The sequence below is a fragment of the Gordonia neofelifaecis NRRL B-59395 genome, from assembly GCF_000192435.1.
Taxonomy (GTDB): Bacteria; Actinomycetota; Actinomycetes; order Mycobacteriales; family Mycobacteriaceae; genus Gordonia; species Gordonia neofelifaecis.
This window is the reverse complement of record NZ_AEUD01000005.1, coordinates 115,343-172,053: the sequence shown is the minus strand read 5'-3', so window position 1 is coordinate 172,053 and position 56,711 is coordinate 115,343. Positions and strand designations below refer to the sequence as shown.

The window sequence follows — 56,711 nt, the reverse complement described above, 5'->3', positions numbered from 1 at the left end:
GTGACACCGAGACCCGGCGCGATGCCGACGTGATTGTGCGCGTCGACCAGGCCCGGGACGATCCAGCCGCGGGCGACCGCCACGACGGAACCGGCGATCGGCTCCATGGAGACGACACCGTCGGCCATCCAGAACCGCAGCGGCTCGCCGGTGAACGGATCGGTGCCGTTGAATTCGAGGACTTCGCTCATCGCGCGCCCGGCCGCCTACTTCTTCGGGAACTTCAGATTGTTCAGGTCGATGCCCTCGAGTCCCGGCGGCAGTTCGTCGAGTCCCGGCGGCATGCTGCTGAGATCCATGCCAGGCGGCAGGCCCATGCCGGGCATACCCGGGAAGCCGCCGCGCATCGCCTTGGGCGGAGTGGGCCCGCGTCCGCGTCCCTTGCCGCCCTTCTTGCCCTTGCCTTTGCCCTTGCGCGCATTCTTGCGACCGCCGCCGCCCATGCCCATCCGGCCCGACATCTGCGACATCATCTTGCGGGCCGCGAAGAACCGGTCGACCAGCTGATTCACGTCGGTGACGGTGACGCCCGAGCCCTTCGCGATACGGATGCGGCGCGAGGCGTTGATGATCTTCGGGTTGTCGCGCTCGGCCGGCGTCATGCCGCGGATGATCGCCTGGATCTTGTCGAGCTGCTTGTCGTCGACCTGCGAGAGGGCGTCCTTCATGTCCCCCGCCCCCGGGAGCATGCCGAGCAGGTTTCCGATCGGTCCCATCTTCCGGATCATCAGCATCTGCTGGAGGAAGTCGTCGAGGGTGAGCTCACCCTGGCTGATCTTCTCCGCGGTGCGCTGCGCCTCGGCCTCGTCGAAGTGCTGCTCCGCCTGCTCGATGAGCGAGAGCACGTCGCCCATGCCCAGGATGCGGCTGGCCATGCGGTCCGGGTGGAAGACGTCGAAGTCCTCGAGCTTCTCGCCGGTCGAGGCGAACATGATCGGACGGCCGGTGATCTCCCGGACCGACAGCGCGGCACCGCCGCGGGCGTCGCCGTCGAGCTTGGTGAGCACCACGCCGGTGAAGTCGACGCCGTCGGCGAACGCCTGGGCGGTGGTGACCGCGTCCTGACCGATCATCGCGTCGAGGACGAAGAGCACCTCGTCGGGGCTGGTGGCGTCGCGGATGTCCGACGCCTGGCGCATCAGCTCCGCGTCGATGCCGAGACGGCCCGCGGTGTCGATGATGACGACGTCGTGCTGCTTGTCCTTGGCCTCCTGGACACCGGCCTGTGCGACGGCGACCGGGTCGGCGGAGCCGTCGACGCCGAGCGCGCCCTCTCCGCCCACCGACGTCCCCGGGTGGGGCGCGAACACCGGAACCCCGGCCCGCTCTCCCACGATCTGCAGCTGTTGGACGGCGCCGGGACGCTGGAGGTCGCAGGCCACGAGAAGGGGCGTGTGCCCCTGCTTCACGAGCCAGGCCGACAGTTTGCCCGCCAGGGTCGTCTTACCGGCGCCCTGGAGGCCCGCGAGCATGATGACGGTCGGCGGGTTCTTCGCGAGCTGAACCCGTCGTGTCTCGCCGCCGAGGATGCCGATGAGCTCCTCGTTGACGATCTTGACGATCTGCTGCGCCGGATTCAGCGCCCCCGAGACCTCGGCCCCCTTCGCCCGCTCCTTGATGCGCGCGATGAAGGTGCGGACGACGGGCAGCGAGACGTCGGCCTCGAGCAGTGCCAGCCGGATCTCTCGCGCGGTGGCGTCGACGTCGGCGTCGGTCAGCCGTCCCTTGCCGCGCAGGTCCTTCAGAGCACCGGTCAACCGGTCAGAGAGGGATTCGAACATTCCCCCATCCTTCCACGTCCGGGCGCGGTGATGTCGCGCGGACCGTGATCGCGCACGTCCGCCCTACCTCACCGGCGCGCACACTGCCAGGACGGCGGCCGCGATCGACTCCCGTGCGGCCGCGTCGTCACGGCGGAGATCGACGCAGAAGGTGTCCACCGCGGTCGCACCGAGGGTGGACACCGTCGCCCACGCGATGTCCGCGTCCGACCGCTCCAGCTCCGCCGTCACCCTCGCGAGCAGGCCTTCGTCGTCCGCGGCGCGCAGTTCCAGCAGCGGATGACCGTCCGGTCCGGACAGCCACCGGACTCGCGGTGGGGCGGCGATCCGGGACACCGGAACGGCGGGTCGGCCCGACAGCCCCGCCTCGGGCTGTCGTGCGGCGGCGCGGGCCGCAAGTTCGGCCACCGGATCGCGGCCGCCGCCGAGCACCGCGACGAGGCGCTGGCGGAGCAGCACCGCATCGGGAGGACCGCCGAACGTCGGCATCACGACGAACGAGTCGACCGCGTGCCCGGCGTGCACACCGACGGTCGCCGAGTGCGACTGCAGACCCGACAGTGCGAGCACCCCCGCCATCTTGGACAGCAGTCCCGGCCGGTCCGGCGCGATCATCGTCACGACCGTCATGTTCGGTCCGTCACCGGGGTTGAGCCGCACGTGCAGACCGCCGTGCTCCGCCAGTTCGCGGAATTCCGGCGCGATCGGATCGGGCGCGGTCACCGGCGCGCCGCCGATGTGCGCGACCACCCGCTCGACGAGCCCCGAGATCAGCGTCGCCTTCCACTCACTCCACACTCCGGGCCCGGTGGCACGGGAGTCGGCGTCGGCGAGGGCCCCGAGCAGTTCGGCGAGCACCGCGCTCCCACCGAGCGTCTCGGCGACGTGTGCGACCACCGCGGGATCGGCGGGATCGCGCCGGGTCACCACGCGGTGCAACAGGAGGTGATGACGCACCATCTCGGAGAGGATGCGCCGATCGGGTTCCCAGAGGCCGAGGCGGCGTCCGACGGTGTCGGCGAGATCGGCGCCGACCGCACAGTGATCGCCGCCCAGGCCTTTGCCGATGTCGTGCAGGAGCGCGCCGAGCAACAGCAGATCCGGGCGGGACACGCTGGTGGTCAGCTCCGCGGCACCCGCGACCGTCTCGATCAGATGCCGGTCGACGGTCCAGGTGTGGATGCCGTCGCGCGGCGGCAGATCGCGGACGTGCTCCCACTCCGGGAACATCCGGCCCCACAGCCCCGCGCGGTCCAGCGCCTCCACCGGCCCCGCCATGTCGTGACCGGCGGCCAGCAGCACCAGCAGATCCGACAGTGCCTCGGCCGACCACGGCTCCGGCATCGCCGCACCGTACGCGGCCAGTCGTTCCAGCGCGGGCCCGTTGATCGGCAGCCGATTCCGCGCGGCGGCGGCCGCGACCCGCAGCACGAGTCCCGGATCCTGACTGGGAATCGCCGACCGGGCCAGCACCACCTCGCCGCCCTGTTCGACCACGCCCTCGTCGAGCGGTCGGCGCATCGTCGCGCGCCGCAGCCGCGAGAATCCGCGACGGCTGACGGCGTTCTGCGCGGTCCGCAGACCGGCGTCGACCGCGTACGACGTGGTCCGGCCGGCGTCGCTGATCCGGCGCGCGAGCTCGAACCGATCGGCGACGCCGAGGCCGACCGCGATCTCATCGGCGTCCTGCGCGCGGATCTGATCACGCGCCCGGCCCGCGATCCGGTGGGCCTCGCCACGGGCGCCGAGAAGGAACTCGTAGGCCGCAGGCAGCGGCGAGCCCGCCGATCCCGGATCCAGACGCGCCAGCCCGTCGGTCAGTTGAGCGACCGCCAGCGCGTTGAGGAGCTGGATGTCGCGCAGGCCGCCGCGTCCGCTCTTGAGGTCCGGCTCGGCGCGGTGAGCGATGTCGCCGGTCCGGCGCCACCGATCCTGCGCCGCTTCGATGACCTGCGGGAGGCGAAGACGTGCCTCCGACCGCCACAGGTTCCGCACCGACACGGTCATCAGGTCGGCGAGATCCCGATCCCCCGCGATGAAACGGGAGTCGAGCAGACCGAGCGCGGCGGTCGCGTCCTCTCGGGTCACGCGAAGTGCCTCGGGGACCGACCGCACACTGTGGTCGAGACTTATTCCGGCATCCCACAGCGGGTACCAGAGCCCGTCCGCGACCTCCGACAGCCGCTCGGGGTAACGATCGTCGTGGACGAGGATCAGATCCAGGTCCGAGTAGCCGACCATCTCCCGCCTGCCGAGGCTTCCGACCGCGACGACGGCGAAGCCGCTCCGGTCGGTGATACCCAACGCCTCCGCCCGGGCCACCAGCCAGTCCTCGAAGAGACCGGCGATCGCGTCGCGCTGGTCCGCACCGGTCAGCGAGTCGTCGTGCAGCAGAATCGATCGAGCGGCACCGAGCGTGGCGCCGGAGGTCGGATCCGGCGCCCGCCCGGGCTCAGATGGCTTCCGGTCCGCGTTCACCGGTCCGCACCCGGATGATCGATTCCACCGGTGTCACCCAGACCTTCCCGTCACCGATCTTCCCGGTGCGAGCGGACTCGACGATCACATCGGTCACCTGGTCCACCGCTTCGTCGTCGACGACGACCTCGACGCGAACCTTGGGAACGAAGTCGACGGCGTACTCCGCGCCGCGGTACACCTCGGTGTGCCCCTTCTGTCTGCCGTAGCCCTGCACTTCGCTGACGGTCATCCCGACGATCCCGATGTGCTCCAGGCCCGCCTTCACGTCCTCGAGGGTGAACGGCTTGACGATTGCGGTGATCAGCTTCATGGATAACCCCTTCTCTCCCGATCGAGACTAGTTGTCTGCGAACTCATGCCGGCTCATACGCGCTCTCGGCGTGCTCCGCGCCGTCGATGCCGGTGAACTCGGCCTCGCGGTCGACGCGCCAGCCGATCGGCTTGAGGACCATGGCGATGACGTACGTCAGGACTCCGGTGAAGACCAGGGCGAACAGTGCGATGACCGTCTGCACCGCCAGTTGCTTGAAGTCGTGGCCGTAGAACAGTCCGGTCTCCTTGGCGAGCAGGCCGATGGCCACTGTGCCCCACAGGCCGGAGACCAGGTGGACGCCGACGACGTCGAGGGAGTCGTCGAAGCCGAGACGGTACTTGAGGCCGATCGCGACAGCCGAGAGGCCGCCGGCGACGAGCCCAAGGAAGAGCGCGCCGACCGGAGTGATGGCACCGCACGCGGGGGTCACTGCGACCAGTCCGGCGACCACGCCGGAGGCGGCGCCGACGCTCGTCGGATGCCGGTCGCGGATCCATTCGACGCCGAGCCAGCCGATCATCGCGGCCGCCGTCGCCGCCGCGGTGTTGATCCAGACCAATCCCGCGGTCGCATCCGCAGCGAGCTCGGAGCCGGCGTTGAAGCCGAACCACCCGAACCACAGCAGCGCGGCGCCGAGCATCACGAACGGAATGTTGTGCGGGCGGTAGGCGGTGCGCCCGAAGCCGCGGCGCTTGCCGACCACCAGCGCCAGAACCAGTCCGGCGATGCCGGCATTGATGTGGACGACGGTGCCGCCGGCGAAGTCGATGGGCGCCACCTTGGCGACGCCGTCGGCGACGCCGAACATCCAGGACGCCAGGGAGTGCTCGGAGTTCGACATCAGACCGCCGCCCCACACCATGTGGGCGAGCGGGAAGTACACGATGGTGGCGAACAGCACGGTGAACGCGACCCAGGTGGCGAACTTGACGCGCTCGGCGACGGCGCCGCTGATCAGGGCGACCGTGATGACGGCGAACGTCAGCTGGAAGGCCATGAACACGATGGCGGGGATGTGCGTGCTGCCCCACACCACGTACTCGGTGGTGTCGCCGACACTCTTGGTCTGCATGAGTTGATCGGACCCGAACAGCGAGAACGGATTGGCGAACAGTCCGCCGATGTCACCGGTTCCGGTGAGCGTGTTCCCGAACGACATCGAGAACCCCCACAGCACGTAGATCACCGTCACGGTGCCCAGTGCCGCGAACGACATCATCATCATGTTCAGCACTGATTTCGCCCGAGACAGCCCGCCGTAGAAGAACGCCAGTGCGGGCGTCATCAGCAGGACGAGTGACGCGCTCGCGATCACCCATGCGGTATTTCCCGCATCCACGGTTCCGAACACGTTGTCCGGCAATGCAATCTGCACGGTTGCACCTCCTCGCGAGACGTCGCCGTTCGACGTCTCGCGATAAGAATGCAGCGCCCGTGTTGCGCGCCACCGCGCACACAGGTTTCGGACTCGTCAAGGAATCGACGCGAATGTTTCGCCTGCGTAACACCAGGTGGACGGCCTAGATCTCCGCGCGCAGCACGTGCTTGACGATCTTTCCGCTCGGATTGCGCGGCAGCGCGTCGACGACCACCACTTCGCGGGGCAGCTTGTAGCGAGCGAGTTTGTCGCCGAGGAAATCGCGCACCTCGTCGACGGTGATGTCCTGGCCGTCGACGGTCACGCACACCGCGACCACCGTCTCGCCCCACTCGGCGTGCGGTCGGCCGATCACCGCGACGTCGGCCAGCCGCGGATGACCGCGGAGGACCTCCTCCACCTCCTGCGAGTGGATGTTCTCACCGCCGACGATGATCACGTCCTTGAGGCGGTCGACGATGTACAGGTAGCCGTCGTCGTCCATCCGCGCGACGTCGCCGGTGCGGAACCACTCTCCGACGAAGGAGTCCGCGGTCGCGGCGTCGTTGTCGAGGTACCCGATCATCCGGGTGTCGCCGCGGAGCCAGATCTCTCCGGTGCCGCCGCGGCCGACGTCGACGCCGTTCGCGTCCACCAGCCGGAGGTCGATCCCGACCATGCCGCCGCGGCCGATCGAGCCGGCTTTCGCCACCTGCTCGTGCGGGTACAGCGCGGTGCCCGCCGGGCCCATCTCGCTCATGCCGTACACCTGGAAGAACTGCGTGCTTCGATAGGCCTCCACGAGTCGTCGAGCGGTGTGCTCGCCGAGCGATGCGCCGCCGTACAACCACTTCGACGCCGTCGAGAGGTCGTGGTCGGCGAAGTTCAGCTTGCCCGCGTCGGCGAGCTGGATCGGCAGCAGGTACGCGATCGGCGATCCGAAGAACGCGGTGATCCGATGCTTCTCGACGGCGGGCAGGAAGGCCGTCGGATCGAACTCCCGCATCAGCACGGTCGTCGCACCCAGCGAGATCATCGTCAACAGCCAGTCGTTCAACGGCGCCGCGTGCCAGATCGGCATCGCGAGCAGGAACCGTTCCTCCGCGGTGAAGCCGAGGGTCGCGGCGAGCGACGGCGCGAGAGACGACAGGGTGCGATGCGTGTGCAGACAGCCCTTCGGTGAACTGGTCGTCCCGGAGGTGTAGAGGATCTGCGCGACCGTGTCGAGATCGGAATCGACCGGACCCGCGATCGGCGACGCCTCGCCGACGAGAGCGTCGAAGTCCGGCAGATCGTGATGACCGGTTTCGGTGGTCATCCACCGGAAGTCCGGTCCGCCGCCGGTCGCTGTCGTGGCCAATGCGCCGGACACCACGCCGACGGCCGCCCCGCTGTGGTCGAGCGCGTAGGCCACCTCGGGTGCCGCGAACTTGTGATTGACCGGCACCAGCGACGCACCGGCGAACCATGCCCCGAACGCCGCGACGACGAATCCCGGCGTGTTGTAGGTCATCACCGCCACCCTGTCGCCGGGCGTCACTCCGGCCTCGATGAAGACCGACGCCGCGCGGCGGGCCCGGTCCAGGAGCTCGGCGTAAGTGATCTCCTCGTCCCCGAAGACCAGGGCGGCCTTGTCGGGATACTGGCGCGCGCTGCGCTCGAGGGTGGCGGTCAGGTGCATGGAATTCGTCTTCCGATGAGGCCGGGGCGGCGGGGAACGGTGAGGAAGGTGGGGGCGCAGTGGCGGTCAGGCCCGAGCGGCGATCGCCGCGAGGTCGAGGTTCGAATCGAGGACGCCGTACATGTGGCCCGGGTCCGCGATCCGGCCGGCGATGAAGGCGTCGGTGACCGACTCCGGCGCCTGCCGGATGAGGATCGACCCCTGGAGTGCGATGGCCATCGACTCGGTCAGGCGACGCGCGAGGGCCGGTGCGGCGTTCGGGTCGGCGGCCGCCTGGGCGATGAGCTTGCGCGTCTTCTCGACGTGCAGGTCGTATTCGCGGTACACGCCGAGTCCCCGCTCGAACTCGTTGTCGACGGCCTCGACCGACATCGGGTCGCGCATCATCGCGCGGAGCACGTCGAGCGCGATGACATTGCCCGAGCCCTCCCAGACCGCCATGACCGGCTGCTCGCGGTAGCGGCGAGAGAGCGGAAAGCCGTTCTCGCAGTATCCGTTTCCGCCGAGGCACTCGAGCGCCTCGTAGGCGTGGTTGGGACCGCGCTTGCAGACCCAGTACTTGCCGACGGCGGTCGCCAGCCTGCGGAAGGCGGCCGACTCCTCGGCGTCGTCGTCGTAGGCGGACGCGAGTCGCATGGCCGTCCAGATCGCGGCCTCGGCCTCCACCTGGAGGTCGGCGACCACCGCAGTCATCGCGGGCTGGTCGATCAGTGTCGCACCGAACGCCGCGCGGTTGCGCACATGCCATGCGGCCTCCGCGACCGACTGGCGCATGCCCGCGGCGCTGCCGAGGATGCAGTCGAGGCGGGTCTGGTTGACCATCTCGATGATGGTGCGGACACCCGCGCCCTCGTCGCCCAGCCGCCAGCCGACGGTGCGGTCGAACTCGACCTCGCTGGACGCGTTCGACTTGTTGCCGAGCTTGTCCTTGAGTCGCTGGACGTTGAAGACGTTCCGGGTGCCGTCGGGCAGGACGCGCGGCACGACGAAACAGGTGACACCCGGATCGGTCTTCGCGAGGACGAGAAACGCATCCGACTGCGGTGCCGAGCAGAACCACTTGTGCCCGGTGATCAGGTACGTTCCGTCGGACTGCTCGACGGCGCGGGTGGTGTTGGCGCGGACGTCGGAGCCGCCCTGCTTCTCGGTCATCGCCATGCCGAAGATCGCCGAGGTCTTCTGCCCCGAACCGAGGTCGTGCTGGTAGTCGTTGGAGAACACGCGCGGGAGCCACTGCTCGGCGAGCTTCTCGTCCACGCGCAGCGACGGCACCACCGCGTGCGTCATGCTCACCGGGCACGCGTGTCCGGGCTCGATCTGGCCGAACTGCATGAACATGGCGGCACGTGCGACATGCGCGCCGTCCCGCGGATCGGACCAGCAGCTGGTGTGCGCGCCGTGGGCGATGGCGTCGCCGATGATGCGGTGATAGGCCGGGTGGAACTCGATGTCGTCGATGCGGTTGCCCCACCGATCGTGGGTGTGCAGCTTCGGGGTGATGGCGTTGGCGAGTTCCGCGTCGCGCTGGAAATCGGCGCGGCCGACCAGTGCCCCCGCCTCGGTCAGCGCATCCGTCGCCCAGCCACCGCCGTACACACCGACGGCTTCGACCAGCGCCGTGTGGCTGGTGTACTCGTTCACGTCGACGCGCTGCGGGGCCTGGTTGAACACCTCGTGCGTTGCGGTCATGGCGACTCCTCTGTCTTGTTCTGGTCTGAAGTTCTGGCGAAAGATCTCTGGGGAAGGTCGTCGGTCTCGACGGGTTCGGTGATTCGTCAGCCGGCGGTCGTCGCACCGAGGGCCAGGAAGCAGAACCGGCGGATGGTCGCGACCAGCTCCTCCGGATCCGAATGCGGCAGCGGGGCCGTCGCGGGGTCGAGGGCGCCCACGAGCGCCTCGGAGATCGCCCCCATCACGGCCGAGGCGACCACCGGCGCGTCCTGGTCGACGAAGACGCCGGCGGCCACGCCGGCGGCGATGATCCGCTCGCCGAGATCGCGGTACGCCTGCCGCAGGTTGAGCCGCTCGGCCTCGACGGTCGGAATCACCGGCTCGAACAGCAACGACCACGCCAGCCGCCGGCCGCGGAGCGCACGATCGGCGAAGACGTCGATCAGGGTTCCCAACTGCTTGCCGGGGTCGTCGCCGATCTCGTCGACGGCTCGACGCACCTGGTCGAACTCGTATTCGGCGGCCTCGCGGAAGACTTCGGCGAGCAGTGCCTCGCGGTTGTCGAAGTAGGAGTACACCGACCCGACGCTGACGCCACTCCCCTCGGCGATGGCCGCGACGGTCGCGCCCGCGAAACCGGACTCGGCGACGAGGCCGCGCGCGGTCGCCAGCATCGACGCCCGCTTCGCCTCCGCACTGCGGCGGGTGGCCTCGGTCGGTCGGTACGCCATCCGGCCTCCTCACGCCGTCGAGAAACTTTGAACCGTGGTTCAACTCTTGAATGAATTGAACCACGGTTCAAACTATGGTGCAAGGGGCCGGCCCCCGACGGACACCCGGCAGACGACAAGGGCGGATGCGCCGGAACTCGTCCGGTGCATCCGCCCTTCGGGGTGTGCGGCGCTGGGCCGCGACACTAGAGGAGCGCGTCCACGAACGCCTCCGGCTCGAACGGCGCGAGGTCGTCGGCGCCCTCGCCGAGGCCGACCAGCTTCACCGGTACGCCGAGCTCCTCCTGGATGCGGAAGACGATGCCGCCCTTGGCTGTGCCGTCGAGCTTGGTGAGCACCACACCGGTCAGCGAGACCACCTCGGCGAACACCTTCGCCTGCATCAATCCGTTCTGCCCGACGGTCGCGTCGAGGACGAGCAGCACCTCGTCGACCACGGCCTTCTTCTCGACGACGCGCTTGACCTTGCCGAGCTCGTCCATGAGCCCCGACTTGGTGTGCAGACGGCCCGCCGTGTCGATCAGGACCACGTCGACGCCGTCGCCGATGCCGGTGTTGACGGCATCGAACGCGACGGACGCGGGATCGGCGCCCTCCTTGCCGCGGACGATGCCTGCACCGACGCGCTCGCCCCACGTCTGCAGCTGGTCGGCGGCGGCGGCGCGGAATGTGTCGGCGGCGCCGAGCAGAACGCGGCGGCCGTCGGCCACGAGCACGCGTGCCAGCTTGCCGGTGGTCGTCGTCTTGCCGACACCGTTGACGCCGACGACCAGGACCACTGCGGGACGGTCGGCGTGCGGCAGTGCCTTCACCGAGCGGTCGAGATCCGGGCGCAACTGCTCGACCAGCACGCGCTTGAGCGCGGCCCGCGCGTCGTCGGCCGACCGCACCTTGCCGGTCGCCAGCTCCTCGCGGAGGCGTTCGGTGACCGTCGAGGTGGCGGCGGTGCCGAGATCGGCCATCACGAGGGTGTCCTCGATCTCCTCCCAGCTGTCCTCGTCGAGGTCACCCGCGCCGAGCAGACCGAGCACGCTGGCACCGATCGCGCCCTGCGACCGCGACAGCCGACCGCGCAGCCGCGACAGCCGACCCTCGGTGGGCGCGATCTCATCGAGGGCGGGAGCTGCGGGTTCGGGTACGGCTTCGACCACCGGCTCCGGTTCGACCACCGGCTCGGGCTCGACCACTGGCTCGGGCTCGGCAGCAGCGGGTTCCGGCTCTTCGACGACCGGTTCTTCGACCGCAGCCTCTTCGACGGCGGCCTCTTGGACGACACTCTCTTCGACGGCGGCGTCTTCAACCACGGGGGCCGTCGACTCAGGTTCACCCCCGGTCTCGGGTTCAGCCGCCGGCTCAGGTTCAACCGGGGTCTCCAGCTCAACCGGGGTCTCCGGTTCGACCACCGGTTCCGGCCGATCGATCGTCGCCGACCCCGCGCCGCCCTGGCTGAACGAGAATCCTGATCCGGCCTGGTACCCGCCGGATCGGTCGACTTGTCGCTGCGAGCCGTCGGTGACCTGATCGGTGTCGGCCTTCGGCTCCTCGCGCAGCGAGATCCGCCTGCGCCGACTGAGCACGAAGCCGGTGCCCCCGACCAGCGCTAGAAGAACGACGATCGCGATGACGATGCCGACGATGAGTTGGGTGTCCACTGGAGAAGCTTTCCCTTCAGCTCGTGGGAGCGGAATCGATGGTTGAAGTCTGGTCTGCGGGGGCCGGGTCGTCGTCGCTCGGGCCCACGGCCGGTGCGATGTCGACCCCGCGCAAGCGCTGAGAGATGACCTGGGTGATGCCGTCACCGCGCATGCTCACACCGTAGAGCGCGTCCGCGATCTCCATGGTGGGCTTCTGGTGCGTGATGACGATGAGCTGGGACCGCTCGCGCAGCTGCTCGAAGAGCGAGATGAGCCGCCGGAGGTTGGCGTCGTCGAGCGCCGCCTCGACCTCGTCCATCACGTAGAACGGTGACGGGCGCGCCCGGAAGATCGCGACGAGCATGGCGACGGCGGTCAGCGACTTCTCGCCGCCCGACAGCAGCGACAGCCGCTTGACCTTCTTGCCCGGCGGGCGAGCCTCGACGTCGACGCCGGTGACGAGCATGTCGTCGGGGTCGGTGAGGACCAGTCGGCCCTCCCCGCCCGGGAACAGGGTCGCGAACACCTGGACGAACTCGCGCTCCACATCCGCGTACGCATCGGTGAACACCTGCAGGATGCGCGCGTCGACGTCCTCGATCACCTCGAGCAGATCCTTGCGCGCCGCCTTGACGTCCTCCAACTGGGCCGAGAGGAAGTTGTAGCGCTCCTCCAGCGCCGCGAACTCCTCGAGGGCCAGCGGGTTCACCCGTCCGAGCGTCTTGAGGTCCTTCTCCGCCTTCCTGGCGCGGATCTCCTGGGTGCTGCGGTCGTAGGGCATCGGCGCGGGCGCGACCACCTGTTCGCCCCGCTCCTTCGCGTCCTCGTATTCGCGCATCTCCAGGTCCGACGGCGGCATCGGCACGTCTGGCCCGTACTCGGCGACGAGGTCGTCGGGAGCGATCGCGAACTGCTCGAGCACCTGCTCTTCGAGCTGCTCGATCCGCAGCGCCGCCTGGGCCTTCGCGAGTTCGTCGCGGTGCACGGCGTCGCGCAGTTTGTTCATCACACCGGTGAGCTGCTCCACCTGCGCCCGGAGCGCGTCCACCTCGGCGGTCCGCTGCGACCGTACTGCTTCGAGCTCGTCGCGAGCCTCGGCGGCGTCGGCGCTCGCGCGGGCCACTGCTTCGGCCAGTTGCTCACCGGCGTCGGCGACGGCGGTCGCGACGCCCGCTGCGTACCGGCGCTGCGCATCCTGTCGTCGCTGCCGCTCGCGGTTGGCCCGTTCATTCACCGCGGCCCGCCGCAGACTCTCGGCCTTTCCGCGGACGGACGCCAGTCGTTCCTCGGCGGTGCGCAGCGTCAGCCGGGTCTCGACCTCCGCCGCTCGCGCACTGGCCACCTCTGCGGCCGCGGCATCGCGCATCTCTCGGTCGGTGTCGCCGGTCGGCTCCTCGGCCGCACCGTCGACGGCGCGGGACAGTCGTTCCTCCACCTCGGTCAGCTTCTCGAGGTTCTCCGCCCGGCCCTGTTCGACGAAGTTCCGCTGCCGCATCAGCCGGTCGGCCTCGTCGCGCGCCGCGCGGATGTCGGACCCGAGCCGACCCAGCGTCTCGTACGCGGCGCCCACGTTCGCATCGGACTCGTTCAGCGCGGCGAGTGCCCCCTCGGTCGCCTCCCGTGCTCGGGTCTCTTCGGCGATCGCGGTCGCCAGTTCCTTCTCCAGTCGGATCGCCGTCTCCTCGGCGACCGCGAGGTCGTGGGTCGCGGTGTCGATCGCCGACTGCACTTCGATGGTCGACGGCCTACGCGACGATCCGCCCTCCACGCTGGCGGTCGTGACTCGGTCGCCGTCTCGGGTGATGCCGATCAAGCCGAGATCGCCGGCCACGCGGAGTCCGGTCTCGGCGTCGTCGACCACCACCATCCGGTCGAGAAGCACGTCGAGCGCGCCCGCCACCTCGTCCGGCGCGGTGACCTGATCGCGTGCCCAGACGACGCCGCTGGGCAGGTCGGGCCGCGCGTCTCGCGGCCGGTCGGGCAGACCGCCGACGATCAGCGCCGCACGACCGCCGTCGCCGCTGCGGAGTTCGCCGAGCGCCCGCACTGCGGCGAGCCCGTCGACGGTGGCGATCGCATCGGCGGCTGGTCCCAGCGCGCCCGCCAGAGCGGCCTCGAAGCCCGGCGCCACCGTCAGCATCTCCGACAGCGGCGACAACAGCCCCTGCGTTCCCTGCTCGATCAGCCAGGCGCCACCGTCGCCCCGCTCGAGTCCGACGGCCAGCGCGTCGATGCGCGCGGTCAGCGATGCGATCGAGCGCGCGGTCTCCCGCTCACCCTGCCGCAGTCTTTCGACGATCTCGGACGCCTTGGCCAGCGCCGCGGCGCACTTCTCGTGATGGTCGTCGAGGCCGCGTTCGGCGTCCTCCAGCAGTCGAACCTGCGCCACCTCCTGATCGAGCGCCGCCTGCGCGACGTCGGCGCGCTCGGCCGCCGCCTCGATCGACGCCGACAGCCGGGACGTCTCCGCGTCCACCGACTCCACCTTGGTCCGCAGGTTCGCGGCCTCGCCTTCCAGTCGCGCGAGGCCCTCACGTCGATCGGCGACGGCCTGCACCGCGGCCAGATGCGCGCGCTCGGCCGCGTTGGCCGCCTGCTCGGCGGCCAGCAGCGCGGCGGTCGCGTACTCCAGTCGCTCCGCGGCGACTTCGACGGCCTCCGCATGCTCGGCCTCGGTCATCGCGGCGTTCTCCGCCTGCCGCTCGAGTTCCTCGGGGTCCGGACCGGACGAGGCGACACTCGGCGACGACAGATTCGCAGCACGCTCCCCCGCGAGTCGCAGCGTGCCGCCGACCCGCTCGGACAGGGCCCCGAGCTGGTAGAACACCCGACCGGCCTCACTCGCCGCGGGCACCACCTGCGCCAGATGTTCCTGGGCCGCGTTCAGCGCCTCGGTCGCCGCGTCGAGTCCGGCGGCGACCTCGTCCTGCTGGCGCCGCACATCGGCTTCGACGGCGCTGTGCTGGGCCATCTCCTCGCGCCGGGTGACGAGGTCGTCGGCGGCCAGACGGAGCCGGGCGTCGCGCAGGTCGGCCTGCACGGTAGCCGCGCGACGGGCCACCTCCGCCTGCCTGCCGAGCGGCTTGAGCTGGCGCCGCAGTTCGGTCGTCAGATCGGTGAGTCGGTCCAGGTTGGCCGCCATCGCGTCGAGCTTGCGGACCGCCTTCTCCTTGCGCCGCCGATGTTTCAGAACGCCGGCCGCCTCCTCGATGAACGCGCGCCGCTCCTCGGGCCGGGCTTCCAGGATCGCGGCGAGGCGACCCTGGCCGAGGATCACGTGCATCTCGCGCCCGATACCCGAGTCGGACAGCAGTTCCTGCACGTCCATCAACCGGCAGGAGTTGCCGTTGATCTCGTACTCGCCCGCACCGTCGCGGAACATTCGACGGGTCACCGAGACCTCGGAGTACTCGATCGGCAGCGCGCCGTCGGAGTTGTCGATGGTCAGCGTCACCTCGGCGCGGCCCAGCGGGGCGCGGCCCGAGGTGCCCGCGAAGATGACGTCTGCCATCTTTCCGCCGCGCAGCGCCTTGGCGCCCTGCTCACCCATCACCCAGGTCAGCGCGTCGACGACGTTCGACTTGCCCGACCCGTTCGGCCCCACCACACACGTGATGCCGGGCTCGAATCGCAGCGTCGTCGACGACGCGAACGATTTGAACCCTTTCAGGGTGAGGCTCTTCAAGTGCACGACCTGAGAGCCTACCGGCTCAGCGCTCGTCGAAGCCGGTCATACCACCGCGCGCCGCCTCATGGGATTCGACGACCAGATCCACGCGACCAGGGGTGTCACCGGAGCGGAGAGCGGCGAGGAGGGCGTCCAACGAGTCCCGCGGTCCCTCCGCCACCACCAGGACACGGCCGTCCTGCTGATTCGACGCGTACCCGACGAGCCCGAGCTCCAGGGCCCGCGATCTGGTCCACCACCGGAACCCGACGCCCTGCACCCGGCCGTGCACCCAGGCGGTGAGCCGCTCCACCTACTCGGTCTCCATCGAAAGCGACACCTGCGTGCCCGCCTTCAGCGTGCGGCCGACGGTGCAGACCTTGTCGACGGCGCGCTCGACGACCACCAGCAGCCGCTCGGCCGCTTCCGGATCGAGCTCGGACAGATCGACTTCCAGCACCTCGTCGAGCTGCGGATACACCTCGTTCTCTCGGTCGGCGGCTCCCGACACCCGGACCGTCGCGTCGTAGTCGTCGCCGAGGCGGCGCGAGAGCGGACGATCCGACGACATTCCCGTGCAGGCGGCGAGAGCGATCTTGAGCAGTTCGCCCGGGGTGAAGACGCCTTCGACGTCCTCCGACCCGATCAGTACCTGCGCCCCGCGCGAACTCTGTCCGGTGTAGCGACGGGTTCCGGTGCGCTGGACCCACAGTTCAGTCATGTCGTCGTGCCTTTCATCTGCCGTTCGTGGAGGTGTTCATGTCTGGGTGTTCATGTCTGGGTGTTCATGTCTGGGTGTTCACGCCTCCCCCGGTCGAACGCCGCCGGCCTCGCAGACCTTCCCGGCCGTCGGCGTTCCAAGACTGTTCAACCTACCGGGTGGCCGGCTCGCCCTGCGGATCGGCTTGAGGACGTCGACGAGAGCGCGTCGCCGCGAACGGTGCGCTGAATCCGCCTCGTTCTGTTCGAGAGGTTTGTCAGACCCTGTCGATATCATCGAATGTAAGTTCGAGGCACTCGAAGGGGAGGCGTGAACATGCAGGTGAGGGAGCATTCCGGCTCGTCGGTAGTGGTCGACGACGGGTCGATCGTGATCCGGATCGGATGTCCGGCAGGTTCGACCGACGGGTCCGGTCCGGATGCGGCTGCGGTGTCGCGGGCTGATCGTGCCGCGTTGCTGAACTTCGCAGCGCGGGCCGACTGCTATCAGGGGTTGGTGATGTGGCACCGCTACCAGGCGGTGTACTCGCTGTATCGGGCGAAGCAGGCGGAATCAGAGGCCGACGCGTCGGTCGATGCGTACACGCGGTTGTTTGATCCGCAGTGCCAGACGGCGGCCTCGTATGCCACAGCGGCCGGGGTCCGGCAGTACGCGGGAGAGCTGTTCGTCGATCGGGCCATCGCCTGCTTCGAGCGGATTCCGGCGATCGGCCGGCTCATGCGCGACGGCATCCTCAACGTCTGCTGGTTCGTGCGGGCCGTGGAGCAGACCGCGTTGGTCGACGACGGCGACCTGCTCGCCTTCATCGATGCGGAGATCGCACATCGCCTGGCCGGAATGGGTGGACTGTCGGCGAACCGGGTGGAGTCGACCGTCGCCGCGATCGTGGCCGAGCACGACCCGGACGCCGCGACCCTGACTCGTGAGCAGGTCGCGTCGAGCAAGAAGGTGTCGGTGACACCGGTCGCGGACGGTGTGTCGGAGATGGTGATCGTCGGCTCCACTGAGGATGCGGCGATCTCCCTCGGGGCGATCAACGCGCTCGCCGACGGCGTGTGCCCGTTCGACCCGCGAACCAAGCAAGCCCGGCGGTCCGACGCCGCTACCGCACTGCTGCAGCAGAGCCAGTTCACCTGCCTGTGCGAGCGGGACGACTGCGTCTCGGAGTTGGCGCCCGCGCAGATCGACGCACGACGCGCCCAGGTGATGATTCACGTCGTGGTGCGCAAGCAAACGCTCGACGGCGTGTCGCAGCTACCGGCGTACGAGGAGGGCGTCGGTCCGATCTCCGCCCGCCACGCCCGGGAGTTGGTGCGTCGTCCCGATGCGGTGATTCGCGAGTTGGACCTCGACACGGTGATCGCCGACTGCACGCGACACGCCGGTCGGTACCGCCCGTCCGCGGCGGTCGACACAGCCGTCCGCGCCCTGTTCGGCACCTGCACCGTCGCCGGCTGCGACCGCCCGGCGTGGAAGTCCGACCTCGATCACGTCGTCGAGTTCGACCACCGCGATCCGGGCAACGGCGGGCCGACTTGCGTGTGCAATCTGAATCCGAAGTGCCGTTTCCATCATGGGGTCAAAACCCACGCCGAAGGGTGGGTCGACGATCAGATCGTCGACGCGAACGGTGTGATCTGGACCGAAGTCACCACTCCGGAGGGTGTGACCGTCCGCCGACAGGCGATGAACCTGTGGCTCCTGCCCGAGCTCGGGCACATTCAGTGCCGGCACGGCGTGTCGTTCGGCGTGTCGGATTCGTCCGCGACGCGCCCGGAGAACCGACACGCCGGGAATGAACCGGAACGGCGACTGACCCGCACTCAGGCCAAGCACCGCTACCGCATGCAGAGGCGTGCCGCCAACCGCCGACGGCGGGAAATCGCGACGGTCACCGACGGCGAGCCGCCGTTCTGAGTCCACCGGCATCGGCGGAGCCGGTCGATCGCCACAGACTCGGGGCCTCACCGAAGGCGCGTTTGAACGCACGACTGAACGCTTCCTCCGAGTCGTACCCCACCCGTCTGGCCACGGAGCCGATGGGCAGACTCGTCGACGCGAGCAGATCCTGCGCGATGTGCATGCGCCAGTCGTGCAGGTACCGGATGGGCGATCGCCCGAGGACGGTTCGGAATCGCTCGTCGATCACTGATCGTGAGACGGCCGCCGCTGAGGCGAGTTCGGCGACGGTCCATTTCCGATCCGGCGCCGTATGCAGTTGTTCGAGTGCCGGGCCGAGAACCGGGTCGCGGAGGGCGGCCAGCCAGCCGTGACCGGCCGCGGGAGCCGTGTCCAGATGCAGACGCAGCACCTCGGTCAGCAACAGTTGCGTGAGGTCAGTGACGATCGGCGTGCCGGACGCGGTGCGCGCAGACTCCATCGCGTACGCGATGCTCGCATCGATCCAGGCGGCCGTAGCTTCGGTGGGCCGGACGACGAAAGCGTTCGGCAGCGCGCGCAGACGCGGCTCGAAGAGCACGTCGTCGGTGTCGAGGTAGCCGCACACGACGTCGGTCCGCGCTCCCCCTTTGCCGTACCGGATGACAGGGAGTTCGCTCCACGGCGGCGGATCGAGAAGCGTTCCGATCGGCACGCAGTCCGCGTCGGCGACCCCGCCCATGCGATGCTGATCGCCGTAGGGCAGCACGATCACATCCCCGCAATCGGCCCAGTGCCGTTCGCCATCGCCCGCCGAGACCCAGCATCGGCCTGCGGCGACGATGTGGAACAGAACCAGCCTCTCCCGCCCCGGCTTCAGCAGCCCCGCGAGATCCGCGGCGGGCGGCGATTCGTAAGCCCAGTTCTCGGTGTACTCAGCCCGCAGGAAGATGGCCCCGGTCAGACGCAGTCCGGCGAGCGCCGACTGCAGCGACGACGTAGTCACGACCGCGATCCCGGTGTCGGTCCCGGTGTCACGGTCAACCTTCGCGGTGTCGCGGTCATGGTGTCTCCCTCGCGCAGGTCAGACACTGATCTTTGCACCGTTCGAACTGTTCGGAGCGAAGTTCAATAGGAGACACCGATGCCCAAGTTCGTGATCGAACGAGATCTGCCCGGTGCGGGCGCACTCAGCCGCGACGAGCTGCAGGCGATCTCGCAGAAGTCCAATGAAGTTCTCGACGGCATGGCCGGTCGGGCGCAGTGGCTGGAGAGCTACGTCACCGATGACAAGCTGTACTGCGTCTACATCGCGGATGATGCCGCAACCGTGAAGGAGCACGCCACCGTCGGCGGCTTCCCGTGCAATGACGTGCGCGCCGTACGCACGGTCATCGACCCGACGACCGCCGAGTAATCGCCCCGATGCCGCCGCTCGCTCGCAATTGAATCCCCGATTCGGTCCGATTCGGCCTTCTCGACGAAGTACCCGGCCTATGCGGGATTCAATTACGCGGCCCCGCAGCCCGGTCCTCCTTGGCGTCTAGGAGTTGCACGATCGCCCGGTGAGCATGCCGTCCCGCGAAGATGAGCACTCCCACGCCGACTGTGATCAGCAGACCCGGCCCCACCATGCCCCAGAACCGACAGTCAGCCATACGAAGCCGGCGACCAGCACCAAGAGTCCCACCGTCGCCGCGCTGCCCGCGTACCCGAGATCCGGTGCCGCTGAGTAGTCGAGTCCTGACGGAGGATCATCCTCCCCGCCGAGGTCGAGTGGCGCGGTGTCGTGGACAGATGTCTGTGCGTAGCGAGAAGTCGGTACGAAGTCGTCGGAGGCTATGGTGACCGCGTGTCATGCCGTTCGAGTGACCGGAACGCTGATCTGTCGCCGGCACGATGCCTGTTTCACTGAAGTGCAGTGCCGCACGGGGATGCGCAGGACGGGTTGATCAACGAGGCTGACGTCTCACCCGCGGCAGCGTCTGATCGAGGATCGCGCGCTTGATCTCGGCGTCGCGGCGTCGCAACGAGTCAAAAGACGGCGTCGCGGTAGAAGGCGACTTCGAACGGATCGGGCGCGATGTGCGCCACCGACCCGGGCAGCCGACGCGGGCCGGTGTCGACGAGGTCGTCCAGATGCCAGCCGCCGAACGTCCGCTGATCGACGAAGCGGAGCTCGTGATCGTCGTCCATCGACCCGACGACCGCCGAGTAACCTCAGGTGTCTCGTGTCGGATGCGGCACGTGGTCGAGCGGTGCACCGGCGGGGATCAGTGGTTCGCGCACCACCGATTCCCGGAAGTCACTGAGAATGCGGTTGAAGTGCGACACCGTCCAGCTGTGCAGGTGCTGCACGTCGATCGGCTCGCGCTCCTGCGGATCGGTGATCAGGTTGATCAGGTGCGGTGAGCTGAGCTCGGCCGGCGGATCGTTCGCGTACCGCTGGGCGACGAGGGCGAGCTTGAAGTTCTTCCATTTGACCCCGTAGAGCCTCTCGCCCATCCAATAGGGGAAGCCTTCGCGGGCCGACTCCTCCTGACGACCGGCGAGCCAGTCCGACTGGTCGATGCCGTCGACGACCCGGTCGTCCGGTAGCTGCGCTCCGGCCGCGGAGATCAGGCTGGCGAACCAGTCGGTGACGTGCATGATCTCGTCGCTGACGACGCCCTCGGCGACATGTCCCGGCCACTGCACGATGCATGGGGTGCGCAGATTCCCCTCCCCGCCGGCGAAGTAGGAACCCTCGAAGAACCCCGGAGTTCCTCTCCATGTGAGCACCTCCTCCGGACCGTTGTCCCCGGCGAAGACGATGAGCGTGTCCTCGGTGATGCCCAGGTCTGCGATGAGGTCGACGAGGCGACCGAAGTCGGCGTCGAGTTCGAGCAGCGCGTCGGACCATTCGCCGTGGCCGGATACGCCCTTGAACTCCTCGCGCGCGACCACCGGCATGTGCATGAGCGAGTGGTTGAAGTAGACGAAGAACGGCCTGTCGTCCTCGACTGATGCCCGCATGAACTGCTCCGCGCGGTCGAGGTAGTCGCTGTCGACGTCTCGTCGCACGTCAAGAGTCAATTGCACGCCCTCGGTGACGTCGGCGTCACCCTGCCTGCTCTCCAGCATTCGTGAGACCGGATCGCGCGCCGGGTCGTACCAGGGGTCGTCCGGCCACAGGGCCTCGTCGTAGGTGCGGGCGGGGCCGTACCACTCGCGGAATCCCTTGTCAGTCGGCCATCGACCCGCCCCCTCGCCGACATGCCACTTGCCGTACACGGCGCAGTCGTAGCCGGCCTCCGAGAGCACATCGCCGAGAGTGCGCTCCCAGCCGACCAGTCCCCATCCGTCGGGCGCTCCGAGCGGAACGCTGTGCGTCCCGGAGCGGATGGAGTACCGGCCGGTCATCAGAGCCGATCGGGTGGGGGTGCACTGCGCTTCCGGCGCGTAATTGGTCATGCGGAATCCGCGCGCGGCGAAGTCGTCGATGCGCCTCGTCCAGGCGCCGCGCAGCGGGCCTCCGCTGTAGCAGCTGAGCTCGCCGAACCCGAGGTTGTCGACGTGGAAGAAGAGGATGTTCGGACGCGTGCTCACAGTTGCACTCCCTTCGACTTCGTTATCGATGTCAAAGATAGCGGCCGGATTCGTCTCCCAACAGAGTTGTCAAGTACTGGCGAAGCGACAGACGGCGAAGCCCTCAGACGTTCGTCACGCGCCTCACCCGCGGCACCCGCTGACACGTCGGACAGAAGAACGAGCTCCGGTTCATGAACGCCTCGCGCACCATCGGCGTCTCGCAGCGGCGGCACAGAAGTCCTTCGCGCCCATAGGCGTTCAACGATCGTTCGAAATATCCCGACTGCCCGTTCACGTTCACGTACAGGTCGTCGAACGACGTGCCGCCGACCTTGATCGCCTCCCCCATCACCTGGGTGGCGTGATCGACGAGATCGCCCAGCCGGGCGCGCGGGATGCCTCGCGTGCGTCGCCGGCCGTGCAGTTCGGCGCGCCACAGCGACTCGTCGGCGTAGATGTTGCCTACCCCGGAGATCACCGTCTGGTCGAGGATCGCGCGCTTGATCTCGGTGTCGCGGCGTCGCAACGAGTCGATGACGGCGCCGCGGTCGAAGGCGTCCTCGAACGGGTCGGGCGCGATGTGCGCCACCGACTCGGGCAGCCTGCGCGGACCGGTGTCGACGAGGTCGTCCAGATGCCAGCCGCCGAAGGTCCGCTGGTCGACGAAGCGGAGTTCGTGGCCGTCGTCGAGTGGCACCCGGATCCGCAGATGGACGGGATCCTCGGCGCCCTGCTCGGCGATGAGCATCTGGCCGCTCATACCGAGGTGGACCACGACCGCGACCTCGTCCGCACTGTCGGACGCCAGCAGCCACATGTACTTTCCGCGCCGCTCGGCACCCTCGAATCGCTTGCCGCGCAGTCGATTCGACAAATCTATCGGGCCGCCGACGTGACGGCGCGCAGCGCGCGGATGCAGCACTTCGACGTCGCGGACAGACCGGCCGCTCAGATGCGCGGACAGACCGAGGCGAATCGTCTCGACTTCGGGAAGCTCAGGCACGACCACCGCCTCGCGAGCGAAGCCCGAACGGCAGACTCGACGTCAACGCGACTGTTCCTCGAGGGCCTTCCAGGCCAGCTCCGCCGCTCTCTGCTCGGCTTCCTTCTTGGTCTTCCCGGTACCCGCGCCGAGCTCGTCGCCACCGACGACGGCGACCGCGGTGAACTCCTTGTTGTGATCGGGCCCTGTCGAGCTGATCTGGTACTGCGGCTGACCGAGGCTGCGCTCGGCCGACAGCTCCTGCAGCGAGGTCTTCCAGTCCAGCCCGGCACCGAGCCGTCCCGAGCGGACGATGATCGGCTCGAACAGATTCATGATGACCGTCTTGGCGACCTCGATCCCGTGGTCGAGGAAGATCGCGCCGAAGAGCGATTCGAGTCCGTCCGCCAGGATCGACGCCTTGTCACGACCGCCGGTCAGCTCTTCTCCGCGCCCGAGTCGCAGGTGGGCGCCGAGTCCGCCCTCGCCGAGCCCTCGCGCGACGTCCGCGAGCGCGTGCATGTTGACCACGCTCGCCCGGATCTTGGCGAGTTCGCCCTCGGGACGGTCGGGGAATCCGACGTACAGGCGCTCGGTCACGACCACGCCGAGCACCGCGTCGCCGAGGAACTCGAGGCGTTCGTTGGTCGGCAGTCCGCCGTTCTCGTACGCGTACGAGCGGTGCGTCAACGCCAGCGTGAGCAATTCGTCGTCGATGGTGACGCCGAGGACGTCGGTCAGCAGGGCGGAGTCGGGACGTTTCGTCACTTGTCGCCGCCCGCCGAGTCTCCCGCCTCCGGGTCGAGCTTGTCGGCGAGCTTGGCCCAACGCGGGTCGATGATGTCGTGTCCGTGGCCGGGCTCGTCGGCGAGCTTGACGCCGCAGACCGAGCACAGGCCCGGGCAGTCGGGCGTGCACAGTGGCGACAGCGGCAGGTCGGTGGCGATCGCGTCGATCACGAGCTGCTCGAGATCGATCCGCTCATCGATGATGCGCTCGACCTCCTCGTCCTCTTCCGCGGTCCGATCGGTCTCGCTGTCGGGGTAGGCGAAGAGCTCGGTCAGATACACCGAGACGTCCTGCGACAACGGGTCGAGGCAGCGGCTGCACTGACCGTCCGCGACGGCCGAGACCGTCCCGGTCACCAGCACGCCCTCGTTCACCGACTCCAGACGAAGATCGAACTCGACGTCCGCACCGGCGGGAATGCCGATCATCTCGGCGCCGATGCGTTCGGGCGTCTGCAGCGTCCATGCCTTCTCGATCATCGAACCGGCACGACGGGGCACCGACCGGACGTCGATCACGAATCCAGAATCAGTCACTCGTGTGATGTTACTCAGTCCCTACGACCAGGACGAAGTCCAGGCGGTCAGCCCGCCATCTGCGCCGGACCGGACTGCTGACCACCGTCGTCGACGCCGTGCGGGTACTCGACGTAGTCGTGGGTCCCGGCACCGGTCCGCAGCTGCTGACGGCCGCGGTTCACCGAGCGCAGGGTTCCGGTGAGGATCTCCTCGAAGTCGGCGAGCTTGTCGTCGACGTAGATGTCGCAGTCTCCGCGCAGGCGATCGGACTCCGCGTGGGCGGCGTCGACGATGCGCTCGGCCTCCTGCTTGGCGGCACCGACCACCTCGGACTCCGAGACCAGCCGCTGCTGTTCGGCGATGCCGTCGGCGACCGACTTGTGGTAGCTGGCGTTGCCCGCCTCGACCACGCGCCCGGCCTCGGCGCGCGCACGGCCGGTCACCGCCTCGTACTCGCGGGCGGCACTGTGCTCGAGCCGCTTGGCCTCGTCGTTCGCGTCCCCGACGATGGCCTGCGCGTTGCCGTTGGCCTCGTCGAGCATGCGGTCGGCGCGGGACTTGGCCTCGGCCAGGATCCGGTCGGCTTCCGCACGGGCGTGGGCGAGCATCGATTCGGAGTCGTTCTCCGCACCGGTGATCATCCGGTCCGACTGCTCGCGGGCGTTGGTGACGAGCGTGTCTCGCTCGTCGAGGACGTCCTGGGCGTCGTCCAGTTCGCCGGGCAGCGCGTCGCGGAGGTCGTCGAGCAGCTCCAGCACATCGCCTCGCGGGACGACGCATCCTGCCGTCATCGGCACGGTGCGCGCCTCTTCGACGATCGCGACCAGCTCGTCGAGCGCTTCAAATACGCGGTACACGATTCACTCCGATCCGGCACAGCCTTCGGTTCGGCGGCCTCTTGGTATCACTGAGGCCATTGTGCCGAATGTTGCGGCTGTGCCGCAGGAGGCGGTCTGGGCGTGTCGCCAGCACAAATGCCGGCGAACCGTGAGTCAGGCCGTCCGAGTCCCGGCGATCCGATCGGTCAACGCCGAATGGATATGCGCCGACAGATAGGGAGTGACGTCGCCGCCGAGCTTGGCGACTTCCTTGACCAGAGAGCTCGAGACGTGCGCGAAGCGCGGGTCGGTCAGCATGAAGAAGGTCTCACAGCCGGTGAGCTCACGGTTCATCTGCGCCATCGGCAGCTCGTACGCGAAGTCCGTCTCCGACCGCAGGCCCTTCACCATGGTGTCGGCGCCCTCCTCCACGAGGAGGTCGACCACCAGACCCGTCCAGCTGCGCACCTCGACATTCGGGAGGTCGGCGCAGTCCTCTTCGATCAGCGCGATCCGCTCGTCGACGCTGAACATCCCCTGCTTGTTGGGGTTCACGACCACGGCCACGACCACGCGATCGAAACGCGCGGCGGTCCGCTCCACCACGTAGCGGTGGCCGAGGGTGAACGGGTCGTACGAGCCGGGACACACAGCAGCAGTCATGTGTGCCGAATCTACGCGACCGGGATCGGATCGACGGTCAGCGGCTGCCGAGGACGACGACGGTGTCGCCGTACTTCTTGGCCGCCACCTCGTCGATCCCCTCCGGCCAGGCGACGTCGTCGCTGCGACGTCCGCGTTCGACGAGGATCCAGCCGCCCTCGGCCAGCACCGCCGCACATCCCGCGATCGCACGGTTCACCTCGTCGGTCGAGATGTCGTACGGCGGATCGAGGAAGATCAGATCGAACGTGCCCGTCGGCGCGGCGAGGAAGGACTCGACGCTGCGATTGACGATGCGGACCTGCGCCGCGGCGCCGCACACCGCGACGTTGTCGCGGAGAACCCCCGCCGCCCGACGGTCGGCCTCCACGAGCACGGCCGATGCCGCGCCGCGCGAGACCGCTTCGATGCCGAGCGCACCGGTGCCTGCGTAGAGGTCCAGCACCCTGGCCTCGGAGAGATCCATCCGTGAGCCGAGCATGGAGAACACTGCCTCGCGGACTCGGTCGGACGTGGGACGAGTGGTGTCGGCCGGAACCGCGAGCCGGCGGCCGCGGAATTCACCGGCGATGATTCTGGTCATATTCTCCCCATGATAGTGGATCGCCGGCGCCCCCGACCGGCTTGCGCTCCGCAGTAGCGTGGACGACATGCGCACCCGCACCACGGCATGGACCCCGGCGCCCCCGACCGTCGCCGACGCCGATCCCGCCGAACGCGCAGAGCGGCTCGCCGAACTCATCGCCGGCCGGAGGGTCGTGGCCCTCACGGGGGCCGGGCTGTCGACGCCCTCCGGCATTCCGGACTACCGCAGCCCCGACTCCCCCACACGGCAGCCGATGACGATCGACGCCTTCCTCTCCTCACCCGAGAGCCGACGACGGTACTGGGCGCGGAACCATCTCGGCTGGCGCCACATGGACGCCGCCGCCCCCAATGCCGCGCACCGCGCACTGCGGTCGCTGCAGGACGCCGGCGTCGTCACCGGTGTCATCACCCAGAACGTCGACATGCTGCACATGAAGGCGGGCTCGTCACCGGTCGTCGATCTGCACGGGTCGTACGGCCGCGTCCGCTGCCTGGACTGTGGCGCGCTGGTGTCCCGCCATCGCCTCGCTGAAGCCCTGGAGATCGCGAACCCCGGCTACTCGGCGAGGGTCGCCTCGCGCGGGGCCATCGAAGTGGCTCCGGACGCGGACGCGGCGCTCGAGGACATCGGAGACTTCGTGATGCTCGACTGCACCGTCTGCGGCGGCACCCTCAAACCCGACATCGTCTACTTCGGCGAGACAGTCGAGAAGTCGGTCGTGGAGACCGCGTTCGCACTGGTCGACGACGCGGACGTGCTGCTGGTCGCGGGCTCCTCATTGACCGTGATGTCCGGTCTCAGGTTCGTGCGGCGAGCCGCTGCCGCCGGGAAGCCGATCGCGATCGTGAACCGCGGCGGCACCCGCGGCGACGACCTCGCGACGCTGAAGATCGACCACCGCTGCGAGGTCATTCTGCCCACCGTCGCGCGGGTCATCGGTCCCGATCGTTCTGCGTTACTGTGACGTACGCCACATTGATTGCTTGAACTGCGCAAAGGCACGGTTCCCGACGGTCAATATTCGATCTGCCATGACTTTCATCTGACCGGTCGATAGCCTCGATCAAGTCATGAACCCGAATGATCCTTCACCGGAAACAGACACCGGAGACACGGTCGCCTTCCGGCGCCCGCGGGCCCGTGACGGAAAGAGAATATGGGAGATCGCCCGTGATTCACGGGTGTTGGACGTGAACTCTCCCTATGCATATGTTCTCTGGTCACAGGACTTCTCCGAGACGTCGATCGTGGCGGAAGTAGACGGCGACGTCGTCGGCTTCGTCACCGGATATCGTCGGCCGGCCAAACCCGACACCCTGATGGTGTGGCAGGTGGCCGTCGACGACGCGCAGCGTGGAAAGCAGATCGCAAAGCGAATGCTCTGCGAATTGTTCGCCCACTGTGCACCGACAGGTGTCGTCGCCATCAACACCACGATCAGCCCAGACAACCAGGCGTCTCAGCGACTGTTCGCAGGAGCTGCCCGACAACTCGGCCTGCGTTTCGCACGTGAGCCGTTCTTCAACGCAGATCTCTTTGTGGACTCACACGAGCCCGAGGACTTATATCTGCTCACGCCGGCCGACATTCACGAGTGACGCCGACAAAATCAGCGAGGAAATTCTCGAACAATGACTATCGAAACTGCACTGGACGACCGAACTTTCACCAAGCACGAATCCGAAGTCCGCTCCTACTGCCGTGATTGGCCAACCGTCTTCGACACTGCTCAGGGCAGTTGGCTCACCGATGTCGACGGAAATCGCTACCTCGACTTCTTCGCCGGCGCAGGCGCTCTCAATTACGGGCACAACAACCCCGTCTTGAAGGAAGCACTGCTCGACTACATCGTCCGTGACGGAATCACTCACGGACTGGATATGTCGACGCGCGCCAAGGGCGAATTCCTCGAGACATTCGCCAGCACGATCCTCGAGCCGCGCGGGCTCGACTACAAGGTCCAGTTCCCCGGCCCCACCGGTACCAACGCCGTCGAGGCCGCCCTCAAGCTGGCCCGCAAGGTGACCGGTCGCGAGGCGATCATCAACTTCACCAATGCCTTCCACGGCATGACGCTCGGCTCGCTCGCCGTCACCGGCAACTCCATGAAGCGCAACGGCGCGGGCATCCCGCTCGTGCACGCCACCCCGATGCCGTTCGACAACTACTTCGACGGCGTCGTCGAGGACTTCAACTGGTTCGAGCGCGTCCTGGACGACTCCGGCTCGGGCTTCAACCGGCCCGCCGCCGTGATCGTGGAGACCGTCCAGGGTGAGGGCGGCGTCAACGTCGCCCGCGCCGAGTGGCTGCGCGGACTCGCCGACCTCTGCAAGCGCCGCGACATCCTGCTCATCGTCGACGACGTCCAGATGGGCTGCGGTCGCACCGGCGAGTTCTTCTCGTTCGAGGAGGCGGGCATCGTGCCGGACATCGTCACGTTGTCGAAGTCGATCGGCGGCTACGGCCTGCCGCTCGCCCTGACGCTGATGCGCCCGGAGCTCGACGTCTGGGAACCCGGCGAGCACAACGGCACGTTCCGCGGCAACAATCCCGCCTTCGTGACCGCCACCGCCGCCCTCAAGAAGTACTGGTCCGACGACAAGCTCACCGTCCAGGTCAAGGCGAAGGGCATCGAGATCGCGCAGTCCTTCGACGAGCTGTGCCGTCGCCACGACGGACTGTCGCACCGCGGCCGCGGCATGGTCCAGGGCCTCGTCTTCGAGAACCCCGAACTGGCCGGCCGCACCTGTGAGATCGCATTCGGCAAGGGCCTCCTCGCCGAGACCTCCGGACCGAGTTCCGAAGTCGTCAAGCTCCTTCCGCCGTTGACCATGACCAGCGAAGACCTCGCTCACGGACTGCAGCTGCTCAGCGAGTCCGTCGACGAAGCCATCGCCGCCGACACCGCCCTCAAGGAGACCGAAGCATGATCGTCCGCACCACCGAAGAAATCACCGGCACCGACCGCGAAGTGGCCGACCCCAAGGGCAATTGGGTCTCCAAGCGGATCGTGCTCGGCGGTGACGGGGTCGGATTCTCGTTCCACGAGACCACCATCGCAGCGGGCTCGGTGAACGAGTTCCACTACGCGAACCATGTCGAGGCCGTCTGGCTGGTCGAGGGCAAGGGCACCCTGCTCGACCGGGAGACCGGCGAGACCTATCCGCTCAGCGCGGGCAGCATGTACCTGCTCGACGGGCACGAGCGCCACACCGTGACCGTGGAGGAGCAGATGCGCATGCTGTGCGTCTTCAATCCCCCGGTCGTCGGCACCGAGGTGCATGACGAGAACGGCGTCTACCCGCTCGTCACCGTTCCCGCCGGCGACGCGAAGCACCGCGCCGACTGATCCGCAGCACGAAGCGCGCCCTCCCGGACAGTCGGGAGGGCGCGCTTCGTCGTGTCTGGGCAGCCGAACAGACGCGAGGCGTCAGCCCGGGACCAGATCGTCCGCGTGAATGATCGGACGGCGCAGCTCGGACGGGAGATCGGCCGTCGAGCGGCCGATCATCTTCGCCACGTCATCGGCGTCGTACGACGTCACGCCGTGGGCACGGACGACGCCGGCGGCGTCGACCAGTTCCACCACGTCGCCGTCGGAGAAGTCGCCGGTGGACGCCGTCACGCCGGCAGGCAGCAACGACCGCCGCCGTTCGACGACCGCGGCGACGGCGCCGTCGTCGAGAGTGAGCGTGCCGCTGGCCTCCGCCGCGTGCCGCACCCAGAACCTCCGCGCCGACATACGCGTCGGACGGGCCTTGAAGACGGTCCCGACGGAGGCGTCAGCGAGAGCCGCACCCGCCTGGGACGCCGCTGCCAGCAGCACCGGCACACCGGAGTCTGCGGCGAGCCGTGCGGCGGCGAGCTTGGACGCCATGCCGCCGGTGCCGAGCGCACCTCCGCTGCCTGCGATAACCCCGTCGAGGTCCTCCGGACCGTCGACCTGTTCGATCAGCCGAGCGGGTTCGCCGTCGGGTCCGGGCTTTCGCGGATCACCGTTGTAGAGCCCGTCGACGTCGGAGAGCAGCACCAGCGCATCGGCGTGCACCAGGTGCGCGACGAGCGCCGCGAGCCGGTCGTTGTCGCCGAACCTGATCTCGTTCGTGGCGACGGTGTCGTTCTCGTTGACGACCGCCACAGCATGCAGGGAGCGAAGGCGGTCGAGCGTGCGCTGGGCATTCGCGTGGTGCGATCGATTCGACACGTCGTCAGCGGTGAGCAGCACCTGTCCGACCACCCGCTGGTACCGGGCGAACGACGTCCCCCAGGCGTGCGCCAGTCGCAGCTGGCCGACGCTGGCCGCCGCCTGCTTGGTCGCCAGATCCCGGGGACGCTTCTTCAGACCGAGCGGCGCGATGCCGGCACCGACGGCTCCGGACGAGACCACGATGACGTCCGAACCCGCCCGCATCCGGGCTTCGAGCGCATCGACGAGCGCGTCCAGCGCCGCATAGTCGATCCCGCTGGCCATATCGGTGACCGCCGACGAGCCGATCTTGACGACGATGCTCCGCGCTGTCGCGACGAACTGTCGAGCGTCACTCGTCATCGTCGTCGAAGTCTCCGGAATCGTCCGTCTGATCGGCGGGACCTTCTGCGTGCCAGCCCAATTCGGTGTCGTCCGAGGCCTCGCGACGCATCTTGCGGGCGAGCTTGCGCTCCGCTGCCCCGACGCGGTCGTTGCGCTCGAGTCGGATGTCGGTGCCACGACCGGTGATCGGCACATCCTCCCCCATCGGCGTGGTCGGCTCCCAATCGAAGCTCATCGTGCCGATGGTGACCGGTGCGCCCGGCTTCGCGCCGCGCTTGACCAGGGCGGCCTCCACTCCGAGTCGGTTCAGGCGGTCCGCCAGGTAACCGACGGCCTCGTCGTTCTCGAACTGCGTCTGCCGGACCCACCGCTCCGGACGTGCACCGCGCACGATGAAGCCGCCTTCGACGTCCGGATCGTCGACGATGGTGAACTCGGCCTCGTCGATCGCCTTGGGGCGGATGATCGGGCGTCGAGCGACCGGCTTCTCGTGCTCGGTGCGGTACTTCGCGACCATCTCGGCGAGCGCGAAAGTCAGCTCCGACAACCCCTTGTGCGCGAGTGCGGAGATCCGGAACACCGGCCAGCCGCGCTCGGCGACGTCGGCCTCGACCAGGTCCGCCAGCTCGGCGGCCTCCGGAATGTCGACCTTGTTGAGGATCACCACGCGCGGACGCGTCGCGAGGTCGCCCAGCGAGTGATCGGCGTCCAGCGCGGGCTGATACGCGGCCAGCTCGGCTTCGAGTGCATCGATGTCGGACACCGGATCACGGCCCGGTTCCAGGGTCGCGCAGTCGACGACGTGCGCGAGCACAGCGCAGCGCTCGAGGTGCCGCAGGAAGTCCAGGCCGAGTCCGCGCCCTTGCGACGCGCCGGGAATCAGGCCGGGCACGTCGGCGACCGTGAAGACCTCTGCGCCTGCGGTGACGACGCCGAGGTTGGGCGCGAGAGTGGTGAACGGGTAGTCCGCGATCTTGGGCTTCGCCGCCGACAGCACCGACACCAGCGACGACTTGCCCGCGGACGGGAAACCGACGAGGCCGACGTCCGCGACCGACTTGAGCTCGAGCATGAGGGCACGCTCGTCGCCCGGCTCACCGAGGAGTGCGAAGCCCGGGGCGCGACGGGCGCGCGAAGCCAGTGCGGCATTGCCCAGGCCGCCGCGGCCGCCCTGCGCGGCGACGAATTCGGTACCCGGGCCCACGAGGTCCGCGACGATCTCGCCGTCGGCGTCCATCACCACCGTGCCGTCCGGCACCTTGAGGATGAGATCGTCACCGGCTGCGCCGTTGCGGTTGCCGCCCATTCCGGGACGACCGTTGGTGGCGCGCGCGTGTGGACGGAAGTGGAAGTCGAGGAGAGTGTGGACCTGTGGGTCCACGATCAGGCGGACATCGCCGCCGCGGCCACCGTTCCCGCCGTCCGGTCCGCCGAGCGGCTTGAACTTCTCCCGGTGCACGGACGTGCAGCCGTGGCCGCCGTTCCCGGCCACGACCTCGATCTGCACGCGGTCGACGAAGCGTGACATGTTCTCGCCTTCCTCGAATATGTCCTGAATACGCCGACAGAGCGGGCAGGGTTCGTAGTGACCCTGCCCGCCCTGTCGAAAAGAGCTATGAGTTCCGTTACCGGGTCAGACTGCGACCGGCTCCGGGACGATGTTCACGGTCTTACGGCCGCGCTTCACGTCGAACTTGACGGCGCCTGCAGCGAGGGCGAACAGCGTGTCGTCCTTGCCACGGCCGACGCCGACGCCCGGGTGGAACTTGGTGCCGCGCTGGCGGACGATGATCTCGCCCGCGCTGACGACCTGGCCGCCGAAACGCTTCACACCGAGTCGCTGAGCATTGGAGTCGCGACCGTTCCGCGAGCTCGATGCACCCTTCTTATGTGCCATCTGACTGTCCTCCTGAAAGTTCTGACGAGCGAGTTCTACTTGATACCGGTGACCTTGAGGACCGTCAGCTGCTGACGGTGACCCTGGCGCTTGTGGTAGCCGGTCTTGTTCTTGAACTTGTGGATCCGGATCTTCGGGCCCTTGGTGTGCTCGACGACCTCACCGGTGACCGAGACAGCGGCGAGCTTGTCGGCGTCGGTGGTCAGATTTGCGCCATCGACGACCAGCGCCACCGGCAGCTGCACAGTGCTGCCCGGCTCGCCGTCGATCTTCTCGACCTTCACAATGTCGCCCTCGGCGACCTTGTACTGCTTACCGCCGGTCTTGACGATCGCGTACGTTGCCATGTCCCGCTGTCCTCTTACTCGTCTCATCGGGCCGAATTTCGCAGGTCAGCCCTGCCAGTCCGGCGTAATTTGGTGTGTTCGGTCCGCGGCCACCAGGCCGGCGAACCCCTTCCGCCGATGTGCGCAGCAATCTACGCGCCTGCGGAAGGCGACCTGTCAAGGCTACGGTACCGGGCCTGTCCAGGTCAAACTCTCGGCGCGCACGGTGCGCGCCGAGAGCAATGTCACTGCTCGGTCGGCGGCGGTCCTGCCGATCGACGACCACTGCGCCGCCTCGGCGACCTCGTGACCGCGACCACCGGCTCGCTCGACTGCTGCGCGACGGTCGTCACCGGCGCCTGCCGGGCGACCTCTGCCACGGGTTCGGCGACCGTCGTCGGCGCCGCCGCACGTCGCACCGCACGGCGACGTCGACGGGTGACGACGGCCGGCTCCTCGGGCGCTTCGGGAGCACTGGGCTCCGGTGCGGGGGTCTCGACTCGCTCTGCCTGCTCGACCGCCACGGGCTCCGCCTGCTCGGCCACCACGGGCTCGGCCTGCTCGACGACCGCGGTGTCCGCATGCTCGACGACCTCGGTCGCCTCGTCGTGCTCGTCCGGATGGGCCATGGCGCGGAACATCGGATGTTCCGCGGCGGGCTTGTGCGCGGCCTTCGGCGACTCGGGCTGCTGCGTCGGTGTCTGCGACTGAGGCTGATCCCCGCCGCGCTTCCGCGAACGCCGCGACCGGCGCGAGCCGCTCTCCCCGCTGCCGCCGCCGCGGTTCGAGTCCTCCGACGGGCGGACCTCGACCGGGTTCGCATGCACGATGACGCCTCGGCCCGAGCAGGCGGTGCAAGTGGTCGAGAACGCCTCGAGGAGACCGGTGCCGAGCCGCTTGCGCGTCATCTGCACCAGGCCCAGGGACGTGACCTCGGACACCTGGTGACGCGTGCGGTCCCGGGCGAGCGCCTCGGTGAGACGCCGCAGCACGAGGTCGCGGTTCGACTCCAGGACCATGTCGATGAAGTCGACGATGATCATGCCGCCGATGTCGCGCAAGCGCATCTGCCGAACGATCTCTTCCGCGGCCTCCAGGTTGTTCCTGGTGACGGTCTCTTCGAGGTTGCCGCCCGAACCGGTGAACTTGCCGGTGTTGACGTCGACGACCGTCATCGCCTCGGTGTGCTCGATGATCAGCGTTCCGCCGGACGGCAACCAGACCTTGCGGTCGAGCGCCTTCGCGAGCTGCTCGTCGATCCGGTGCACGGCGAACGAATCCGGAGCGTCTGCGTGGTTCTTCGTGAACTCCTCGAGGCGCTCGGACAGGTCCGGCGCCACATCGCGGACATAGCCCGAGACCTGCGACCACGCGCGGTCGCCCTCGACGACCAGCTTCCGGAAGTCCTCGTTGAACAGATCGCGGACCACGCGGACCAGCAGGTCCGGCTCCTCGTAGAGCGCCTTCGGCGTTCCCGAGGCCTTCGACCGGTGGCCGTCGGCCGCGGCTTCGATGCTCTTCCACTGCGCTTCGAGACGCTCGATGTCGGCCCCGAGCTCCTCGGCGCTGACGCCTTCCGAGGCGGTCCGGATGATCACGCCGGCCTCGTCCGGGACGAGCTTGGCGAGGATCTGCTTCAGCCGCTTGCGCTCGGTGTCCGGCAGCTTCCGGCTGATGCCGGTGGACGTCCCGCCGGGCACGTACACGAGGTAACGCCCGGCGAGCGAGATCTGAGTGGTGAGGCGGGCGCCCTTGTGTCCGATCGGGTCCTTGCTGACCTGAACCAGGACGTAGTCGCCCGGCTTCAGCGCCTGCTCGATCTTTCGCGAACCGCCGTCGAGGCCTGCCGCCTCCCAGTTCACCTCACCGGCGTACAGGACGCCGTTGCGGCCGCGGCCGATGTCAACGAAGGCCGCCTCCATCCCCGGAAGCACGTTCTGCACGCGGCCGAGGTAGATGTTGCCGACCATCGACTGCGAGGTCTCGGTAGTGACGAAGTGCTCGACCAGGACGCCGTCCTCGAGCACTGCGATCTGCGTGTAGTCCTCGGTCGGCGCGGCGTGCGAGTCGTGGTCCACGACCGACGCGTTCGCCGAGCGCTCGCGCACGACCATCACCCGCTCGACCGACTCGCGCCGCGCCAGGAACTCCGACTCGGTGAGAATCGGCGGGCGGCGTCGTCCGGCGTCACGGCCGTCACGACGGCGCTGACGCTTCGCCTCGAGTCGAGTGGAACCGGAGATGCCCTGCACCTCGTCGCGCACCTTCTTGGTGCGCGGTTCCCGCTCGTGGACGACGGTGTTCGGCGGGTCGTCCGACGACGTGGCGTCGTCGGTGTCGGCTCCCCCGCGCCGACGGCGGCGACGCCGGCGACGCTTGCTCGACGGGACGGCGGCATCGTCGGCGGTGTCGGCGGACTCGTCGCTCGTCGTCTCGGCGTTCTCGGCCTCATCCGCGGGAGCTCCAGCCGACGCACCGGCGTCGTCTGCCTCCGCGCTCTCGGTGTCGTCGTCGGCCGACTCGCCGTCGGCTCCCTGATCACCGCGACCACGGCCACGACCACGACGACCGCGACGACGACGCCGGGAACGGCCGTCCCCCTCGGCGTTCGCCTGCTCGTCGGTCTCCTCGACCTCCGCGTTCGCGGACTCTTCAGTTGCCGATTCCGCGGCGGATTCGACGGGTTCCGCAGCCGCGACGGCCTCGACGACCGTCTCGGCCTCGCCTGCCGTCTCCGCCTCGTCGGCCTGTTCGACGTCGGCCTTCTTGGGCTTCTTGCCCGACGACTTCTTCTTGCCGGACTTCTTGTCGGACGACTTCTCCGCCTTCGTCTCACCGACGGGGCCGTCCGCGTCGGCGGCTGTGGCATCGGCGGCTGGGGCATCGACTGTGGTCTCGGCGTCCGCAGCCTTCTTTCCGGACGACTTCTTGCCGGACTTCTTGGGCTTCTTCTTCTTCGGCTCGGCCGCGTCGGTGGACTCGGCGGTGCCCTCCGCGGAACCAGCGGACAGGAACAGCGGTGACGTCGCGTCGCCGCCGGGCGCGCTGACCGGCTGTGGCGCCTCCACTGCGGAGAACAACGACGCCTGTGCCGCCGGCTGGGCGGCTTCGCCCTGCTCGGTGGACTCGGCGTCCGCCGCGGGAGCGGCGCCGCTGAGGCGGAGCTCGACGGCTTCTGCGTCGGCTCGAGAGATCGACGACTGCGCGGTGCGCGCCGTCACCCCCATCTCCTGCAGATGTGCCAGCACCTCTTTGCTGGTCAGTCCCAGCGTGCGAGCTAGCGCATGCACGCGGAGTCGAAGGGGGAATTTGTCCGCCGGCTGATCCGCCGAAGTGGCGTCAGTCTGCGACCCGTTATCGGTCACGTGGTCTCCTCAAGACCCCCGGGCGCGTCGTCGCCGATATGAGACAACGCGGCCACGCGAGGGCCTTTCCAATGTGTGCCGGCCGAAACGACCGGGTGTTATGTGGTCTTCGCGTCGTCAAGACGCCTTGCGTGACGCAGGCCTCGGGGCCGAAGCCGGACTCCGGTAGGAGTCGGACGGAACCGGGTACCTCTATCTGGCTGTGCGTCGATCATCGGAACCAAAGCGTGACTCCGACGACTAGGCAAGTATCCCACATCACGGGCCGCTGCCCGCACACGTGTGGCGAAAAGGTCCTCGCGCGCCGCGTTGGACGGCGGATATCAGGAGTTCAGCGAGGGAAACCAGAGAGCGATCTCACGCGCGGCGGACTCCGGCGAGTCGGACCCGTGCACGATGTTGAACTGCGTTTCGAGCGCGAAGTCACCGCGAATGGTGCCGGGCGTCGCCTTCTCGACCGGGTCGGTGCCACCCGCCAGCTGACGGAATGCGGCGATGGCGCGCGGTCCCTCGACGACGGCCGCGACGATCGGGCCGGACGTGATGAACTCGAGCAGCGATCCGTAGAAGGGGCGCTCGGCGTGCTCGGCGTAGTGCTCACCCGCGACCTCGACGGTCACGTCACGCAGTTCCAGGGCCGCCAGCCGGAGGCCCTTGCGCTCGATGCGGGCGATCACTTCGCCGACCAGGCCGCGCTGGACGCCGTCGGGCTTGATGAGGACGAGAGTCTGTTCAGTCACGCAGGACACTGTAGCGATCCCGGCGGACCGTCGCTCATCCGACTCGTGCCGCTACTTGGGGCAGTACTGCTTCTCGACGGCGAAGAATCCGTAGTTGAACACCCCGCCGGACGGATCGGCGCCGTCGATGATGATCTGCAGGCAGGCCCCCGGGGTCTCCGCCGCCGAGTCGAGCTCCTGCTTCAGCGTCTTCGCCATCTGACGATTCGCAGCCGAGTACGTCTGCGGAACCGGAAGGTTCGCGATCACCTGGTCGGCCCCACGATCCTTGAGCCACAGCGTGGACGATCGGGTCGCCAGATATCCCAGCGCGCCGTCGCGGACCGGCATCGGGATGCTCGGCTCCGAGACCTGCGAGACCTCGGACTCCGACGTGGTCGGCTGCGTGCTGTTCGGGGTCGTGCTGTTCGGGGTCGTGGTGCTCGGGTTCGCGGTGCTCGGCTGCGCCGGATCGGCCCCGGCGACCGGAGCCGTCAGCACTGTCAGCGCCGCGGCGACCGCCGCGAACATTCCCACACGCCCCACGCGACCCATCACTCTGCCGTTCCTCCCCATGATCTCCACTCCTCCAGTCTCCGTGCGCCCAGCGGGCCATGTCCATCCAGCCACGCGAAGGTGTCGCACGACACAACGGTGAGTGAGTGTAACGGAAAGTACCGCTCAGTCACGATTCGGCAGGTCGTCGTCCGTTCGGACGATCAGACTGGCCGCTGGCCGGGCAGTCGGCCCTGTTCGATCCGCTTGGCGACGTCGCGCTTGATGTACGCGATGTAGATCCAGACGCACAGGAAGATGACGCCGACCACCGCGATCGACCAATGGAAGAAGCCGCCGGCGATGACGAACAGCTGCATCACCAGATTGATCTCGAGTGCATGCGGCTTACCCTGCCGCCCGGACAGCAGCAGCAGAATCAAGGTCACCGCGCCCAGGTAGAGTCCCGACGCCCAGGTGACGCCGCCCGCGAGCTTCGCCACCACGGGGAACGCCAGCGCCACCACGATGACTTCGAGGATCAACGTCCCCGCCATCACTCCGCGGAAGCCCTTCCACGGATCGGTCGCGGGCGGCGTGAACTCGCCCGGGGACGAGCTCCCCTGGGTCGGATTCTCGGTCATGACGGCTCCTTGCCGAAGAGGGTGCGGCCCGCGCCCGCGGTGACGACGGACCCGGTGATGATCACGCCCGCACCGGACATCGATCCCTGGTCGTCGTCCTCCGCCAGCGCCACGGCGGCCTCGACCGCCTCGGGCAGGAAGGGCTCGACCACGACGCGATCCTCACCGAAGACCTCGTTCGCGATGTCGGCGAGCGCGTCGGTGTCCAGCGCCCGGGGCGATCCGTTGTTGGTGAGCACGACGACGTCGAGCACCGGCTCCAGCTCGGCGAGCAGGCCGCGAGCGTCCTTGTCGCCGAGCACGCCGATCACGCCGACCAGGCGGCGGAAGTCGAACTCCGATACCAGCGCCTGCGCCAGCGCGCGGGCACCGTGCGGATTGTGCGCCGCGTCGACGAAGACGCTCGGCGCGCTCCGGACCCGCTCGAGGCGTCCCGGACTGTCCACCGTCGCGAAGCCCTCGCGCACCGCTTCGACGTCCAGTTGCCGGTCGGCACCCGCGCCGAAGAACGCCTCGACCGCCGCGAGCGCGAGTGCCGCATTCTGCGCCTGGTGCGCGCCGTGCAGCGGGAGGAAGACCTCGTCGTAAACGCCACCGAGACCGCGGATGCTCAGCAGCTGCCCGCCCACGGCGGTCGCCGCCTCGAGGACGGTGAACTCGGAGTCCTGGCGGGCGACGATCGTCCCGGCCTCGACCGAGGCCCGCAGCAGCACGTCCGCGACCTCCGGTTCCTGCGGCGCGATCACCGTGATCGGATCCATCGGGATCACCGCGTCGGACGGACCCGGCTTGATGATGCCCGCCTTCTCGCCCGCGATCGCGGTCAGCGTGTCACCCAGATAGTCGGCGTGATCGAACGCGATCGGGGTGATCACCGTGACCTGCCCGTCGATCACATTGGTCGCATCCCATCGCCCGCCCATACCGGTCTCCACGACCGCGACCTCGATCGGCGCTTCGGCGAACGCGGCATAGGCGATCGCGGTCAGCACCTCGAACTTGCTCATTCGCGGGCCGCCGCCGGCGGTCGACGAGTCGTCGACCATGGTCACGTACGGCTCGATGTCCCGGTAGGTGTCGACATAGGTGCGCGCCGAGATCGGCTCGCCGTCGATGGCGATCCGCTCGGTGACCAGTTGCAGGTGCGGACTCGTGATCCGCCCGGTGCGCCGGTGGAAGGCGCGCAGCAGCGAGTCGATCATCCGGGTCACCGACGTCTTGCCGTTGGTGCCTGCGACATGGATCGAGGGGTATGCGTGCTGCGGGTTGCCGAGCAGTTCCATCAGCGCGGTGATGCGCGTCAGGGACGGTTCGATCTTGGTCTCCGGCCAGCGTGTGTCGAGCTCGGCCTCCAGCGCCTGGAGCTCTGCGAGGTCGTCTGCGGAGTCCGGTGACGGGGTCACTGGGCGCCCAATGCGGCCAGCTTGGCCTTGAGTCGCTCGACTTCGGTCTCGGCGAGATCCCGGCGCGCCTTGATCTTGTCGACGACGTTGTCCGGCGCCTTCGACAGGAACTGCTCGTTGCCCAGCTTGGCCGAGGTGCCGGCCAGTTCCTTCTCTGCGGCGGCGAGGTCCTTGGCCGCACGCTTGCGCTCCGCCTCGACGTCGACGGTGCCCGAGGTGTCGATCGCGACCACCGCGGTGCTGGTGGACAGCCGCACCTCGACGGTGGCCGTCGCCGCGAACCCGTCGCCCGCCGCTTCGAGCTTGGCCAGGGAGTCGAGCTGCGGGCGCAGGTCGGTCAGCCCCGCTTCGTCGAGCCCGTCGACGGTGGCGGCGACACGCTGACCGGGCTTGAGGCCCTGATCGCTGCGGAATCGACGGACCTCGGTGATCAGCTTCTGCAGGTCTTCGACGCGCTGCGCGGCCTCGGTGTCGGCGGGCGCTCCCGATGCCGTGGGCCACGGCGCGACGACGACGGACTCGCCGCCGGTCAGCGCCTTCCAGAGCACCTCGGTGACGAACGGCATCACCGGCTGCAGGGCGCGTAGCAGCTTGTCGAGCACCGTGCCCAGCACCGCGGCGGTCCGGTCGGCACGTTCGCCTCCCTCGGCCACCTGGACCTTCGACAGCTCGAGATACCAGTCACAGACCTCGTCCCAGGCGAAGTGGTACAGCGCCTCGCAGGCCTTCGAGAACTCGTAGCTGTCGAAACCCGCATCGACGTCCGCGAGCACCTCATCGAGCCGCGACAGGATCCACCGATCGGCGACGGTCAGCTCGTCGCGGGGGGGCAGGTCGGCGACGACCGCGCCGTTCATCAGCGCGAACTTGGTGGCGTTGAAGAGCTTGGTCGCGAAGTTCCGCGAGCTCTGCGCGTGCGACTCGCCGACCGAGATGTCGCTGCCCGGGTTGGCACCGCGGGCGAGGGTGAAGCGCAGAGCGTCCGCGCCGAACCGGTCCACCCAGTCGAGCGGGTCGATGCCGTTGCCCTTCGACTTGCTCATCTTGCGGCCGTGGTCGTCGCGAACGAGGCCGTGCAGGAAGACGTCGTGGAAGGGCACGCGCGCATCGCGGCCGGCGAACCCACCGGCGTCGAGGGTCCCGACGTAGGTACCGAACATCATCATGCGGGCGACCCAGAAGAACAGGATGTCGTAGCCGGTGACCAGGACGGAGGTCGGATAGAACTTGTCGAGCTCGGCGGTCCGCTCCGGCCAGCCCATGGTGGAGAACGGCCACAGACCCGAAGAGAACCAGGTGTCGAGGACGTCGGGGTCCTGGACCCAGCCCTCGGGTGCGGTCTCGTCGGGGCCGAAGCACTCGACTTCGCCGTCGGGCCCGTACCAGATCGGGATGCGGTGCCCCCACCAGAGCTGACGGGAGATCGTCCAATCGTGCATGTCGTCGACCCAGGCGAACCATCGCGGCTCCTGGCTCTTCGGATGGATCACGGTGTCGCCGCCGCGGACCGCATCGCCCGCGGCCTTGGCCAGTCCTTCGACGCTGACCCACCACTGCATCGACAGGCGGGGCTCGATGGGCTCGCCCGCGCGCTCGGAGTGACCGACGCTGTGCAGATAGGGCCGCACCTCCTTGACGATGCGTCCCTGCTCGGCGAGGGCCTCGCGAACGGCCACCCGGGCCGCGAAGCGGTCGAGCCCGTCGAACTGAGTTCCGGTGCCCTCGACCCTGGCGGTCTCGTCCATGATCGTGATCATCGGCAGGTCGTGCCGCTGGCCGATCGCGAAGTCGTTGGGGTCGTGCGCGGGCGTGATCTTCACGGCACCCGAGCCGAACTCCGGGTCGACGTAGTCGTCCGCGATCACCGGGATCTTACGGTCGAGGAACGGATGGTCGAGTTCGACGCCGATCAGTGCGCGGTACCGCTCGTCGTCGGGGTGGACGGCGATCGCGGTGTCGCCGAGCATGGTCTCCATTCGCGTGGTCGCGACGACGATGTGCGGCTCGGCGTCGTCGAGCGAGCCGTAGCGGAACGAGACGAGTTCGCCTTCGACGTCCTCATACTTCACCTCGATGTCGGAGATCGCCGTCTGCTGGGCGGGCGACCAGTTCACCAGGCGCTCGGCCCGATAGATCAGGCCGTCGTCGTACATCCGCTTGAAGATGGTCTGCACGGCGCGCGAGAGACCCTCGTCCATCGTGAAACGGTCGCGGCTCCAGTCGACGCCGTCGCCGAGACGCCGCATCTGGCCCTGGATGGTGCCGCCGGACTCGGCCTTCCACTTCCAGACGCGGTCGATGAACTCGTCGCGGCCGAGTTCTTCGCGGCCGGTGCCCTCCGCGGCGAGCTGCTTCTCGACGATGGTCTGGGTCGCGATGCCCGCGTGATCCATGCCGGGGAGCCAGAGGACCTCGTAACCCTGCATCCGCTTGCGGCGGGTCAGGGTGTCCATCAGGGTGTGGTCGAGTGCATGGCCCATGTGCAGCGAACCGGTGACGTTCGGCGGCGGCAGCACCACCGAATACGCGGGCTTGTCGCTTGCGGCGTCGGCGGAGAAGTATCCGGCGTCCACCCAGCCCTGGTACAGGTCCGCCTCGACCGCACCTGGATCCCAGCTCTTGGGCAGGGCGTCGATCGGATTCTCTGGGTCACGGGATGCAGCACTGGTCACCTGGGTGATTCTAGAGAACCCGGGTCGGCGTCGTCGCCTCCACATCACCCGAGACGCTCCCGGCACCGGTCGGCGACCGTCAGCCGTGCTCGTCCAGCCGTTCGGCCAGCACGCCCAGTGCGGGCACTGCGGCATCGATGGCGGCTCGCTGCTGTGCGTCCAGCCCGGCCAATGCGGCCGAGATCCGCCGCTCGTTTGCGCGCGTCCACGCATCGAGGCGCCCGCGCCCCTCCTGGGTCAACCGCACCTGGACCGCGCGCTTGTCGCCGGGCACCGGCTCCCGCGCGACCAGCCCGCCGCGGACCATCTGGTTGACGAGTGTGCTGACGGTGTTGTTGGCCATCCGGTGTTTGCGCGCGAGGTCGCCGATCCGCAGGCCGGGCTCACGCGCCAACCGCTGCAGGAACTCCACCTGCGCCATCGGCAGGGACTCCCAGGCGAACTCCTCGCGGACGCTCGACCGGAGTGAGCGACGCAATTGGGTGATCACGGCGGTCAGCGCCCACGCGCCGTCATCGCCTGTGACGCGATCCTCACTGGGGTTTGGCACAGTCATGTTAATCTACTTCTGCTACAGAACTAATTCAGTCGACATTCTATTCGATCACGATGTCGGCCAACCATAGAGCTGAGACGATGACTGACACCCTCCCCCAACGTCGGCCGCTGGCGGTCTACTCGATCGGCGAAGAGCCGGACGTCCGCTTCTCCCTCGCCAACGAGCGAACCGCACTCGCCTGGGTGCGCACGGCACTCGCACTCATCGCGGGCGGCATCACGATGACCACCGTCGCCGGACTCACTTCGTCGCCACTGATCGTCCACCTGCTGTCGATCCTCGCGTGCGTCGCCGGCGGCGTCCTCGCGGTGGTCGCGCTGGTGTCGTGGCAGCGCAACGAACGCGCGTTGCGACTGAACCGTCCCCTGCCTCCGCCACTTCCCCTGCCCTGGCTCGTCGCGGGCATCACCGTCGTCGCATGCGGCCTGGTGACGTTCGCCGCCGTGTCGATCGCCCATCTGTGGTGACCGCGGCGGACCCCGGGCTTCAGCCGCAGCGCACCGCCCTCGCCTGGCAGCGAACCGGACTCTCCGTGCTCGTCACCTCCGCGGCCGCGGGGTTCTCTGCGCTCCGGCACGGCTTCCCGATCGCGGCCGTCGTCACCTTCCTCACCGGACTGCTCATCTGCCACGTCGCGATCCGGCACTTCCCCAAGGGGCCCGACCGGGACGTCGGTACCGACTCGGTGTGGACCGCGATGGTCGCGACCGTCGCCGTGGTCGTCGCGACGGCGATCGCGGGCACGGCACTCGCGATTGCGGGCACCGTCGCTGGTTGAGCCGGATCAGGACGCCACGCGCGAGATCCGCAGCCGATGCAGATCCTCCGGGGCGTCGACGTTCGCCAACCAACCCGGATCGGACACACCCACCCGGCGTGTGACGATCGCGTCGAGTGCAGCGCCCATCCGCAGCTCACCCGCCTCCACCAATTCGGCGAGGCGATCGACCGCGCGGGTCCGGTAGATCCCCGCCATCGGATGATCCCGGCCGGCGTCGTTGGCGATCACCGCGTCCGCCGAATCGGTGAGCCCGTCGACGAGCTCGTCGATCAGACCGGTGTCCACCAGCGGCATATCGGTGGCGCAGACGAAGGCCGCCTCTGCTCCGGCATCGGTCGCCTCTCGCAGCGCGGCCACCAGGCCGCCCAGCGGCCCACTGCCCGCCTTCTCCGTCGTCACCCACTGCAGGTCGCTGCCGGCCCCGAGGTCGACGTACGCCTGAGAGGTCGGAGGTGCGGCGACCAGGACCGGCTCGCACCTGGAACTGATGGCCCACGCGATGCGGCTGAGCATCGGGACGCCCTCCCATTCCATCGCCGCCTTGTCCTGCCCCATGCGGCGAGAACGTCCGCCCGCGAGGATGATTCCGGCCAGTTTCAGATCGCCCGTGCTCGTCATGAGCCAAGTGTGACAAACACCGTCGCCGTCCGGCGGCGGTTGGTTCAAACCGATGACGACGGACCCGGGACCGTGTCCACCGAACGTCCAGCCCGAGGCCACTCGATAATCTGGTGGGATGAGTCAGCCATCCGGTCGCGAGCGGATCCTCCAGGTCGCCGAGCGACTCGTCGCCGAGCGGGGCCCGTACGGCGCGTCGGCTCGCGAGGTCCTGCGCATAGCCCAGCAACGCAACAACTCCGCGATCACCTATCACTTCGGATCCTGGGAGAACCTGCTGTTCACCATCTGGGACTCGCATTCATCGGTCGTCGGCAAGCGACGAGCCGAGATGCTCGAGACCCTGGACCCCGCCGCCTCCGACGGCCTGCAGCAACTGGTGCGGGCGTACATCCATCCGTTCGCGACCGAGGTCGGCACCGGCACGCCGTCGTACTGGGCCCGCTTCAACGCCCAGCTGCTGCTCAGCGTGCAGACAGACTTCCAATCCGCGTCCCTCTGGAGTCAGGCGAGCACGCTCGGCGACGATGTGCAGGATCCCGACGAGGCGGCCTACCGCGGCACCCGCAGCCTGCAGACGGTGTTCGACCTGATGGGCGCACAATTGACCCATCTGGAACCGGAGGCGCGGATTCGACGCGTGGCGATAGCCGCGCGGTTCGTCACGATGAACATGGCCGGATGGGAACGCGACTCGGAGTCCGGTCACGCACCGATGCTCTCCGACTTCGAGGACGAGCTGACTGAGCTCACCGTGGCGCTTCTGCTCGCTCCCTGACCCACGTCGGCCACGACGCGACGACGACGGCGGCCGATGCCCCGAGTGGGGCATCGGCCGCCGTTGACGACTGAGGATCGTACGTCGCTACGCGGACTTCTCGCGCGGGCCGTCGTCCTCGCTGCGCGGGACGATGGTCGGCAGCACGTTGTCGCGCACCGTCTCGCCCGTGACGACCACCTTGGCGACGTCGTCGCGGCTGGGAATGTCGTACATGACGGGGAGCAGCACTTCCTCCATGATCGCGCGCAGACCGCGGGCGCCGGTGCCGCGGTGGATCGCCTGATCGGCGACCGCCTCCAGCGCGTCCTGACTGAACTCGAGCTCGACGTTGTCCATGTCGAAGAGCCGAACGTACTGCTTGACCAATGCGTTCTTCGGCTCCGACAGGATGGAGACGAGGGCCTCCTTGTCGAGATTCGCCACCGAGGCGACCACGGGGAGACGCCCGATGAACTCCGGGATCAGACCGAACTTGATCAGATCCTCGGGCATCACCTCGGCGAAGTGATCGGTGGTGTCGACCTTGTCCTTGCTGGGGACGTCGTTGCCGAACCCGATGCCGCGCTTGCCGATCCGTTCGTCGACCACCTTCTCGAGCCCCGCGAAGGCGCCCGCGACGATGAACAGCACGTTCGTCGTGTCGATCTGGATGAACTCCTGGTGCGGATGCTTGCGGCCGCCCTGCGGCGGGACGCTCGCCTGTGTGCCCTCGAGGATCTTGAGCAACGCCTGCTGCACACCCTCACCCGACACGTCGCGCGTGATCGACGGGTTCTCGCTCTTCCGTGCGATCTTGTCGACCTCGTCGATGTAGATGATGCCGGTCTCGGCCCGCTTGACGTCGTAGTCGGCGGCCTGAATCAGCTTGAGCAGGATGTTCTCGACGTCCTCACCGACGTATCCGGCCTCCGTCAGCGCGGTCGCGTCGGCGATCGCGAACGGCACGTTCAGCATCTTCGCGAGCGTCTGCGCCAGGTAGGTCTTGCCACACCCGGTGGGTCCGAGCATGAGGATGTTCGACTTCGCGAGTTCCACCGGTTCGGCACCGGGCGAGCGCTTGTCGCCCGCCTTCTTCTCCCCCGCCTGGATCCGCTTGTAGTGGTTGTAGACCGCGACCGCGAGCGTGCGCTTGGCCGAGTCCTGTCCAACCACGTAGTTGTCGAGGAAGTCGCGGATCTCCGCGGGCTTCGGCAACTCGTCGAGCTTCACATCGCTGGTCTCGGCGAGCTCCTCCTCGATGATCTCGTTGCACAGGTCGATGCACTCATCGCAGATGTACACTCCCGGACCCGCGATGAGCTTCTTGACCTGCTTCTGGCTCTTGCCGCAGAAAGAGCACTTGAGGAGGTCACCACCGTCTCCCATTCGCGCCACTACGCCCCACCTACTTCCCTGTCTGCGGACTACCTCGACGGTACCCGCGCACGATGGCTTCGACGAGCCGAAATGCGGCAGTCGTCAAGATTCTCCCGACGCTCAGCTGCGCGCCGACTTCTTGCGGTAGTCGAAGACCTCGTCGATGATCCCGTACTCCTTGGCCTGATCGGCGGTGAGGATGTTGTCGCGATCGGTGTCCTTGCGGATCTTCTCCGGATCCTGGCCGGTGTGCGAGGCGAGGATCTCGTCGAGACGCTTCCGGATCCGCTCGATCTCCGCCGCCTGGATCTCGAGGTCCGACACCTGGCCCTGGTAGGCGCCGCCGGTGCGGGGCTGATGGATCAGGACGGTGGCGTTCGGCAGTGCCGCCCGCTTCCCCGGGGTGCCGCCGGCGAGCAGGATCGCCGCCGCGGAGGCCGCCTCGCCGAGGCAGACGGTCATCACGTCGCAGTGGACGTACTGCATGGTGTCGTAGATCGCCAGCATGTCCGGCACGCTGCCGCCCGGCGAGTTGATGTACATGGTGATGTCGCGGTCGGGATCCTGGCTCTCCAGGACCAGCAGCTGGGCCATCACGTCGTTCGCGACCGTCTGGTCGATCGGCGTGCCGACGAAGACGATGCGCTCCTCGAACAGCTTGGCGTACGGGTCGTACTGGCGCTGGCCGTTCGGGGTGTTCTCGATGAACGACGGGAGGATGTAGCGGGCCTCGATGCTCTTCAGAGCCAGTGCCGCATCCGGAATGCCCGCGCGGACGTCGGCGGGAAGCGAGTTAGTCATGGTTTCTCCGTAACCGGTGAAGTGAAGTGGACGTTGGGGCGACCGCGGTCAGGCGATCGCGCCCGCGCTGGTCACGACATGGTCGACGAAGCCGTACTCCTTGGCCTCTTCCGCGGTGAACCAGTTGTCCCGGTCGGCGTCCGCCTCGATCTTCTCCAGCGGCTGGCCGGTGAACTCGGCGTTCAGCCGGTTCATCTCACGCTTGGTCGCGGCGAACTGCTCGGCCTGGATGGCGATGTCGGCCGCCGTTCCGCCGATGCCCGCCGACGGCTGGTGCATCATGATCCGCGCGTGCGGCAGGGCGTGGCGCTTGCCCTTGGCCCCGGCGGCGAGCAGGAACTGGCCCATCGACGCCGCCATGCCCATGGCATAGGTCGCGACGTCGCACGGAGCGAGCTGCATGGTGTCGAAGATCGCCATGCCCGCGGTGACGCTGCCGCCCGGCGAGTTGATGTAGAGGTTGATGTCCTTGGTCGGATCCTCGGCTGCAAGCAGCAGGATCTGAGCGCAGAGCCGGTTCGCGATGTCGTCGTCGACCTGGGTGCCCAGGAAGATGATGCGCTCACGCAGCAGACGCTCGAAGACCGAGTCGGTCAGGTTCAGGCCGGCGACGCCCGAGCTCATCGAGGGCGTGTACAGATTGCTCACTGAGTTGTCCCATCTGTCTAGCGGTGCGGTCTCTCCGGAGGGCTCGTCGACCGAGTCCACCGGACGCTCCAGCGTCCGTTCTTCGGAGAAGCTGTCACCGAGGTTAATCAATTCCACCCCGGGAGATGTTCCGCCGACACCCCTAATTCGCTTACAGCGGAACACCTCGTGGGGTGTTCGAACGGCAGCGCGCGGAAGGTGATCGGCGGCGCAGACGGCGACAGCCGGGACGATGAATCGTCCCGGCTGTCGCGGTGCTCTGGTGAGAGCGACGATCAGGCGTCGTCGCCCTCGGCGTCGTCCTCGCCCTCGGCGTCGTCGGCCGAGCCGAAGAACGCCTTGGTGTCGATGGTCTCACCGTTGGTGTCGGTGACCTTGACCTCGCCGATGACCTCGGCGAGGGCCTTGTTGCGACGCACGTCGGCGTACAGGGCGCCGATCTGGTTGGCGTTCTGCAGCTGCTGGATGAACTCCTGCGGCGCGATGCCGTAGCGCTGCGACTGCATGAGGATCTGCTGGGTCAGCTCGTCCTGCGCGACCTCGACCTCGGTGGCGTCGGCGATGGCGTCGAGCAGCAGCTGAGTGCGGACCGACTTCTCGGCGTCGGTCTTGCTCTCGGCGTCCCACTCCTCGCGGGTCTTGCCCTGCGCCTCGAGGAAGCGATCGACCTGCGCGTCGTCGTGGCCGAGCGCGTGGACCAGCTGGTGCTGGACGGCCTCGACCTCGTCGGCGACGACCGACTCGGGCAGCGGGAACTCGACGGTGTCGAGCAGCTGATCGAGGACGGCGTCGCGGATGGCGCCCGCCTGCTCGTACTTCTTGGAGTCGGCGACCCGGTCGCGGACGCTGTCGCGCAGCTCGGCGACGGTGTCGAACTCGGAGGCCATCTGGGCGAACTCGTCGTCCAGCTCCGGCAGCTCACGGACCTTGACCGAGTTCACCTTGGCGGTGATCTCGGCGTCCTCGCCCGCGTGGTCGCCCGCGACCAGCTTGGAGGTGAAGGTCGCGGTGTCGCCCGCCTTGACGCCCTCGAGCGCCTCGTCCAGGCCCTCGATGAGGGTGTCGCTGCCGACCTCGTGCGAGAGGCCCTCGGTGGAGGCGTCCTCGACGGTCTCGCCGCCGACGGTGGCCGACAGGTCGAGCGAGACGAAGTCGCCGCCGGTCACGCCGCGCTCGACGCCCACCAGGGTGCCGAAGCGTGCGCGCAGGTTGTCGAGCTCTTCTTCGACGTCGGCCTCGGCGACCTCGATCGGGTCGACCTCGACGGCGATGGTGGCGTACTCGGGCAGCTCGATCTCCGGGCGGACGTCGACCTCGGCGGTGAACTTGACCGGCTCGCCGTAGACGAGGTCGGCCAGGTCGATCTCCGGCTGGCTGATGGCCTTGATGTCGGCTTCGGTGACAGCCTGCGAGTACTTCGCCGGAACGGCGTCGTTCACGACCTGCTCCAGGATCGCCTGACGGCCGACGCGGGCCTCGATCAGCTTGGCCGGAGCCTTGCCCGGGCGGAAGCCGGGGATGCGGATCTGCTGAGCGAGCGACTTGTAAGCGCGGTCGAAGTCACCGGAGAGTTCCTCGAACGGAACCTCGACATTCAGCTTGACTCGGGTCGGGCTCAGCTGCTCGACGGTGCTCTTCACGGTGTTGGTACTCCTTAGTCGGTACGTGCTGGCAGTACGTGCTTCTCGCCGCTCACCGGCCAACGTTCCGGCCGCGACGTTCTTCGTCGGGATGACAGGATTTGAACCTGCGACCCTCCGCTCCCAAAGCGGATGCGCTACCAAGCTGCGCCACATCCCGTCGGCCTCGCCGAACACCGGCGGGACCAAGGGAACATAGTACGGGCCGAACCACCCCGGGGACGAACCCGCCTCCCGTTTTGTGAATCGGCGCAACCCTCGGTACAGTTCTGCAAGCGCAGGACGCAGCCGTATCTCTCGGTCTGCGGACGCAACGCGGGTGTAGCTCAATGGTAGAGCCCTAGTCTTCCAAACTAGCTACGCGGGTTCGATTCCCGTCACCCGCTCCACCAGGTCAGAGGCTGTTTTCAGCCTCTGACCTTTTGTTTTGTCCAGACCGCTCACAACCTGATCGAACCCTCCAGCGCGCACGAGCGCCAAGCACCAGCTCAATCCGCGCAGCTAGCCAGTATCTGCGTTGTCCCGGACGCCGCGGACACCGCTCAGTCACGCGCATGAGCTGGACGCTGAGGAAGATCCTCGACGAGTCAGAGTCCGCCGTCACGAAGGCGACGCGTGTAGTCGTCGGCACCCTCGCGAACGGCGGCATGCACCGCGCGGGCGAGGGCGCCGCCCCACTCCGACCGCGGGCCGGCGAAGGGTTCCGGGGCGCCGGCTTCGTCGCAGACGACGACCACGGCGTCCGATGCGGTGCCGGTCGCCGGATAGCCGGCCTCCAGCAGCGCCTGCGTCTTGGCCTCCGTCGCCGTCATCACCGTATTTATCAGTGCGGCGTCGGTGAGCGCGACGGGAAGGTCGACGGTGACGTTGATCGTTCCCGGGCGCGGCGGACCGGGCAGCACCATCGGGGCGAGCTCGGGATCGGCATTTCCGGCGGGCGCCGCCGCCCACGTCGGAACCCGCAGACCGACCGTCGCGGATGCGATCACCGCACCGTCGACGCGGGTGACCGTCCGATCGACCGCCGCGGCCGTCAGCATGCCCACGCCCCGCCCGGACAGGCCGCAACCGTTCGCCATCTCCTGCAGATGAGCGACAGGGTCCATGCGGCTGTACCCGCCGGGCACCTGGGCGTTGATCACCCACGCGATCGGACCGATGCCCCCGCCGAGCATCGCCGAGGAGACGCCGCGGCGTCCCGGTCCGACCCGCCAAACACTGGTGGTGAGCGGCGCGCCGCCGTCGAGGGTTCGGAGAAACTGCAGATCCATGCTCATGTCGCCGTTCACGCTAGCCGAGGGCGACCGGCCCGTTCATGGCCTGCCGATCCGCAGGGCCCGCAGCACGATCCCGGCGACGAGCGCCCAGAAGGCCGACCCGATCCCGCCGACTGCGATCCCCGACGCCGCGACCACGAACGTCACCGCGGCGGGCAGCCGGTCGTCGGCCTGCGACATCGCTCCCGCGCAGGCACTCGCGAACGCCCCGAGCAAGGCGACCCCGGCGACCGCCTGCACCACGCCGTCGGGCGCCGCGAGCACGACGGCCACCAGCCCCGTCGACGTCAGCCCGAGCACCAGGTACGTGACCCCGGCGCTGAACCCGGCGACCCACCGCCGCTCCCGATCGGGATCGGCGTCCGGGGCAGCGGCGAGGGCCGCGCTGATCGCGGCGAGGTTGATCGCGTGCCCGCCGAACGGCGCGGCCAGCATCGATCCCACTCCGGTGACGGTCATCGCCGGACGCCAGGGGACGTCGTAGCCGAAGCCGGCCATCACCGCGACACCCGGAATGTTCTGCGCCGCCATCGTCACCAGGTACAGCGGAATCGCCGCACCCATCAGCGCGCCGACAGTCCACGACGGGGTGGTGACGCTCAACTGCGGGACGAAGTCCGCCCAGCCGGGGCCGCCGCCGTCCCGCGCCAGTGCGACACCGATCACCACCAGTGCGGCCGCGAACGCGCCGGGCACCGCCCACCGCGGCCGAAGCTTCAGCAGCACGAGCCACACCGCGAGCACCGGTCCCACCGCGACCGGATTCGCGGCGAGTCCACGAAGCGGCTCCACGCAGAGCGGAAGCAGCACCCCGGCCAGCATCGCCTGGGCGATCGGGACCGGTATCCGCCGCACCAGGATTGCCAGGCGTGGCCACCAGCCGGTGACGACGAGCAGCACGCCGCACGACAGGAAGGCGCCGACCGCGGCCGACCAACCACCGGCAACCGCGCCGGTGGTCGCGAGCAGCGCGGCACCGGGCGTCGACCACGCCGAGGTCACCGGGATGCGGAACCGCCACGACAGCAGCATCGTGGCGACCGCCATGGCGACGGACACGGCGAGCAGCCCGGACGCAGCCTGGGCCGCATCGGCGCCGACGGCCCGGAGCCCGGCCAAGACCACCGCGAACGACGAGGTGAAACCGACGAGCGCGCACACGACACCCGCGCCGATCGGCACACCGATCGACACCCGTTCGGCGCCTGCTCGCTCGTCAACGGTCTCGTCGATGCTCGTCACAGAGCGAAGCGTTCCACAAACCGAACGTTCTGTAAACCGAACACCTGCGATGCCGGCCGGCACGTAGCATCGGCACCCGTGAACGACTTGGGAATCGGCGACCGCCTCCGCGAGTTGCGCGCCGCCCGCGGATTGAGCCTGTCCGAACTCGCCCGTCGGGCCGACATCGGCAAGGCCACCTTGTCCGAGATCGAGAGCGGGCGCCGCAACCCGAACATCGAGACCCTGTACGCCCTGTGTGCGCCGCTCGACGTCCCGTTGACCGGCATGCTCGGCGAGACGCCGGGCACCCACGGAACCGCCGCCGGCGGCATGGTCACGGTATTGCTGTCGACCCGCCATCTCCCCGCCGAGACCGTCGAGGTCTTCCGCCTCGAATTCCCCGCAGGCGCCCACCACGTCTCCCCCGCGCACGGCGCCGGGGTACGAGAACAGCTGGCCGTCGTCGCCGGAACGCTCACCGTCGGCACCGCCGACGCACCGACGATCGTCCACCGCGGCGACTGCCACGCGTGGACGAGCGACACCGATCACGTATTCTCCGCGCCCGACGGCCCGGCAGAGGCGATCGTCGTGATCAGCACGCCGCACGCGCACGAAAATCGGACGAAACAGGACACTCCGCCGTCGCATGCGTAGAATGCAATGTGACTGGCGCCACGTTACTGACCTGGTGATTCATCTCGCACTCAGGTGCCTGGCAGGCAGTTTGTGTTGGCGCACGTGCAACGGTTATGTAACGATGCTTTCGAGCGTTTACGGGGGTAGCGCTAGTTCACGACCACGAAATGAAGGTAGAGACCACGTGTTTTCCACCAAGTCTTCGAGCCGCGGCATGAGCCGCGCCGCTCGATTCGTTGCTGTGGCGGCCGGTGCGGCCGCGCTGGCGATGGGGGCGCCGGCAGTGGCCAATGCCGCTCCGGTCACCGTCGTTCCGGGTCTGCCGCCGGTCCAGGTTCCTGATCTGCCGTCGGTTCCCGGCGTGCCGCAGGCACCCACGCCGAAGCCCAAGCCCAAGCCGCAGCCGCAGACGACCACCCCGGAGAAGCCGGGCGTGCCTGCCGAGCCGAACGTCAAGACGCCCACCGGCTGGGTCGCGCTCGCCGTCGACGGCGACCACCAGATCTACTGGTGGAAGAACCACGAGTTCGTCAAGCAGATGCCGATCTCGATGGGCACCGACAAGCACCCGACTCCGAATGGCGTGTACCACACCAAGGAGAAGTACCGGGACATGTACATGGACAGCTCCACGTACGGTGTGCCGGTCGACTCCCCCGAGGGTTACCGCACCTACGTCGAGTACGCGACGCGTATGTCGTGGGACGGCATCTTCATTCACGCCGCTCCCTGGTCGGTCGCCCAGCAGGGCGTGTCGAACGCCAGCCACGGCTGCATCAACGTGAGCACCGAGAACGGCAAGTGGGTGTACGACACCATCGGTGAGGGCACCCCGATCGTCGTCCGCGGCACCGTGGGCGGCCAGTACACCGGCGACTAGTCGTCGACGTGCGCTGACACCGTCAGACCAAGAACCGGGCCCCTCCGATCTTTCGGAGGGGCCCGGTTCTCGTCTGTGTCCACCGGCTGCCGAGCGAGAGCTCAGCAGCCGGTCGACTCGCAGGAATGGCTCAGTTCGCCCATCGTCGCCTGAAGTTGCAGCCAGTGCGCGAGCGTCTCGCAGCCGGTGCTGTCCGGATCGGTCAGCGGTGCACGCCGGTACGGCTCAGTCGCATAGGACACGTGCCTGCCGCCCAGCGGATTCGGCACCCGCCACCGCCCCACCTCGACCGATGCGGGAAGATAGCCGCGCACCTCGCGGACCGCGGTGCGCAGCCGCCCGACGTCGCGTCGCCATTGAGCAGGCGTGAACCGCGTGGCGTCGGCGTTCTGCATCTGTCGGCTCATCACTCGGGCGACGGCGTCAGCGATCCAGCGGCGGGTGTCTGCCAGCGAGAGCGAGTCGGTGAGATCGGCGATGTCGCGGATCAGCGAGTCGTCGCTGGCGTTGCAGATCATGTCCGACGACGCGCCGACCCAGTACGCGGGCAGACCATCCGGCAGGTCGGCGCCGGGACCGGCCACTCCCCAACCGCTGCATCCGTCGACCGCTCCGCGGGGCTGGTTCGGGTCGGCGACGAAACCGACGGCGACGATTCGATTCAGCAACCGGAAGCTCGCGGGATGGGCCAGCAGCGTCCGGATCACCGCCGCGCCCTGCGAGTAGCCGATCAGCATGACCGGCAGATCGGATTCGGCGATCGCCGACGACAGATTGACGACTCCGGCCGAGACGCTGCGGACATAGCTGACACCGTGATGGGTCGGCGCCGGACCATAACTCGCGGGATAGCCCACCCACCGAGCGTCGAATCGCTCGTCGAGACGGTCGGTGACCGCGCGGAGCAGACCGGTGACCTCGGTCCGCGCGTCCCCGTCGAACGACTCGCCGGTGCCACCGACGACCAGCACGCGGAACTTCTGCGTCGCACTCATGTCTTCGAGCATGCGCAACGAATCTGGGAGCCGCACGATGCGCGTCTGATGAATCCCTGAGGACTCCCTGCGAGACCGGGACCAAGGACCCTCACGGCTGGCAGGACGGACACCAGAAGAGATTGCGGCCCTCCATCTCCTCCCACGCGATCGGGGCTCCGCACAGTCGGCAGGGATCGCCTGCGCGCCGGTAGACGTAGGTGCGCGGGCGGTCGGAGGCGTACGCGGGGGCACCGTTGTCGTCCTCCGGGCGCACCACGTGGATGTGTCCGCGACGCACACCGATCGGCATCAGGTGCAGCAGATCGGCCCACATCTCGTCGAACTCGTCCCGCGTGACGGCGCTGCCCGGCCGGTGCGGTTCCACGCCGGCGCGGAACAGCACCTCGGCCCGATAGATGTTGCCGACCCCGGCGATCACCTTCTGATCCATCAGCAGCGAGCCGATGGGGCGCCGCGACCTGCTGATCGCCTTCCACGCGACCTCGGGATCCGCGTCGTCGCGGAGCGGATCCGGTCCGAGCCTCGCGACCAGCCGTTCGAGATCGTCGCGCGTGTACAGCTCGCACGCATTCGGCCCGCGCAGGTCGACGCCCAGATCGGTCCCGATCAACCGCATGCGGACCTGGCCCGTGGGTTCGGGCATCGGCAGCGACTCCTCGCGGAAGGTGCCGTAGATACCGAGGTGGATGTGCACGATTCGACGCGTCGCCGCACTCCCGCGGCGACCGTCGTCGTAGCGGTGGATCAGGTGCTTGCCCCAGGCCTCGGCGCGACGGAACACCATGCCGTCGAGCAGGGCCGCCTCGTGTGCGAAGCGGCCCTGAGGACTGGAGACGGAGAGTCGCTGCCCACCGAGAAGGCGTTGCTGCCGCCGCGCGAGCCGGTGCAGCGCATGCCCTTCCGGCACCGGAGGCTACTGCGCGTCGGGCAGCGCGGGTGCCTCGCCGGTGCGCTCGTACTCGGCGAGGATGTCGATGCGGCGCTGGTGACGCGCCTCGTCCGACCAGGCGGTGGAGATGAAGGCGTCGACGATGGCGAGCGCCTCCTCCTTGGAGTGCATGCGGCCGCCGATGCCGATCAGCTGCGCGTTGTTGTGCTGGCGCGCGAGCTGTGCGGTCTCGACGCTCCAGGCGAGGGCGCACCGAGCACCCGGAACCTTGTTCGCGGCGATCTGCTCGCCGTTGCCGCTGCCGCCGAGCACGATGCCGAGGCTCCCGGGATCGGCGACCGTGCGCTGCGCCGCCGCGATGCAGAACGCCGGGTAGTCGTCGAGCGCGTCGTACTCGTGTGCGCCGCAGTCGACGACCTCGTGGCCGCCCGCCGTGAGATGTTCCGAGATCTGGTTCTTGAGTTCGAAGCCCGCGTGGTCTGCACCGAGATAAATCCGCATGGCGTCAGTCTAGAGGGGCACCAGTAGATTGGTGGACGTGGATACCCACGGGCCCATTCCCTCAGTCCCCGGCGTCGACGATCCGCGAATCGTCGAGCCGCCCGCCGACATTCCCGGACCCGGTGCGCTCTGGCGACCGCCCGCCGCCTACGCGGGCGCACCGCGACGCCATCCGTGGGAGATCCCGGTGCTGGTGTTCGGTGTGCTGCTCGCCGTGGTGGGCTACGCCGTCGTGGTGCTGTTGGTGACGCTGGCAGGCGTGTCGCAGTGGCTGCTCGTCGCACTGGCGCTGCCGCTGCTGGTGTTCTTCGGTCGCGGTCTCACCTACGCGAACATGCGGGTCAACGCCATACAGCTGAGTCCGACGCAGTTCCCGGACGGTTACCGCATGCTGGTGGAGGCGGCCGCCAGATACGGCATGGAGTACGTGCCCGACGGCTACGTGATGAACGGCAACGGCACGATCAACGCCTTCGCGTCCGGCCACGGCTTCCGCCGGTATGTCGTGGTGTACTCCGACCTGTTCGAAGTCGGCGGTCGCGCGCGGAGCCCCGAGGCACTGGAGTTCGTGATCGGCCACGAGGTCGGACACATCGCCGCCGGTCACGTCTCCTACTGGCGACAATTGTTCAGCAGTCTGATCATGGGCGTCCCGCTCCTCGGCTCGCTGCTGTCGCGGTCGCAGGAGTACACGGCGGACAACTACGGCTACTACACCCGGCCCGACGGTGCGCATCCGATGATCGGCCTGCTGTCCGGCGGCAAGTACCTGTTGAGTGCGGTGGACTTCGACCAGTTCGCGGACCGCGCCGTGCACGAGCGGGGCTTCTTCGTCACCCTTGCGAACGCGATGTCGTCGCACCCGGTGCTCACCTGGCGTGCGGCCGCGCTGCGCGACCGCACGCGAGCGGGCGCCATCCTGTTGCGACCGCGCCGGTTCGTCCGGGGGTCGGGCAGCGGCAACGTGACACCGGTGCCGCCGCCCGCGCCGCCCGCCGCCATCGCGCCGGGCACCCTGCCGAACCAGCTGGAGCAGACCCGCCTCTACTGAGGTGGTGCCCGCTTCGGCTCAGTCGAAGGCCGGGTCTTCGTTCCGGGTCCGCTTCAGCTCGAAGAAGTGCGGGTACGACGCGAGCGCGACGGTGCCGTCCCATACACGGCCGGCGTCCTCGCCGCGCGGGATGCGCGAGAGGACCGGGCCGAAGAACGCGACGCCGTTGACG

At 68.4% G+C, this 56,711-nt stretch carries 55 protein-coding genes and 2 tRNA genes (2 of these 57 running past the window's edge); 13 read left to right on the top strand and 44 right to left on the bottom strand.

Annotation, left to right across the window (positions count from 1 at the left end; translation table 11 throughout):
• From SCNU_RS07950 to SCNU_RS07895, 12 genes are all read right to left on the bottom strand, one after another.
• Positions 1 to 191, bottom strand: partial view of an amidohydrolase family protein gene (locus SCNU_RS07950; RefSeq protein ID WP_009678842.1) — the 5' end (the start) only. Its footprint begins 886 nt before the window's first position; the window shows 191 of its 1,077 coding nt (coding positions 1–191); the start codon lies at positions 189 to 191; the stop codon falls past the left edge of the window.
• Between the two features lie 15 nt (positions 192 to 206).
• Positions 207 to 1,781, bottom strand: a complete 1,575-nt coding sequence (ffh, locus tag SCNU_RS07945) for a signal recognition particle protein (RefSeq protein WP_009678841.1) — start codon at positions 1,779 to 1,781, stop codon at positions 207 to 209.
• A 63-nt stretch (positions 1,782 to 1,844) separates the two neighbouring features.
• Complete coding sequence (locus tag SCNU_RS07940; RefSeq protein ID WP_009678840.1) at positions 1,845 to 4,259, bottom strand: [protein-PII] uridylyltransferase; 2,415 nt, start codon at positions 4,257 to 4,259, stop codon at positions 1,845 to 1,847.
• Positions 4,234 to 4,572: a P-II family nitrogen regulator gene (locus tag SCNU_RS07935; RefSeq protein WP_009678839.1), complete on the bottom strand. Its 339-nt coding sequence runs from the start codon at positions 4,570 to 4,572 to the stop codon at positions 4,234 to 4,236. The genes SCNU_RS07940 and SCNU_RS07935 overlap by 26 nt, the downstream gene beginning before the upstream one ends.
• Before the next feature lie 43 nt (positions 4,573 to 4,615).
• Entirely contained in the window at positions 4,616 to 5,950 is a 1,335-nt protein-coding gene (locus tag SCNU_RS07930; protein ID WP_040517984.1) for an ammonium transporter, read from the bottom strand.
• 145 nt (positions 5,951 to 6,095) lie between these two features.
• On the bottom strand, positions 6,096 to 7,613 hold the full coding sequence (locus SCNU_RS07925) for a class I adenylate-forming enzyme family protein (RefSeq protein WP_009678837.1): 1,518 nt from the start codon (positions 7,611 to 7,613) through the stop codon (positions 6,096 to 6,098).
• A 66-nt stretch (positions 7,614 to 7,679) separates the two neighbouring features.
• Positions 7,680 to 9,302, bottom strand: coding sequence for an acyl-CoA dehydrogenase family protein (locus SCNU_RS07920; RefSeq protein ID WP_009678836.1), 1,623 nt, complete (start codon positions 9,300 to 9,302; stop codon positions 7,680 to 7,682).
• 86 nt (positions 9,303 to 9,388) lie between these two features.
• Positions 9,389 to 10,015, bottom strand: a complete 627-nt coding sequence (locus SCNU_RS07915; RefSeq protein WP_009678835.1) for a TetR/AcrR family transcriptional regulator — start codon at positions 10,013 to 10,015, stop codon at positions 9,389 to 9,391.
• Positions 10,016 to 10,200: 185 nt separating this feature from the next.
• Positions 10,201 to 11,667, bottom strand: coding sequence for a signal recognition particle-docking protein FtsY (gene ftsY / locus SCNU_RS07910; protein ID WP_009678834.1), 1,467 nt, complete (start codon positions 11,665 to 11,667; stop codon positions 10,201 to 10,203).
• A gap of 16 nt (positions 11,668 to 11,683) precedes the next feature.
• Positions 11,684 to 15,340: a chromosome segregation protein SMC gene (gene smc / locus SCNU_RS07905; RefSeq protein ID WP_009678833.1), complete on the bottom strand. Its 3,657-nt coding sequence runs from the start codon at positions 15,338 to 15,340 to the stop codon at positions 11,684 to 11,686.
• Between the two features lie 19 nt (positions 15,341 to 15,359).
• Positions 15,360 to 15,629 (bottom strand): acylphosphatase, encoded by a 270-nt coding sequence (locus SCNU_RS07900; RefSeq protein ID WP_009678832.1) that lies wholly within the window; start codon positions 15,627 to 15,629, stop codon positions 15,360 to 15,362.
• Entirely contained in the window at positions 15,630 to 16,037 is a 408-nt protein-coding gene (locus tag SCNU_RS07895; RefSeq protein ID WP_009678831.1) for an OsmC family protein, read from the bottom strand.
• Positions 16,038 to 16,346: 309 nt separating this feature from the next.
• On the opposite strand from SCNU_RS07895, the gene SCNU_RS07890 reads away from it, so the two are divergent.
• Positions 16,347 to 17,954 carry a DUF222 domain-containing protein gene (locus SCNU_RS07890; RefSeq protein ID WP_009678830.1) on the top strand — a complete coding sequence of 536 codons (1,608 nt, stop codon included), beginning with the start codon at positions 16,347 to 16,349 and terminating at the stop codon, positions 17,952 to 17,954.
• On the opposite strand, the gene SCNU_RS07885 is transcribed toward SCNU_RS07890, so the two are convergent.
• The gene (locus SCNU_RS07885) at positions 17,929 to 18,921 is read right to left on the bottom strand and encodes an AraC family transcriptional regulator (RefSeq protein ID WP_009678829.1); all 993 of its coding nucleotides are present in this window, start codon (positions 18,919 to 18,921) and stop codon (positions 17,929 to 17,931) included. The two genes, SCNU_RS07890 and SCNU_RS07885, sit on opposite strands and share 26 nt — an antisense overlap.
• Before the next feature lie 138 nt (positions 18,922 to 19,059).
• On the opposite strand from SCNU_RS07885, the gene SCNU_RS07880 reads away from it, so the two are divergent.
• The gene (locus SCNU_RS07880) at positions 19,060 to 19,332 is read left to right on the top strand and encodes a DUF4242 domain-containing protein (RefSeq protein ID WP_009678828.1); all 273 of its coding nucleotides are present in this window, start codon (positions 19,060 to 19,062) and stop codon (positions 19,330 to 19,332) included.
• A gap of 617 nt (positions 19,333 to 19,949) precedes the next feature.
• On the opposite strand, the gene SCNU_RS20410 is transcribed toward SCNU_RS07880, so the two are convergent.
• From SCNU_RS20410 to rsmD, 8 genes are all read right to left on the bottom strand, one after another.
• Positions 19,950 to 20,111, bottom strand: coding sequence for a formamidopyrimidine/5-formyluracil/ 5-hydroxymethyluracil DNA glycosylase (locus SCNU_RS20410; protein ID WP_009678827.1), 162 nt, complete (start codon positions 20,109 to 20,111; stop codon positions 19,950 to 19,952).
• 24 nt (positions 20,112 to 20,135) lie between these two features.
• Positions 20,136 to 21,503 (bottom strand): sulfatase-like hydrolase/transferase, encoded by a 1,368-nt coding sequence (locus SCNU_RS07875; protein WP_009678826.1) that lies wholly within the window; start codon positions 21,501 to 21,503, stop codon positions 20,136 to 20,138.
• Between the two features lie 103 nt (positions 21,504 to 21,606).
• Positions 21,607 to 22,488, bottom strand: coding sequence for a bifunctional DNA-formamidopyrimidine glycosylase/DNA-(apurinic or apyrimidinic site) lyase (gene mutM / locus SCNU_RS07870; RefSeq protein WP_040518021.1), 882 nt, complete (start codon positions 22,486 to 22,488; stop codon positions 21,607 to 21,609).
• A 42-nt stretch (positions 22,489 to 22,530) separates the two neighbouring features.
• Positions 22,531 to 23,235, bottom strand: a complete 705-nt coding sequence (rnc, locus tag SCNU_RS07865; protein ID WP_009678824.1) for a ribonuclease III — start codon at positions 23,233 to 23,235, stop codon at positions 22,531 to 22,533.
• A complete protein-coding gene (locus SCNU_RS07860; RefSeq protein ID WP_009678823.1) occupies positions 23,232 to 23,774 on the bottom strand; it encodes a YceD family protein in 543 nt (180 codons plus the stop codon). The genes rnc and SCNU_RS07860 overlap by 4 nt, the downstream gene beginning before the upstream one ends.
• A 65-nt stretch (positions 23,775 to 23,839) precedes the next feature.
• Complete coding sequence (locus SCNU_RS07855) at positions 23,840 to 24,631, bottom strand: DivIVA domain-containing protein (protein ID WP_009678822.1); 792 nt, start codon at positions 24,629 to 24,631, stop codon at positions 23,840 to 23,842.
• 135 nt (positions 24,632 to 24,766) lie between these two features.
• The gene (gene coaD, locus SCNU_RS07850) at positions 24,767 to 25,255 is read right to left on the bottom strand and encodes a pantetheine-phosphate adenylyltransferase (protein WP_040517982.1); all 489 of its coding nucleotides are present in this window, start codon (positions 25,253 to 25,255) and stop codon (positions 24,767 to 24,769) included.
• Between the two features lie 37 nt (positions 25,256 to 25,292).
• Entirely contained in the window at positions 25,293 to 25,838 is a 546-nt protein-coding gene (rsmD, locus tag SCNU_RS07845) for a 16S rRNA (guanine(966)-N(2))-methyltransferase RsmD (RefSeq protein ID WP_009678820.1), read from the bottom strand.
• Between the two features lie 67 nt (positions 25,839 to 25,905).
• Between rsmD and SCNU_RS07840 the strand changes: the two genes are divergently transcribed.
• From SCNU_RS07840 to SCNU_RS07825, 4 genes are all read left to right on the top strand, one after another.
• Positions 25,906 to 26,808, top strand: a complete 903-nt coding sequence (locus SCNU_RS07840; protein WP_009678819.1) for a Sir2 family NAD-dependent protein deacetylase — start codon at positions 25,906 to 25,908, stop codon at positions 26,806 to 26,808.
• A gap of 106 nt (positions 26,809 to 26,914) precedes the next feature.
• Positions 26,915 to 27,442, top strand: coding sequence for a diaminobutyrate acetyltransferase (ectA, locus tag SCNU_RS07835; RefSeq protein WP_040517980.1), 528 nt, complete (start codon positions 26,915 to 26,917; stop codon positions 27,440 to 27,442).
• Between the two features lie 33 nt (positions 27,443 to 27,475).
• Positions 27,476 to 28,774, top strand: a complete 1,299-nt coding sequence (gene ectB / locus SCNU_RS07830; protein ID WP_009678817.1) for a diaminobutyrate--2-oxoglutarate transaminase — start codon at positions 27,476 to 27,478, stop codon at positions 28,772 to 28,774.
• On the top strand, positions 28,771 to 29,193 hold the full coding sequence (locus tag SCNU_RS07825) for an ectoine synthase (protein WP_009678816.1): 423 nt from the start codon (positions 28,771 to 28,773) through the stop codon (positions 29,191 to 29,193). Before ectB ends, SCNU_RS07825 begins: the two co-directional genes overlap by 4 nt.
• 81 nt (positions 29,194 to 29,274) lie before the next feature.
• Here SCNU_RS07825 and proB read toward each other — a convergent pair whose 3' ends face one another.
• The 11 genes from proB to SCNU_RS07770 form a co-directional block, all read right to left on the bottom strand.
• The gene (gene proB / locus SCNU_RS07820) at positions 29,275 to 30,393 is read right to left on the bottom strand and encodes a glutamate 5-kinase (protein ID WP_009678815.1); all 1,119 of its coding nucleotides are present in this window, start codon (positions 30,391 to 30,393) and stop codon (positions 29,275 to 29,277) included.
• Entirely contained in the window at positions 30,383 to 31,903 is a 1,521-nt protein-coding gene (gene obgE, locus SCNU_RS07815; RefSeq protein ID WP_009678814.1) for a GTPase ObgE, read from the bottom strand. The genes proB and obgE overlap by 11 nt, the downstream gene beginning before the upstream one ends.
• 105 nt (positions 31,904 to 32,008) lie before the next feature.
• Positions 32,009 to 32,272: a 50S ribosomal protein L27 gene (gene rpmA / locus SCNU_RS07810; RefSeq protein WP_009678813.1), complete on the bottom strand. Its 264-nt coding sequence runs from the start codon at positions 32,270 to 32,272 to the stop codon at positions 32,009 to 32,011.
• A gap of 35 nt (positions 32,273 to 32,307) precedes the next feature.
• Positions 32,308 to 32,619 (bottom strand): 50S ribosomal protein L21, encoded by a 312-nt coding sequence (rplU, locus tag SCNU_RS07805; protein ID WP_006896649.1) that lies wholly within the window; start codon positions 32,617 to 32,619, stop codon positions 32,308 to 32,310.
• Between the two features lie 224 nt (positions 32,620 to 32,843).
• Entirely contained in the window at positions 32,844 to 35,963 is a 3,120-nt protein-coding gene (locus tag SCNU_RS07800) for a translation initiation factor IF-2 N-terminal domain-containing protein (protein ID WP_009678812.1), read from the bottom strand.
• A gap of 323 nt (positions 35,964 to 36,286) precedes the next feature.
• Positions 36,287 to 36,703 carry a nucleoside-diphosphate kinase gene (ndk, locus tag SCNU_RS07795; protein ID WP_009678811.1) on the bottom strand — a complete coding sequence of 139 codons (417 nt, stop codon included), beginning with the start codon at positions 36,701 to 36,703 and terminating at the stop codon, positions 36,287 to 36,289.
• A 51-nt stretch (positions 36,704 to 36,754) separates the two neighbouring features.
• Positions 36,755 to 37,237 (bottom strand): hypothetical protein, encoded by a 483-nt coding sequence (locus SCNU_RS07790; RefSeq protein ID WP_009678810.1) that lies wholly within the window; start codon positions 37,235 to 37,237, stop codon positions 36,755 to 36,757.
• Between the two features lie 164 nt (positions 37,238 to 37,401).
• Positions 37,402 to 37,821, bottom strand: coding sequence for a DUF4233 domain-containing protein (locus SCNU_RS07785; RefSeq protein WP_009678809.1), 420 nt, complete (start codon positions 37,819 to 37,821; stop codon positions 37,402 to 37,404).
• Positions 37,818 to 39,224, bottom strand: coding sequence for a bifunctional tetrahydrofolate synthase/dihydrofolate synthase (gene folC, locus SCNU_RS07780; protein WP_009678808.1), 1,407 nt, complete (start codon positions 39,222 to 39,224; stop codon positions 37,818 to 37,820). The genes SCNU_RS07785 and folC overlap by 4 nt, the downstream gene beginning before the upstream one ends.
• Complete coding sequence (locus SCNU_RS07775; RefSeq protein ID WP_238526400.1) at positions 39,221 to 41,941, bottom strand: valine--tRNA ligase; 2,721 nt, start codon at positions 41,939 to 41,941, stop codon at positions 39,221 to 39,223. Before SCNU_RS07775 ends, folC begins: the two co-directional genes overlap by 4 nt.
• A gap of 34 nt (positions 41,942 to 41,975) precedes the next feature.
• The gene (locus tag SCNU_RS07770; RefSeq protein ID WP_009678806.1) at positions 41,976 to 42,452 is read right to left on the bottom strand and encodes a MarR family winged helix-turn-helix transcriptional regulator; all 477 of its coding nucleotides are present in this window, start codon (positions 42,450 to 42,452) and stop codon (positions 41,976 to 41,978) included.
• 80 nt (positions 42,453 to 42,532) lie between these two features.
• Here SCNU_RS07770 and SCNU_RS07765 point away from each other — a divergent pair, with 80 nt between their 5' ends.
• The gene (locus tag SCNU_RS07765) at positions 42,533 to 42,922 is read left to right on the top strand and encodes a YidH family protein (RefSeq protein WP_009678805.1); all 390 of its coding nucleotides are present in this window, start codon (positions 42,533 to 42,535) and stop codon (positions 42,920 to 42,922) included.
• Positions 42,919 to 43,233, top strand: coding sequence for a DUF202 domain-containing protein (locus tag SCNU_RS07760; protein ID WP_238526399.1), 315 nt, complete (start codon positions 42,919 to 42,921; stop codon positions 43,231 to 43,233). The genes SCNU_RS07765 and SCNU_RS07760 overlap by 4 nt, the downstream gene beginning before the upstream one ends.
• A 6-nt stretch (positions 43,234 to 43,239) precedes the next feature.
• On the opposite strand, the gene mobA is transcribed toward SCNU_RS07760, so the two are convergent.
• Positions 43,240 to 43,854, bottom strand: coding sequence for a molybdenum cofactor guanylyltransferase (gene mobA / locus SCNU_RS07755; RefSeq protein WP_009678803.1), 615 nt, complete (start codon positions 43,852 to 43,854; stop codon positions 43,240 to 43,242).
• Between the two features lie 118 nt (positions 43,855 to 43,972).
• Here mobA and SCNU_RS07750 point away from each other — a divergent pair, with 118 nt between their 5' ends.
• Positions 43,973 to 44,632 carry a TetR/AcrR family transcriptional regulator gene (locus SCNU_RS07750; RefSeq protein WP_009678802.1) on the top strand — a complete coding sequence of 220 codons (660 nt, stop codon included), beginning with the start codon at positions 43,973 to 43,975 and terminating at the stop codon, positions 44,630 to 44,632.
• Between the two features lie 87 nt (positions 44,633 to 44,719).
• Here SCNU_RS07750 and clpX read toward each other — a convergent pair whose 3' ends face one another.
• The 5 genes from clpX to SCNU_RS07725 form a co-directional block, all read right to left on the bottom strand.
• Complete coding sequence (clpX, locus tag SCNU_RS07745) at positions 44,720 to 46,009, bottom strand: ATP-dependent Clp protease ATP-binding subunit ClpX (protein WP_009678801.1); 1,290 nt, start codon at positions 46,007 to 46,009, stop codon at positions 44,720 to 44,722.
• Between the two features lie 102 nt (positions 46,010 to 46,111).
• Positions 46,112 to 46,792, bottom strand: coding sequence for an ATP-dependent Clp protease proteolytic subunit (locus SCNU_RS07740; protein ID WP_009678800.1), 681 nt, complete (start codon positions 46,790 to 46,792; stop codon positions 46,112 to 46,114).
• Between the two features lie 48 nt (positions 46,793 to 46,840).
• Complete coding sequence (locus SCNU_RS07735) at positions 46,841 to 47,416, bottom strand: ATP-dependent Clp protease proteolytic subunit (protein WP_040518018.1); 576 nt, start codon at positions 47,414 to 47,416, stop codon at positions 46,841 to 46,843.
• Between the two features lie 299 nt (positions 47,417 to 47,715).
• Positions 47,716 to 49,080: a trigger factor gene (tig, locus tag SCNU_RS07730; protein ID WP_009678798.1), complete on the bottom strand. Its 1,365-nt coding sequence runs from the start codon at positions 49,078 to 49,080 to the stop codon at positions 47,716 to 47,718.
• Between the two features lie 86 nt (positions 49,081 to 49,166).
• A tRNA-Pro gene (locus SCNU_RS07725) sits at positions 49,167 to 49,240 on the bottom strand.
• A gap of 155 nt (positions 49,241 to 49,395) precedes the next feature.
• On the opposite strand from SCNU_RS07725, the gene SCNU_RS07720 reads away from it, so the two are divergent.
• Positions 49,396 to 49,469: transfer RNA gene (locus tag SCNU_RS07720), tRNA-Gly, on the top strand.
• 198 nt (positions 49,470 to 49,667) lie between these two features.
• On the opposite strand, the gene SCNU_RS07715 is transcribed toward SCNU_RS07720, so the two are convergent.
• Together SCNU_RS07715 and SCNU_RS07710 are read right to left on the bottom strand one after the other, a co-directional pair.
• Complete coding sequence (locus SCNU_RS07715; RefSeq protein ID WP_040518017.1) at positions 49,668 to 50,357, bottom strand: adenosylcobinamide amidohydrolase; 690 nt, start codon at positions 50,355 to 50,357, stop codon at positions 49,668 to 49,670.
• 36 nt (positions 50,358 to 50,393) lie between these two features.
• Complete coding sequence (locus SCNU_RS07710; protein ID WP_009678796.1) at positions 50,394 to 51,599, bottom strand: benzoate/H(+) symporter BenE family transporter; 1,206 nt, start codon at positions 51,597 to 51,599, stop codon at positions 50,394 to 50,396.
• Positions 51,600 to 51,677: 78 nt separating this feature from the next.
• Between SCNU_RS07710 and SCNU_RS07705 the strand changes: the two genes are divergently transcribed.
• On the top strand, positions 51,678 to 52,238 hold the full coding sequence (locus tag SCNU_RS07705; protein WP_009678795.1) for a helix-turn-helix domain-containing protein: 561 nt from the start codon (positions 51,678 to 51,680) through the stop codon (positions 52,236 to 52,238).
• A gap of 196 nt (positions 52,239 to 52,434) precedes the next feature.
• Positions 52,435 to 53,100, top strand: a complete 666-nt coding sequence (locus tag SCNU_RS07700) for a L,D-transpeptidase (protein ID WP_085948492.1) — start codon at positions 52,435 to 52,437, stop codon at positions 53,098 to 53,100.
• Positions 53,101 to 53,201: 101 nt separating this feature from the next.
• Here SCNU_RS07700 and SCNU_RS07695 read toward each other — a convergent pair whose 3' ends face one another.
• The 3 genes from SCNU_RS07695 to SCNU_RS07685 form a co-directional block, all read right to left on the bottom strand.
• Entirely contained in the window at positions 53,202 to 54,107 is a 906-nt protein-coding gene (locus SCNU_RS07695; protein ID WP_009678793.1) for a PE-PPE domain-containing protein, read from the bottom strand.
• A 79-nt stretch (positions 54,108 to 54,186) separates the two neighbouring features.
• A complete protein-coding gene (locus SCNU_RS07690; protein WP_040517969.1) occupies positions 54,187 to 55,005 on the bottom strand; it encodes an Fpg/Nei family DNA glycosylase in 819 nt (272 codons plus the stop codon).
• A 6-nt stretch (positions 55,006 to 55,011) separates the two neighbouring features.
• Entirely contained in the window at positions 55,012 to 55,488 is a 477-nt protein-coding gene (locus SCNU_RS07685; protein ID WP_009678791.1) for a ribose-5-phosphate isomerase, read from the bottom strand.
• Positions 55,489 to 55,519: 31 nt separating this feature from the next.
• Between SCNU_RS07685 and SCNU_RS07680 the strand changes: the two genes are divergently transcribed.
• Positions 55,520 to 56,539: a M48 family metallopeptidase gene (locus SCNU_RS07680; RefSeq protein ID WP_009678790.1), complete on the top strand. Its 1,020-nt coding sequence runs from the start codon at positions 55,520 to 55,522 to the stop codon at positions 56,537 to 56,539.
• 18 nt (positions 56,540 to 56,557) lie between these two features.
• On the opposite strand, the gene SCNU_RS07675 is transcribed toward SCNU_RS07680, so the two are convergent.
• Positions 56,558 to 56,711, bottom strand: the end of a protein-coding gene (locus SCNU_RS07675) for a mycothiol-dependent nitroreductase Rv2466c family protein (protein WP_009678789.1). 485 nt of this gene lie beyond the right edge of the window; the window shows 154 of its 639 coding nt (coding positions 486–639); its start codon lies beyond the right edge, outside the window — the gene reads right to left on this strand; the stop codon is at positions 56,558 to 56,560.

What these genes read in the sequence shown, in the direction of transcription:
- SCNU_RS07825 (WP_009678816.1), top strand. Translation starts at nt 28,771, where the DNA reads ATGATCGTCCGCACCACCGAAGAAATCACCGGCACCGACCGCGAAGTG.
- SCNU_RS07880 (WP_009678828.1), top strand. Translation starts at nt 19,060, where the DNA reads ATGCCCAAGTTCGTGATCGAACGAGATCTGCCCGGTGCGGGCGCACTC.
- SCNU_RS07715 (WP_040518017.1), bottom strand. Translation starts at nt 50,357, where the DNA reads ATGAGCATGGATCTGCAGTTTCTCCGAACCCTCGACGGCGGCGCGCCG.
- coaD (WP_040517982.1), bottom strand. Translation starts at nt 25,255, where the DNA reads ATGACTGCTGCTGTGTGTCCCGGCTCGTACGACCCGTTCACCCTCGGC.
- ectB (WP_009678817.1), top strand. Translation starts at nt 27,476, where the DNA reads ATGACTATCGAAACTGCACTGGACGACCGAACTTTCACCAAGCACGAA.
- SCNU_RS20410 (WP_009678827.1), bottom strand. Translation starts at nt 20,111, where the DNA reads ATGGACGACGATCACGAGCTCCGCTTCGTCGATCAGCGGACGTTCGGC.
- SCNU_RS07765 (WP_009678805.1), top strand. Translation starts at nt 42,533, where the DNA reads ATGACTGACACCCTCCCCCAACGTCGGCCGCTGGCGGTCTACTCGATC.
- ectA (WP_040517980.1), top strand. Translation starts at nt 26,915, where the DNA reads ATGAACCCGAATGATCCTTCACCGGAAACAGACACCGGAGACACGGTC.
- SCNU_RS07840 (WP_009678819.1), top strand. Translation starts at nt 25,906, where the DNA reads ATGCGCACCCGCACCACGGCATGGACCCCGGCGCCCCCGACCGTCGCC.
- SCNU_RS07740 (WP_009678800.1), bottom strand. Translation starts at nt 46,792, where the DNA reads ATGACTAACTCGCTTCCCGCCGACGTCCGCGCGGGCATTCCGGATGCG.
- SCNU_RS07700 (WP_085948492.1), top strand. Translation starts at nt 52,435, where the DNA reads ATGAGCCGCGCCGCTCGATTCGTTGCTGTGGCGGCCGGTGCGGCCGCG.
- mobA (WP_009678803.1), bottom strand. Translation starts at nt 43,854, where the DNA reads ATGACGAGCACGGGCGATCTGAAACTGGCCGGAATCATCCTCGCGGGC.
- proB (WP_009678815.1), bottom strand. Translation starts at nt 30,393, where the DNA reads ATGACGAGTGACGCTCGACAGTTCGTCGCGACAGCGCGGAGCATCGTC.
- SCNU_RS07770 (WP_009678806.1), bottom strand. Translation starts at nt 42,452, where the DNA reads ATGACTGTGCCAAACCCCAGTGAGGATCGCGTCACAGGCGATGACGGC.
- SCNU_RS07685 (WP_009678791.1), bottom strand. Translation starts at nt 55,488, where the DNA reads ATGCGGATTTATCTCGGTGCAGACCACGCGGGCTTCGAACTCAAGAAC.
- rsmD (WP_009678820.1), bottom strand. Translation starts at nt 25,838, where the DNA reads ATGACCAGAATCATCGCCGGTGAATTCCGCGGCCGCCGGCTCGCGGTT.
- SCNU_RS07915 (WP_009678835.1), bottom strand. Translation starts at nt 10,015, where the DNA reads ATGGCGTACCGACCGACCGAGGCCACCCGCCGCAGTGCGGAGGCGAAG.
- SCNU_RS07695 (WP_009678793.1), bottom strand. Translation starts at nt 54,107, where the DNA reads ATGCTCGAAGACATGAGTGCGACGCAGAAGTTCCGCGTGCTGGTCGTC.
- rplU (WP_006896649.1), bottom strand. Translation starts at nt 32,619, where the DNA reads ATGGCAACGTACGCGATCGTCAAGACCGGCGGTAAGCAGTACAAGGTC.
- SCNU_RS07925 (WP_009678837.1), bottom strand. Translation starts at nt 7,613, where the DNA reads ATGCACCTGACCGCCACCCTCGAGCGCAGCGCGCGCCAGTATCCCGAC.
- SCNU_RS07935 (WP_009678839.1), bottom strand. Translation starts at nt 4,572, where the DNA reads ATGAAGCTGATCACCGCAATCGTCAAGCCGTTCACCCTCGAGGACGTG.
- rpmA (WP_009678813.1), bottom strand. Translation starts at nt 32,272, where the DNA reads ATGGCACATAAGAAGGGTGCATCGAGCTCGCGGAACGGTCGCGACTCC.
- SCNU_RS07920 (WP_009678836.1), bottom strand. Translation starts at nt 9,302, where the DNA reads ATGACCGCAACGCACGAGGTGTTCAACCAGGCCCCGCAGCGCGTCGAC.
- SCNU_RS07790 (WP_009678810.1), bottom strand. Translation starts at nt 37,237, where the DNA reads ATGGGTCGCGTGGGGCGTGTGGGAATGTTCGCGGCGGTCGCCGCGGCG.
- SCNU_RS07735 (WP_040518018.1), bottom strand. Translation starts at nt 47,416, where the DNA reads ATGAGCTCGGGCGTCGCCGGCCTGAACCTGACCGACTCGGTCTTCGAG.
- ffh (WP_009678841.1), bottom strand. Translation starts at nt 1,781, where the DNA reads ATGTTCGAATCCCTCTCTGACCGGTTGACCGGTGCTCTGAAGGACCTG.
- SCNU_RS07895 (WP_009678831.1), bottom strand. Translation starts at nt 16,037, where the DNA reads ATGACTGAACTGTGGGTCCAGCGCACCGGAACCCGTCGCTACACCGGA.
- SCNU_RS07775 (WP_238526400.1), bottom strand. Translation starts at nt 41,941, where the DNA reads ATGTGGAGGCGACGACGCCGACCCGGGTTCTCTAGAATCACCCAGGTG.
- obgE (WP_009678814.1), bottom strand. Translation starts at nt 31,903, where the DNA reads ATGTCACGCTTCGTCGACCGCGTGCAGATCGAGGTCGTGGCCGGGAAC.
- SCNU_RS07785 (WP_009678809.1), bottom strand. Translation starts at nt 37,821, where the DNA reads ATGACCGAGAATCCGACCCAGGGGAGCTCGTCCCCGGGCGAGTTCACG.
- SCNU_RS07750 (WP_009678802.1), top strand. Translation starts at nt 43,973, where the DNA reads ATGAGTCAGCCATCCGGTCGCGAGCGGATCCTCCAGGTCGCCGAGCGA.